Here is a 53,150-nt window from a genome sequence, read left to right as displayed (position 1 = left end):
TTTTTTTAGAAGCTGTGTTGTCATTCGTTCGCGACAACAGATATTAATATACCACGATAACTTTGATGCGTCAACGTTTTTTTAGTGGTATTTTTCAGCTCCGCGCCTTTCTCTTAAAAAGCACAAGAGTTAATATACCAACACCCGCAGGTAAAGTCAATAAAAAAAGAGATGCCGGAGCACCTCTTTTTTACTTCTATTCTATTATCCTGCCAAAAAGACAAAGTAGAGGATAAAGATGATGAACAATCCATACATGATCGGATGGATCTCTTTCGCCTTTCCTTTCACAATCATTGTTACCGGATAGAAGATAAATCCAATCGCGATTCCTGTTGCAATGCTGTACGTGAGCGGCATGGCAATGATGGTCAGGAATGCCGGTACAGCAATCTCAAACTTGTTCCAGTCAATTTTTCCGAGAGATGAAACCATGAGAATTCCTACTATAATAAGTGCAGGTGCTGTTACCGGCGCTGTGATGACACCGAGCAGCGGCGAGAAGAACAAGGCGAGCAGGAACAGCCCGGCTGTAACGACGGATGCAAATCCCGTTCTCGCACCTGCAGCAACTCCTGCAGATGATTCAATGTAGGAAGTCGTTGTTGATGTACCTAAAATCGATCCGATAACTGTTGCAGCAGAGTCCGCGAAAAGCGCTTTGCTTGCTCTAGGAAGTTTGTTTTCTTTAATAAGACCAGCCTGGTTAGCTACCGCTACAAGCGTTCCGGCTGTATCAAAGAAATCTGCAAAAAGGAAAGTCAGAATAACTACAAGCATTTGAAGAGTGAACAATTGATCCAGATTTGCAAAAGCAGCACCGAATGTCGGCTCAAGACTCGGAACAGCTCCAACCACCTGTGTTGGAACGTCGATTAATTGAAAGATCATTCCCACAATCGCCGTAAGGATCATTCCGTAGAAAATTCCGCCGTTGATTCGCTTAACCATAAAGATCACAGTCACAAACACTCCGAAAATCGCAAGCAATGCGTTTCCGTCTTTTAAATTGCCGAGTCCTACAAGCACAGCATCATTATTTGTTATGATTCCTGCATTCTGAAAACCTACGAAAGTAATAAACAATCCAATACCGGCTCCAACAGCGTACTTTAGTTCCTCCGGGATTGAATTAATGATTTTTTCGCGGAGACCTGACGTTGTTAAAACGATAAAGATCAGACCCGAAACAAGAACGCCGGACAATGCTGTCTGCCAAGGGATGCCCATTGTAAGAACAACTGTAAAGGCGAAGAATGCGTTCAGCCCCATTCCCGGAGCAAGTGCTATCGGATACCTGGCTATGAGCCCCATTAAAAGAGATCCAATTGCCGCAGCAAGAGCAGTTGCCGTAAACACAGCTCCCTGATCCATTCTTAATTCATTCGGAAAATCAGGCACTGACGCCAGAGAAAGTGTCAGCGGATTGACGAACAGGATGTAAGCCATAGAAAGGAACGTTGTAAGTCCGCCGATAAACTCGCGGCGGTAGTTCGTGCCAAGCTCTTCAAACTGAAAATACTTTTTCATGTTAAATCCTCCTGTATCTTAACGCCGTGCCGGGGGCCCGTGTATAAACAAACAGATAAGTGCAAAAAAGCGCTCCTGCTGCAGAGGAGCGCTTGACGACATGGATATTAGACAGGTTGGCACATGTTAGAGTTATCCGAATGCACCGAACTATATAACACCTCGTAGTCAAGCTCTTTACGGCAGCTTGGTAGAAACTTTTGGGCCATATCCCCAACTTTATACGACGTATTTAGACAATATTTTTGATAGGTCTATCTTATCAGCATAGGCATAAAGTCGTCAACAAAAAAAAACGAACATTTTATATAAAATGTTCGTTTTTGTTCGTTTATTCCCACTCAATTGTTGCTGGCGGCTTGCTCGTGATGTCATAAACTACGCGGTTTATGTGTTTTACTTCATTTACAATGCGAGTAGAGATGATCTCGAGAACCTCCCAAGGAATACGTGCCCAGTCAGAGGTCATGCCGTCGATTGACGTTACGGCACGGATGCCGATTGTGTAGTCATACGTTCTTGCATCCCCCATAACACCTACACTGCGGATATCAGGGAGAACGGTGAAGTACTGCCATACATCACGCTCAAGACCTGCTTTTGCGATTTCTTCACGAAGGATTGCATCTGATTCACGAACAATCTCAAGTTTTTCTTCTGAGATCTCACCCAATACGCGAATACCAAGTCCAGGACCCGGGAAAGGCTGGCGCCAAACGATTGCATCAGGAATGCCAAGCTCTGAACCAAGCGCGCGCACTTCATCCTTGAATAGAGTGTTAAGCGGCTCAATCAGTTTGAACTGCATGTCCTCCGGCAGTCCGCCTACGTTATGATGAGATTTAATTGTTTGAGCTGTTGCCGTTCCGCTCTCGATAATATCTGTGTAAAGCGTACCCTGCGCAAGGAATTCGATGCCTTCAAGCTTCGTTGCCTCATCATCAAATACATAAATAAACTCATTGCCGATGATTTTGCGTTTTTGCTCAGGGTCGGATACTCCGCGGAGTTTTTCCATGAAGCGGTCTTTTGCATCCACTTTAATGACATTCATGTTAAAGCCTTCGCTGAAAGTCTTCATTACACCGTCAGCTTCATCTTTACGGAGAAGTCCGTGGTCAACAAAGATACATGTCAGCTGATCACCGATCGCCTTATGAATAAGTACGGCTACAACAGAAGAATCTACGCCGCCGCTCAGTGCACAAAGCACTTTTTTGTCGCCGACTTCATCGCGGATCTTTTGAAGTTCAAGCTCAATAAAGCTTTCGATGGACCACTCGCCGCTGCATCCGCACACTCCGAATACGAAATTGCGGAGCATATCGTTTCCGAATTCTGAATGGCGCACTTCCGGATGGAACTGAACGCCGTAAAGACGTCTTTCCTCGTTGCTGATTGCAGCAAACGGACATGACGGGCTTGTTGCATCAACGATAAAGTCATTCGGGATATCAGCTACAAGATCGCCGTGGCTCATCCACACGATCTGCTGTTTAGGAAGATCTGCGAAAAGGGCTGTTTCTGTTTGAACGTTCAATGTTGCTTTTCCATACTCACGGTGATTGGCAGCTTCTACTTTCCCGCCAAGGTAGTGAGTCATCAGCTGCATACCGTAGCAAATCCCAAAAACCGGGATGCCCAGGTCGAAAATCCGCTCATCGCAGCGGAAAGCATTTTCGCCGTATACACTGTTCGGTCCGCCTGAAAGGATAATTCCTTTAGGGTTCATTTCCTTGATCTCTTCTGCTGTCAGAGTGTGGGGATGAAGCTCACTGTATACGCCAAGCTCACGGATTCTGCGCGTAATCAGCTGGTTGTACTGACTTCCGAAATCCAATACGACTACCATTTCATCTTGCAAGTTGTTCACGGATGTTCACCTCATTTAAAAGATACCCTATAAAAATAGGATTCAGAAACTGGGCATAAAAAAAGCTGGAACTATACCTTCCAATCCAAAAAGAAAAGAAGGCAGAATTCCAGCTTTTACAGGTGTATATTCTGCCTTCATAGTCAGATTATTTGCGGCAATCCGGTAGAGACTCTCGAACCATATTATCGAGGATATATGAAGGGTAAGCACTATTAATTTTTCCCTATTCTAACAATCTCCCGCAATTCGGTCAAGATGCTATCTTTTTAATTAAATTTTCCCACAACTTCATGGATTTTATCCATTCTTCTTTCGAACTGTCTCCCCTGTACAGCGATTTTTCGTAGCTGGCCGTCAGCTGGGTCATATCCCGCATATCAAAAAACGAGTCGATATAACGGGCATAATCACGCAGGGTCTGCCCGTCCTGACGCTTCAGACCGTATCGTTCAAGCTGTTTAAGAAGGGCATTGTAGGCCTCACCGTAGACCTTTTCGTCCTTCCGGTGCTTATACTTGAACAGGATAACGTACGGCATCCATCTTAATCTTGTTTTATATAGAACAAACGCAATGACCGCAGCTGCTGCCAGAATGAGATAAAAAGCAGTACTGCCGACCTGAATGTTGAACGGAAGAGGGTTTTCTGATGTTCCTCCTGAATTTTCCGTCCGGCTATCTTCAGGAACCGGCTCCCGCTCAGGTTCTATTTGTTCTGGTGTTTCGGCTTCAGGCGTTTCGGAAGTATTCAGGTTAAACGTAAAATCATAGGGATTTGTAAAGCTTTTCGTCGGCTCAAACGGCACCCAGCCGATGCCGCTGAAATAAACTTCAACCCAGGAGTGGGCATTATTGTTTGTCACTGTATACTCTTTTTTGCTGCCTCCAAGACTCTGGACGAAGGAACCGTCTGAATAGCCTTTCACCCAGCGGGCAGGAATATCCGCAGCACGGAGCAGAACGATCATGGAAGTGGAGAAGTTATCACAGTAGCCTTTAAACGTCTCAAAAAGGAACTGGTCAACGTAATCCTCTTCCCCTCTCGGAACCGCAACATCCGTTGTTTCATAGGAAAACTGCGAACCCCCCAAGTACGTCTCAATTGATTTTGCCTTATCATAGTAATTGCCGTTGCTCTCCGTCAGATTAAGCGCAAGATCGCGGACACGCTGCGGAAGCTCTTCAGGCAGCTGTGTATACCGGGCAATCTCCTCTTCTGAGAGTCCTGCATTTGTTGTGACTTTCCGCAGTTCGTCAATTTTAAAGTTAGGAAAATTGTATGCCGTTTCGTAGGAGCCGGGCGGGAAGTAGCCTCTGTCTTCTGAAATGCGCGGTCTCATCTGTTCAGAAACCGGGTTCACATCAAGAACGGCATTCTCAGGAAGGCTGACAGACTGCACGCCTGCAGGGTAAATAATGTGATCATATCTGTACCTGCGGTCAATTTCCACACTGGCTGTCATCGGAACGGTCTCTGTCCCTTCTTCTGTTGAAAGGACAGTGATTTCATCCGGATCCATCTGCACATTATCCGCTTCAGGATCTGACAGTTCCCATCCCTTCCCTGTGTAAACATCTTTTGTCTCCACTTTCCAGTAGTGACGGTCTTCAGCAACAGCGGTGAAAACAGGGGTATTGTCTGCTACAAAGGATCCCCCGAGCTGTTCATCATTCGGGCCGTAGCCAATTTTATTTACTCCTCCATTCGGTCCTTCATCCTGACTTCCGTAAGCCGTCAAATAAGGAACCGGATCCGGCCACTGCGGCTCCGCTTTCGGGGCAAGGATTCCGATAAAAACGGCAGAACCGATCAAGGCAGTAAGCGGCAGAACCCACTTGACTGTCATATAGCGCTCCCTCTTGATCCGTTCAAGAATACGCAGCCTTTCCAGATATAAAAGACCAATCAGCACAAAGCCAATCACGACAATTCTTACAATGGCGATGCTTGCATCATACTCTGTGAACGTGTCAAGAACGGTAACATAAACAAGCGTGATGATAAAAAAGAACATGATCCGCTTCTGGACAACGATCCAATAATTGATCAGGTACACAAGCAGCCAAAGCAGGACAAAGAACAGCAGCGTCCTGAATGGCGATGTTATGTCCATCCATGACGCATTCATCATAAGAGCAATGTTATCTCTAATATCATTTATAAACGTCCCGACCCAGGAAGGGTTCAAAAGAGATCCTTCAAAAAATAAAAGATGCTGCACAAACAGAATATAGACAATTTTTACAGCAGCAGCGGTGTACCATTTGGCTCCGATTGAAATGAAAAAGAAGCTGATGCCGATAAACAGAACAAAGACAAGGGTATTTCCTGTTTCCGTAAAATCCTGAAGGGGTCTGAGCCACTCCCATAATAAAAGAAAGGCAAAGGCATAGTAGATAAAAATCGCTGTCTGTTTTTCCATTTGTTCACTCACAGCATGCTCACCTCTTTAAAGGCTTCTTCAAACCGTCCCGCTCCGACGGCTTTTGTTATGATTTTCCGTTTCATCAGCCGGTCCATCATCACTTTTTCTTCACTTGTTATCCGTTCACCCTCTTTTTTCACAAGAAAGACGAGCGCCGCATGGCTGCGCGATCCCAGGCGCTCAAGCTTTCTTACCAAATCAAGAGATAAGGCGGATGTGACAAGCAGAGGGGTCGCATTTTTAGACTGCCAGACAGGAAGCTCCGTTTCTGCAATTTCCGCAAACGATGTCCCGCTGTCGCAGTCCGTTTTTGCAAGGTGATAGTAGATTTGCTGAAGATGCTGTTCCGTCTCCTGAATGGAAAAAATGGACTTTTCGCTTCCGATGGAAACAAATCCAAGTTTGGCACCGCTTTTGATGATTGATTTAGCGAGGGATGCCGAGAACGTGACGATTTCCTCAAATACATCTGATGGCGAGCGGTCCATCATCACTACAACATCGTGACTCTGCATCTGTTCAAATTCCTTTGTCATGATGCGGTCGCGTCTCGCAGTTGATTTCCAGTCAATCCAGGAGAACCTGTCTCCCGGCTGGTAATCCCTGATGCCGATAGCCATTGTCGTATCCTGCCAGAACTTCGCTTTTGAACTCGCTGCACCCTGCTCAAACTGTTTTTCATTCTGCCTGTAGGATAAATCAACAGAATGCGGATAAACGAGGAAGTAGTTTTCAGCATCGAATGTCACTTCTTTATCAATCAGCCCGAACAAGTCGCCGGTTCTGACTCGGACCTGTGTAAACCGGTGTTCGCCCCTTGGCATCCGGCTTAATTCGTAGCTCATGGTGATTTTCTTTTTAAACCATGGATACAGCAGCTTTTTCGGCTCCTGTCGCTCCTTAAGTTTGGAGAGTTTCTCCGGCAGTACATCCTCCACCACCAGGTAAAACAGAGGAAACGGGAAGGCACGCTCAATTGTTATTGTCCCAATCAGCTTTTCTCCCACTGAAAACTGCTCCTGATTAATGGACCTTGTGACCTGGAACGTCCGCACCGGATAGAAGGCGACAAGAAGCGAATAAAAGGAGATCGGCAGAAAGCTGTAAAAAAGAAACCAGCTGACAAATCCCCCCTGAAACATCGCATATGCAAAGGTAACCGCCGTGAAAAACAACAGACTGACAAGCTTCCAGACATAACGGATTTTCAGAAAAAAGCTCTTCATTAACGGCTCATCGACCTTTGCACAGGAACTGGTGTCCTGGAAATGATTTCAGTAAGCAGCTGTCCGGCAGACTTCCCTTCGTATTTCGCTTCGGACTTGAGTATCATCCGGTGAGGCAGGGTGTAAGGCGCGAGGAACTGGATATCATCCGGAATGACATAATCACGGCCGTATAAAAAGGCATATGCCTGCGCGGCTTTCATAAGAGCGATGGACCCGCGGGGACTTGCACCTAAATAAACGGACGGATGTTTGCGTGTTTTTGTGACGAGGTCAATAATATACCGCTTAACCGTTTCATCCACATACACGGTTTGGATTTCACCCTGCAACTTAACAAGTTCTTCTTTTGTGATGACAGGTTCAAGTTTGTGAATCGGACGTTCTTTTTCCGCAAGGTTCAGGATCTCAAGCTCTTCACCTGCTGAGGGGTATCCCATTCTGATTTTGAAAAGGAACCGGTCAAGCTGTGCTTCAGGCAGAGGGTAGGTGCCTTCATACTCAATGGGATTTTGTGTTGCCATTACGAAAAACGGCTTGCCGAGTGATTTCGTCACCCCGTCGACCGTGACATTGGCCTCCTCCATTCCTTCAAGGAGAGCAGACTGCGTTTTAGGAGATGTCCGGTTGATTTCATCCGCAAGGACAATGTTGCCCATGATCGGACCGGGACGGTATTCAAACTCAAGGGTTTTCGGATTGTAGATGGATACGCCTGTGACATCGGAAGGGAGCAAGTCGGGCGTGAACTGTATTCTCTTAAAATCTGCTCCCACTGATTTGGCAAGAGATCTGACCATCATCGTTTTTCCGACTCCGGGAACATCTTCAAGAAGAACATGTCCTTCCGCAAGGATTGCCACAAGGCTTAGCACGGCAACATCGCGCTTTCCGACCATAACGTGCTCTATATTTTCAATCACTTTGCTTAATTTCGGATGCATCATTTCATTTTGAGCCATTCTCATCCTCCTAGGACCTTTTATCGGGCATGTTGCTTAACTCTATACACATTCGAAATAAAACGACAAATTCCTGTTTCTTTTTACACATTTAATCTTTTCTTAACAATATCACGCAAACGGCAAAGGATAACCTTTCAGAGCACATTGGGAGAAGGTTTGAAAGGACAATCGCCGATCTGCCGTTGCTTTAAATGCTATCAGCAAAAAAAGAGCCCTCCTCATCAGAAAGCTCCTCCCTCTTTTCTTTTAGCCCAGCATCTCTCTCACAAGCTCTCTGTTCCGCTCTTTAAACACCTCATTATGAGAAGAAACCATTGCTGCTTTTTGCGCTCCCGGCTGTATGTACTGCTTTGCCTTGTTCACGGCGTTTGCCGCATCTTGAAAAGCTCCCGCAATTAGATGCAGTTTGCCTTCATGCATGAGAATGTCTCCCGCTGCATAAAGTCCTTCGACAGATGATTCGCTTGATTCATTTCCGGCAATGTAGAACTCCTCAGCAAGAGCTATGTTCAGGCTGCTGTTTTGCAGCAGGGTTGCATCCCTTTCATATCCATGGTTAATCACAACTTCATCCACATCGAGAAAGAAGGTTTCCCCTGTTTTCTGATTCGTCAGTTCTACCTTCTCGATCCGTTCGTGATCATCAGAAGCGAGGAGCTTTGTAATCGATGTATGGAAAAGGCACTCCGCTCTGCTGTTCATGAGCTGGGATACTTGTGCTTCATGGCCTTTCAGCGCATCCTTTCGGTACACAACATAGACGCTCTTTGCTACCGGCTCAAGTTCAAGCGCCCAGTCTATCGCTGAATTCCCGCCCCCTGAAATAATGACCGTCTTATCTTTAAAGCGCTTTAACGATTTAATTGTGTAATTCAGGTTTGATACTTCAAATCTCTCTGCCCCTTCAATTTCGAGTTTCTGAGGATTCAGTATCCCTCCTCCCACTGCCGCAATAACCGTTTTGGAGAAATGTGTGCGGCCTGATGCCGCTTTCAGTATGAAGATTCCCTCTTCATTTTTTGAAATGGACACGATTTTCTCATTCAGCACGACCTCCGGCTGAAACGTCAGCCCCTGCTTAACGAGCTGATCAATTAATTTTGCACCTGTAATGGGGGTCATTCCGCCTATATCCCAGATCATCTTTTCAGGATATACGTGAACCTTTCCGCCAAGCATCGGCTGAAATTCAATAATTTTTGTTTTCATTTCTCTAAGCCCGCTGTAAAAAGCTGAATACAGCCCCGCCGGACCTCCTCCGATGACTGTTACATCAAACAATTCGTGGTTCTTCACACCCTTCATCCCCTTTATGAATTATCTATTTATGATTGCACAATTACGATTGATTATCATTCTCAATTAAATATACTTTGTTTTCTCTCTTTTGACAAGCTGAGACTGTTAATAGAGTGACATTCATTTTGTTTGCACCTCATACAGGAACGGGAACATAATCCTGACCCTTCCTGCAAAAAATAGGAGGATATGACGCCTTCTCAAATCCTGCCGCGGTATGATTGACCAGGAATGCGGGTCTGATATGATGGCAGGATGCAGAAAGAACAATCAGAAAGGAGCGTCCCGTGTGAAAAGCATACAAAGCCGTCTGCTGCTTATGCTGCTGGTATTCATTGTGCTGCCGTATTTTCTGTCTGTTTTTTTCATTTATACATATACAAAAAGCAGTGTCGAGCAGTATGAGCTTGAAAACAGCCGGGAGCAGCTGCAGGAAAATGCGGAGGAGCTCGAACAGTATTTTGAGGAGATGATTGACTTCCCGTCTCTTCTTTACCGTAATCCGGACCTGTTCAGGATCTTCAACAACGGATTTGAAGATTCTATCTACTTCAGCCCGAAAACAATGGAAAAAAGTCTCGAAACCTTTTATCTGATGAGAAAGGAAATCAGACAAATGCGTTTTTATATTGATAAAAATAAAGAATCGTTTACGCTGTATAATGCCATGATCAGCACGCGCAGATACCAGCCGGATTTTCTCGAGCAGGGTCCGGTGAAAGAACTGTATGCATCTGATCTGAATTACATCATTGATCCGCCCCACGCGCTTATAAACTACAACAACGCAGCCATTGTTCCGGAATCGGATAAAACAGTGGTGCTGACGTTTCATCACAAAATAACAGACGTACTCTCCAAAAAATTTCTCGGAGTTATCTCAATTGATATCGACATGGGAGAGTACGCGCGCATCTGCAATAACCTTGTACAAGGCAATGATTCTTCTGTTTTGCTGCTTGATTCAAAGAACCGGGTCATGTATTCAAATGACAGATCCCTGATTGGCGAAGTCCTTCCAAACGGAGAAAAGGAACGTCTTGAAGGAAACAATCAGGATATTATTCTCTCTAAAGAGCTGTCCGGGTCCTTAAAAGGGTGGCAGCTGATTAAAAAATCTTCCAGTCAGGCTTTGTATGAGGATGTAAGGAAAACAGCCTATACGAATATTATCGTAGGGATCGGCGTGGGACTGCTCGGCCTTTTAATGATTGCGGTTATCTCAAACCGGATTACACGCCCAATTGCAAGCCTGAGCCAAAAGGTCCGCTCGATTGAAGGCGGAAACGAAAATGTTCCGTTTGATGACAGCCGGGATGATGAAATTGGTCACCTTGAGTCTCACATGAAGGATATGATGAACCGGATCAACACCCATATTGACCGGGAATATAAGCTTGAGATAGAGAACAAAAAAAATCAGTTCATGGCGCTGAAATCACAGATCAATCCTCATTTCCTGTTTAATGCCCTGCAGTCGATCGGAGCGGTTGCCCTTAGATCCAAGGCTCCAAAGGTATATCAGCTGATCACCTCACTGTCGAGAATGATGCGCTACTCCCTGCAGGCAGATCAGTGGGTGCGGGTCCGGGACGAGGTGGACTATACAAAAGCGTACCTTGCGCTGCAGTCCGAACGGTTCGGTGATTCAGTGAGCTATTCAGTCGAGATGGACGACACCATTTTGGACATGACGATTCCAAGCATGATTCTGCAGCCGCTCGCCGAGAACTTTTTCAAACACACGTACGAGGAAGGATTCAGCAGTGCTCATTTGCTTATTAAAGGTTCCGTTCAGGACGGACATCTTGATTTTTTGGTGGAGAATGACGGACCCGTACTGACAGAGGACAAGCTTGAGACATTGCGGAACAACATTTATACGCCCCCATTTGAGGGAACCTATTCAACCGAACATATCGGCTTGAAAAATATTCGTGACAGGCTCCTGCTCCGGTACGGACCCGGCGCACAGCTGCATGTTGATTCAATGAACGGAAAAGGATTTTCGGTCCGGATGAAAATACCGGTCTCAGGAGAAGGGAGCTGAACAAGGTGAAGGCACTGATTGTTGACGATGAGTTTAATGTGCGGGATGTCATTCGTCATCTGGGAGAATGGGAAAAGCACGGAATTACACAATTGCTTGAGGCAGGCAACGGCAAGGAAGCTAAAAAATGGATTGAAAAAGAAAAGCCGGAGCTGATTTTTACAGATATTAAAATGCCCGGCATGTCAGGCATGGAACTTATTGAGTGGCTCGATTCCATTTCTTATCCGGGGAAGGTCGTTTTTATTACGGGCTATAATGATTATTCCTATATGCGCAAAGCGATCCAGCACAGCAGCTTTGATTATCTGCTGAAGCCGATTGAATATGAAGCGTTTAATCATACGCTTGAAAAATCCGTTCAGGCCTGGATAGACGATTTTCAGCATGCCGAAGTGCTGGAAGATGCGAAAAAACTTAGAAGAAACCAGGTTGCAACCTCCATCTGTCACGGCGACAGGCCTGACGCAGAAAGTCTGGCCGAGTTTCTTCCTGAAGCAGATGACTATGAGCTGACTCTGCTTTCTTTTTATCAGATGCACCAGCCGGAACCCTATATTCAAAAACTGTCAGAAGAACTTATGAACCGCAGACTGGGAAATGCGTTTCACCTGCAGACAGACTTAAATCTCTGTCTGGTGATCACCACTCCGAACCAGTGGCTGACAGCGGAAGAATGGATCAGTTCAGAGTTTGACATCCCTGTAAGACTTGTCGAGGGGGAGTCAGCCATCTCCCTTGCACACATCAGATCCTCTTTTCAGGAGCTTCTGAAAAAACTTGAAAACCAGGAATTCAGATCAATCCACCGGCTGGATGAACTGGATGCTGCCCGCCGCATGGAAGATATCGTGTCCTATGTGGATACCTATTATATGGAGGATTTAAGCCTTGAAAAGCTGTCGAACGTATTCTTTTTAAGCCGGGAGCATATTTCGAGGAAATTCAAGCAGGAAACGGGAATGACCCTTTCCAAATATATGACGGATTTGCGGATCAAACAGGCAAAAAAATGGCTGCGGGAAACAGATAAAACCATCTATTCCATCTCTACCATGCTCGGTTATCAGGATGAAATCTATTTTTCCAAGCTGTTTAAAAAAATGGTCGGAATGACACCATTTGAATTCAGAAAGGAAGCGGCTGAATGAAAAAGGTTATTTATTTTATTGGAATTCTTCTGCTGCTTACTGCATGCAACAACGATGCCGCGCCGGAAAAACAGAACGTCAAAGAGGAAAAGATTACACTTGATCTGCGGAACCCTAAGATAGAGGTTTCCACCCAGTTCGAAGAAATGACGAAGGCTTATGAACGGGAAAATCCACATGTAAGGATTCGTGTGCATACAGTTGGCGGCGCCATGGATGATCTGTCAGATTTAAAAGCGGAAATGGCAGCCGGCAGCGGACCGGATATTTTCACTAACACCGGCTATGAAAATGCCAGGCTGTGGCAGGACTATCTAGAGGATTTATCCAATGAACCATGGGTGAATGACGCCTACCCCGAAGCTCTGGTTCCAATGAAACGGAATGGAAAGGTGTACGGCATGCCCGTCAACCTTGAGGGATATGGTTTTATCTATAACAGGGACCTTTTCAAAAAAGCAGGTGTTGCGAAACTTCCTGAAACACTATCTGAACTAAGAGCTGCGGCAGAAAAACTGAAAAACTCTGGGGTCACTCCATTTGCAACCGGCTATTATGAGGATTGGAAGCTCGGTGATCACCTCATGAACATCGCTTTTGCCCAGCAGGAAAACACCGAAGCATTTATTCAAAACCTGAACAGCGGAAAAGAAAAAATCAGCAATAATCAAAACTTTGAGGACTTGCTCAACCTGCTCGACCTCACTCTTCAGTACGGAAATGACAACCCGCTCACAACAGATTATGCAATGGAAGTCGACCTTTTCACGTCAGGCAAAGCAGCTGTCATTCAGCAGGGAAACTGGATCCAGCCGATGATTGATCAGGCTGCTCCGGATATGGACATCGGCTTTATGCCCATTCCGATCAACGACAGACCGGTGAAGGAATCTCTCGTTGTGAGTGTTCCAAATTATTGGGCCGTCAACAAGCAGTCCAGTCCCGAAAAGAAAAAAGAAGCTAAAAAGTTCTTGAACTGGATGGTCTCATCAGAAGAAGGAAAGCGGTACATGACCGAAGAATTCAAATTCATTCCCGCCTTCGATCATATTAAAGCAGAGAACCTCGGTACTCTTGCAGAAGAGACCCTGCAAACCTATAAAGAAGGCAGCGCCGTTCCGTCCAACTGGTTCGATTTCCCCGTCGGAATCCGCGAGGAATTCGGTGAAGCCACCCAGCTTTACGTCGGCAGACAGCTGAACAGGAAACAGCTGCTTAATGAATATCAGAAATCCTGGGAAAGGTTTTCAAAGGAATAGGCATACCGCTCAAGGAGAGGCGGTATGCCTTTTTTATCTATACTTGTTTTAAGAGATTCATGCTCTTCTTTTCTCCCAGTTTTCTCTTGTCAGCATCATATTGATCGAATCAATCCATTTCCCGTCGTGCTTCAATTCATCTTTATCAATGCTTACTGTTTCAAACCCCGACTTTTCATACACTCTTACTGCACGGGGATTAAAAGCGAACACACTCAGAGTCAGACTGTTTAAATCTGTTTTTTCAAACATGTAATCAATGATCAGCCGGGTTGCTTCTGTTCCGAGCCCGCGGTCCCTTCCTCCCGCACCGATCAGGATTCTGAAATTCATGCTGCGGTCTTCGGCATTATACAGATTAACAACCGCTTCTCCCACAAGCACTTGCCGTGCCTTGTCCACGATGGCAAGATCAAGGCGGTCGGACTGCTCATTTCTTGAGGCATACCATGTATATACTGTTTTCTTGTCATAGGCAGCTTCACTGCCGGTGTACTTCAGTACCACAGGATCTTTTAAACACTCTTCTATATAAGGCATATCCTCTTCCACAAGAAACGGCCTCAACTGGACGAATTCTCCGGTAAGGACTGGTTTAACAGCAAAATTCATTCTTTCTCCTCCCCTTTCTTTATCAATTCGACAAATTCGACTCTCTCCCTCTTAAATCCCATATCAATATACGACTAAATTCAGGTCAATATGTGCCATACCTGTTCTCTCAGGACTGACCTATAATTCAAGTTGTACTAGCAATCATACAAAAAACGAGGAGGAAGACTTATGAACTTTAGCAGGCTTGCCAAACAGGCAACAGCAGTAACACTCAGCACAGGCATTCTTTTAAGCGGCGCGGTAACCCAAACATCTGCAGCTCCAAAGGATCCGGCAGATTACAAAGAAACGTACGGTACTTCGCAAATCACTCGTTCTGCAATGAAAGACATGATTAACCAGCATGGTGATGCAAGATACACCGTACCAAAATTTGACGCTTCAAAAATTGAAAATATCCCTTCTGCCAAGAAAACAACAGAATCAGGGGAAACGATGGACCTTGATGTGTGGGATACATGGCCGCTTCAAAATGCTGACGGCACAGTGGCAGAATACAAAGGCTACCATATTGTTTTCGGTTTAGCCGGCGATCCTAAAAATGCAAATGACACATTTATCTACATGTTCTATAAAAAAGCCGGCGACAACTCCCTTGACGCCTGGAAAAATGCAGGACGCGTTTTTGACAGCAATGATAAAAACGTACCGAATGACCCTTACTTAAAACGTCAGTCTGAAGAATGGTCAGGTTCAGCTACATTCACAGAAGACGGAGAGGTCCGCTTATTCTATACAAACCGTGAAGCTTTCAATGCTGATGCAGGTTATTATGGAAAACAAACCTTAACAACGGCACAAGTAAATGTCTCTCAGCCTGATTCAAAATCACTTAAAATTGATGGCGTTTCTGATTATAAATCCATCTACGAAGGCAAAGACAGCAAATACTATCAGACAGTAGACAAGTTTGCTAAAGACGGAGCTCCGAATGACAACCATACATTCAGAGATCCTCACTATATTGAAGAAGACGGCAAGAAATACCTTGTGTTCGAAGCAAACACAGGCACTGAGTACGGCTATCAAGGGGAAGAATCACTTTACAATCAAGCATACTACGGCAACAGCAACAAATTCTTCCAGCAGGAAAAGAACGCTCTTTTTAACAGTGACAAAAAGCAGCTGGCTGAAGTAGCGAACGGCGCAATCGGAATCATTGAAATCAATGACGATTATACCCTTAAAAAGGAAATGAAGCCGCTGATCGTATCAAATACGGTCACTGACGAAGTGGAACGTCCGAACATCTTCAAAAAGGACGGCAAATGGTACCTGTTCACAAGCTCACGAGGTTCAAAAATGACGATCGACGGCATTGATAATCAGGATATCTACCTTCTTGGCTATGTAGCCGACTCACTGACAGGCAAGTTCAAGCCGCTTAACAAAACAGGCATCGTGCTTCATCATGACCTTGATCCAAATGATATTACCTGGAACTATGCTCACTATGCCATCCCTCAGGAAGACAGCGATGATGCCGTTGTCACAAGCTATATGACAAACAGAGGCTTCTTTGAAGACAACAAGTCAACCTTTGCTCCGAGCTTTAAGCTGAACATCAAAGGAAACAAAACATCGGTCGTAAAAGACAGCATCCTTGAACAGGGACAGATCACAGACGACGAGTAAGAACCAAAGAAAAAAGAGAAAGAAAATGTCACGGGGCATTTTCTTTTTTCTATATATAAAAAGTGGTGATGATTATGAGTAAAAAACAATTTCTCAAAAAAGGATACAAGACGGCAGGCATTATCCTGATCGGAATATGGATGACCGTCTCAACCGGCATATTGATCCACGCTTTTTTAAAAACAAAAGATGTTCCGCCAGCAGAAAAAGAAGAGCATTCATACCGGGCTGCCTATCATTTTACAGCCCCTGATCACTGGAAAAATGACCCGCAAAAGCCTGTTTACTACGAAGGAACCTACCATTATTACTATCTATATAATGGCGACTATCCGGACGGAAACGGCACAGAGTGGCGCCATGCGGTTTCAAAAGACCTCGTTCACTGGAAGGACGAAGGCGTCGCTATCCCGAAATATACAAACGCAAACGGAGATCCATGGTCAGGATCTGTCGTTATTGATAAAGAAAACACAGCCGGCTTCGGAAAAGACGCCTTTATTGCTGTCGTCACCCAGCCGTCAAAAGACGGACAGAAGCAGGAGCAGTTCCTCTGGTACAGTACAGATAAAGGCAAGACCTTTAAGTCTTACAGCGAAGAACCTGTCATGAAAAATCCCGGTACAAAGGATTTCAGGGACCCTAAAATCATCCGCGATGACATCCGCGGCAAATGGGTGATGACGATGGCAGAAGGAAATAAAATCGGCTTCTATGAATCAGACAACCTGAAAGACTGGCGCTATACAAGCAGCTTTCAAACCGAAAATATCGGTGTGCTTGAATGCCCTGATCTTTTCCGCATGCGGGCAGATGACGGCACTGAAAAGTGGGTGCTCGGCATGAGCGCAAACGGGAAAGAGTCAGGTAAGCCCAACACCTATGCCTACTGGACCGGCTCATTTGACGGAACTGAGTTCAAGCCTGATCACGAGGAACCGGAATGGCTTGACTACGGCTTTGACTGGTATGGAGGTGTTACATTTGAAAACGCAGAGTCAGATCCATTAGACAAACGTTACGCACTTGCCTGGATGAACAACTGGGCTTATGCCAATAACACACCAACGATGGAAGAAGGATTTAACGGCCAGGATTCTGTCATTCGTGAGATCAGGCTGACGCACGAAGCAAACAATCATTATTACCTTTCTTCAAAGCCCAGCGAAAAGCTGGATAAGCTGAACACCGTCACGAAAGCCTACAAGAGAATCGAAGTAGACGGCGCCAAAACCCTTGATGTCCGCGATGACACCTACATGCTGGAAGCGGACATCTCCTGGTCAGATCTGAAAAATGCCGGATTCCGGCTGCTTGAATCAGAGGATGGAAAACGGCACGCAGACGCAGGAATCTCTTCAACAGAAGGTTATTCCTTTGTGAACCGCGGACCCACAGGTCACCCGGACGAAAGCAATCAGCTCACAGAAAGCAAAGCACCGTTTGATGCAGGCAAAAAAAAGGTGCATATGAAAATTCTTGTTGATAAAACAAGTGTGGAAGTGTTCATAGATGACGGGAAGACCGTTCACTCCAATCTTGTTTATCCAAACCCCGGCGACAAAGGAATCACGCTCTTTTCCGACGGAGGGAAAGCCGTATTTGAGAATGTGAAAATCAAACATTTAAAAACCGTTCAGACAAAATGAAGACAAAAAATTGCTGTTAGTAATGACAGCAATTTTTTGTGTATATTGAGCACAAATCAATATAGCCTATCAATAAACTTTCTTCTATAATGAGGTTATTCAAGGGATTAAGGGGGAGACGGAATGAATTTACACGGTTTAACTATTGAACAAAAAATGATGTGGGAACGAGACGGATACTTGGTTTTTGAGGATTTTTTGCCGCAAAAAGAAACCGCTTACTATAATGAGAAGCTGGATCAGGCGATGACAGTATTTCGCGAGGAAAACCGCAAAAATCCTGAAACAGGTGTCCTTGATCATGTTGATCAAATCTGCGGAATCATTGAGCATGAAGAGGCATTTCTTGAGCTGATGGAAAATCCAAAAATGATGAATGTTATGCGGGATCTGCTTGGAGACCAGTTCGTGATGATCGATAACGACGGCTTAATCAAGCCTCCGAAAAAAGCAGCTCATACAAACTGGCACCGCGACACAGGCACAACGTTGTTTGTCGATGAAAAACCAGTTCCCTTTATGATTAAAGTGTTCTACTTCCTATCCGACGTAAGCTATGACGGAGGATGTCTTGCTTTCCTTCCGGGAAGTGTCCACATGAACAATGATGAACTGCCTAAGGTTGAAAATCAGGAAGATATGCCGGGGCATGTTCGAATGAATGTGAAAAAAGGAACAGCGGTTGTTTTTCACGGTTCTGCCTACCATTCAGCTTTAAACAATTTCTCTGAGGAAACAAGACGCTCCCTCATTTTCAATTACGCTCCTTCCTTCGTCCGCACCTGGCCGGGATATGAGCCTTCAGAAGCTTTAAAAGCAAAAGCGGATACAAACCTGCGAAAAATGCTTCTCGGCATGTCGCCATGGTGTTCCGATGCAAAGGCGTTTGAAGAAGAAGCTGTCAGTCAATGAGCGAAAAAAAATACTTTGAACATGTTTATTCGCCGAGCGGGTTTGCCCGCTCGCATTTGTTTTTCCCTTTAATCGGCGGATTCAATAAAATGTCGCCTGAGTTTTATTTTGAACGTGACTATTATCCGGCATGGGAATTTCTTTATGTTACCTCCGGCAGAGGCTGGTTTGCCATAAATGATCAATGGATTAAACTCGAACCGGGTGACGGGCTCCTGTACGACATGAGACTCCCCCACAAATATAAAGCAGACCCTGAAGATCCGTACGAAATGATGTACCTCGTCTTTAATGGCGATGAAATAAAGCATCTCATGGAAAAATGGTTTCCATCCCCCTCCACTTTAATCAGAGGCACGGCAGGAAAAGACGAATATGAAACAACGCTTATCCGGATTTTAAAAACGGGCGACTCGGCTGATGACAAAGAAGAAACCGAAATCAACATTCTCATTTATCAGATGCTGACACAGCTGCTGAAATACAGCAGAGTCGAACCGAAAGACCTGAACAGAGCAAAGCCTGAGGCACTTGAACACGGCAGAATGTACATGGAAGAACATTTCTCTCGAGCAGCAGACATTCAGGATGCTGCCAAAGCGGCGGGCTTAAGCTATTACCACTTCATCCGCCAGTTTAAGCGATATTATGGCGTTTCACCTAAAGAATACTTAACCAAGCTGAAGATCGGACATGCGAAAAAGATCCTGATCTATTCAGACAATCAAGTGAGCGAAGTTGCAGAGGCAGCCGGCTTTAGCAGCTATAACGCATTTTTGACAACATTTCTTCAGCATGAAGGCGTCTCTCCGACTCATTTCAGGAAGACATGGCGCTTGTCGAGGTATCATTATTAATATATAAAAGAGCTTGTGAGATTTCTCTCACAAGCTCTCTTACATTACTCTGAATCTTTTTTCCGCCTCAGGATCAATCTCTATTCCAAGACCGGGACGATCCGGAAGATTTACGTAACCATCCTCAAATACGACCGGATTTTGGACAAGCGTTCTCGCAAGAGGTGAATCGGAAACTGTATATTCCATCAGAAATCCATTAGGAATACTGGCGGCAAAATGAGTGCTTGCAGCGACCAATATACCCGTTTTAAATGCGTGTGGGACGATCCTTTTATGCTCGGCATAAGCAAGATCAGCAATTTTCTTTCCTTCCGTCAATCCTCCGCACCTGCCCAGGTCAGGCTGGATAATATCCACCCCTCCTACTTTAATGAGTCTCTCAAACGCTTTTCTTCCGCTCTCATTTTCTCCTGCAGCGATATGAATATCCGTTGCTGCAGAAAGCATGGCATAGCCCTCCAGATCATCCGGAGATAGCGGTTCTTCTATCCACTGTACACCATACTCTTCAAACCGCCTGGCCATTTTGACGGCATGCTTGGCATCCCAGCGCTGTCCGATATCAATCATAAGCTCTGTCCGTTCTCCGATAACAGACCGAATGGCCTTCACAGCCTCAACATCAAAATATTCGTCTTCGCCAAATGGACCCCAGCCGAATTTCATTGCTTTATACCCCATGTCCATATACTTTTCTGCTGACAAGCAGGCTTCTTTGATCGTTTCCGGCATAACGAGGCTTGCGTAAGCTTTTACACGGTTTCTGTATACACCGCCAAGCATTTGAGCAGTTGTCCGCTCTGCCGCCTTGCCGACAATATCCCATAAAGCCATATCAATTCCGCTGATGGCGTGGATGGCTGCCCCCTGCCGCCCGTAATAAGAAGACCCCTGGAACATTTTGTTCCAGAGCCTCTCGCGGTCAAAAGGATCCTCTCCAATAATAAGACTCTTTAATCCTGTGCTGATTAAATGAGAAGCAGATGCTTCAATAATAGCTTTTGCCACTTCAGGCGAAGAATCAACCTCTCCTATCCCCGTAATGCCTTCATCTGTATGAACGCGGACAAGCAGGGTATCCTGTGTCCCGTCACATCGGAGGGCATCAATTTCCGGCAGGCGCAGGTATATGGCTTCTACGTCAGTAATTTTCATTTGTTCTTCACCTTTTTCATATGAAATGATTGTACACATACCGCTTGAATTATTATAACTTTCTGAATTTACTATGACAATCATTACGTTTATTGTGACAAGTGGTTTATACTTACTTCCAAAGAGGAAATGAAGGGTAAATTAATGAAGGGAAGGCATCGCATGACAACTGAAGCTGCATTCAAAAGACACAAGCGCTTTTTGGAAACTTTGGAAATCTCTCCTTATCTCGTCAGAAATGATGTCAATGACTACCGTGTCGGTGTATATTCCAAATTCGGAAAAACAAAAGGGTATGTAATTATAGCTTTCGACGGAAAAGAATGCGAAAAAGAAGAAGCAATCGCTCCTTTCCGGTTCTTTGTCACATTCAATGAATATTTAACTGGCATTACTCATCAAGGGCAAATTGAGATGAATAAACCGACAGACGTTTTCCAGAACACAATCCAGTTACTGGATGAAACGAGACCTCATATTGAAAGTAATCTGAATCAACTTGAACGGGCCAAGTCCAACGTTACTCAGCTGGATGAAGGTTATAAACAGTTCGAAGGAATGTATAAAGAGGCGATGAAGACGTATGAGGCTGTAATAAAAGAGGGATTGTTAACGAAGGAAGATGTAGAAACAATCATTCGTCTAATGGATGAGTTCACTTTACTGCAGTACAGACTGCTTCATCTGCAGGTTGCAGCAAAACCGTTTTTTGAAGCAGTGGTAGCTGAGCTTAGGACAAAAACGCCTGCTGGAAAGGATAAAGAAACTGTAGAGACAGCACTAGACATCTTCACCTTTTTGACAGAGAAAAAATACTTATCCGAACTGGATGAGAGCCTTATTGCTTTTGAAAGCAAGATTCACGGTGAGCGAGTCACCTTTTATCAAAATCCAAATCCCGGCTGGGAAGAGCAATTTCTTCAGCATACCAATGAGCGAAGCGAATTCCAGTTTCAGAATGAAGCCCTGCTGATGCTCAGAAATAAATGATTGAACAAAGTTGAAAAATGCAGATATTTCCCCGGGAATGAGATCACCTTTTGCCGATACAGACCGATTTCTATCATATCGTGTCTATTGAAGGTATATCGCTGCGCGATACAATAAAAAAAGAGTCAATCCTCTTATGATGGGGTTGACTCCTGTTTTGTTATTTTTTGAATAAGGAAAAAAGCCAGTTCCAGCTTTCTTTAGGCCCCTGCATTCTCTCTTCAAGTCGCCTGTTAAAATCGTTCTGCGAGTTCCATTCCTGCTTCTGCTCGTCACGCATAGCCTGTATTTCTTTTTGGAGCAGCTCGCTCTTTTGTTTTTCCTCTTCAAGCAGCGCTTCATAGTGAGCTGTTTGCTGCTGAATCAGCTTTTCCATCTTCACGTTCGTCTTGTGAGCTGAATTTCCGATTGTGGAGCTGATGACGTGGTGATCCTGCTGAAGTCTGGAAACAGCTGTTTTCAGGTGAGACATATCGTTTTTCAGCTCCAGATTCATTTCCCTCGCAGCTGCAAGCTCATTCACCACATACATCAGAGCTTCTTTCAGCTGAGCCGGATCATTCGGCAGCTGATTGTATGTACCTGATACAGCAATTTCTGACGTATCGGATTCAGTTAAACGCTCCTTTTGCAGTTCCACTAGATCTTTTGCCGTATCGTCCAGCGGCTTGTCCGTATCGCGGAGCGCTATAAGCGCATTCAGATCAGTCTGAACGAAAATCCGCCTGTCTCCATCTTTTAAGAATTCATATCCGTTCCGTTCTAAGATTTGGCCATACTTACGGACGGTGGGCGTTGCAATTCCCACTTCCTCGGCTGCTTCCTTTGAAGAAAATGCCCGTTCATTCGGTTGTATATCGCGTCTCATATCGGCCCCCCTTTCCTTTAACTATGAAGGCTTTCCTTCCTTTTTGCAAGCTGTATCGCCGGGCGATACGAGGATGAATCAGTTAAATGATGAAAAGCTAAAGAAAAAGCCTCATTCATACTTGAATCAGGCTTTATTTGCTGGTATTCACTTATAGTATTCGAACCTGTACACCCCAATTTAGTCTGTGGTTCTTCTTTTTTCTGTTTTACTCCATGTTTTTTGAAGCGATATGATGATAGACTGCACCGATTATACCTGATTGGTTTCCGAAACTGGCAGGCTTCATTACTGCTGAGAATGCCGGCTCAATTTCCAGGATCCGCTGCTCTAATTCATGCATGAATGTTTTTCTTGAAATAATGCCTCCTCCGATATAAAAAACAGGCGGTGCAAATACATAATATAAATTCAATATGTTCATTGCAAGACCGGTGTATAAGTCACCGACAAGATGCGAGGCAGTTTCTTCCCCGTTGTCATAGGCTTCAAAGATTTGCTCGCCGGATACATCTTGAAAAGGGATGTTCTTGCACTCTGCGTATTTCTGACGGAGAATTGCAAGCGTCGCTGATTTGTTAAACTTATGACTTTCTGCAACGTCACTTGTAACGTGTTCACTGAACATGTGCCCGAACTCACCTGAGCGGTTGCGCACCCCGCGGTAAAGAGCGTCGTTCAAGTAAATGGCACCGCCAATACCCGTTCCAATCGTCAGAAAAAGAAAGTCCCGCTCTTTCTTTGCACTGCCTTTCCATTTTTCCGCCAGCGCTGCACAATTTGCATCATTTTCTGCACTTATAGTCAGGCTGGGATATCGCTCTTTAAAGTAGTCAAAAATGTTGAAGCCATTAAAATCGACAATCGCACCGCCCATTTCAATGAAACCCGTGGCCGGATCAATATACCCCGGAATACTGAGAGCTAGACCTGCTGTATCCGAATCGATCTGCCTTTCAATTTGAGATAGAATCGTCTCTCCTTTTCTGTTCTCCAAAGACAGTTTCCCGGACTCAATAAGGTCACCTGCAAGAGAAAATTTCCCGATTTTCAAATCGGTTCCGCCGATATCAAAAGCTAATAGATGCTTCATCTGTATCTCCTTCTTTCCTATTTAATATGGCCACTCTCATGAAAATAAAGAATTACCCCCTGCATCTGTGTACGGGGGGTAATTTTTTATTCAGTTCTTTCAGGCAATCGCACTTTCTGACTGTTCTTTTGCTTTAAGCTCTTCGCCGTAAGATAAACGATCCTGCATTCTGACGAATGGAAGATAGATTGCCACAGACATCGCAATCGTTGCAAGCTGCAGCAGGGCAGCTCTCCAGCCGCCAATCAAAAAGCCGGAAACAATCGGCGGTGTTGTCCAAGGAACCTGAAGGGCATTGAACGGTTCTACCCATCCCCAAATGATGGAGAAGTAGACCATGAACGATGCAAGTGCAGGAACAACGATAAATGGAACAAACATGATTGGGTTGAACACAATCGGCATACCGAAAATGATTGGTTCGTTGATGTTAAATAGTCCTGGACCAAGAGATAATCGGCCGAGCTGCTTTAAGTGTGACGACCTTGCCACCATAAGAGCCGCGATAATGAAACCGATCGTAATCCCCGATCCTCCGAGTTTTGTAAACACATCCAGGAATTGAATGGTTACAATTTTAGCATTTTCTCCCGACAACCAGTGCTTCACCAGAATCAATAATTGCCTGGTTTTGCAGGGCATTGGCTGTAAGAAGCGGTCCCATAACCCCCATGATGATGGCAGCACCATGAATTCCGCACCACCATAGAAGGGACATCAAGACCATGATCAGGACAGCTCCAGTAAGCGTGTCCGTCAAGTTTTGCACAGGCACTTGAAGCAGTGTATAAACAACCTCAGTAAATGTCTTATCAGCAAAAGCCTGACAAAGTGCAAATACAATGACTGCAGCTGTGATAACTGCAAATCCCGGAATTAAGGCAGAGAACGAGTTCGCTACACCAGGCGGAACACCATCCGGCATTTTAATGCGAATGTCGCGTTTAATAAATTGTGCGTAAACGAATCCGACAAATAGTCCGACTACAATGGCTGCAAGTACACCTTGTCCGCCGGTCCAGACTTTTGGAATAACGCCTGTGACCGTTTCGCCGTCTTTTGTCAGTACAGAAGCCTGAGTAATGATCAGGAATGCGATGATTCCTAAAATACCAGCCGGCGTACCTTCTATTTTTTCATTCTTAACGTATGAGTATGCAATTCCAAAGACGCCGATCAGCGCCAGAATATCAAATGTAGAACCGACAACCTGAGTAAGCGGAAGGCTCCACTGTTCACCGAACAATTTTACCATAGTTTCTGCCCAGCCAGGAATCGGAGCAGCAAGAATGAGCAGGAAAAGGGAGCCGATAATGGTCATCGGCATGGTTAAAATAAATCCATCCTTAATTGCAAGTGTCGGTTTCGCATTTGCAAATCGAAGGAAGAAAGGCATGAACTTTTCAAATATACTTTCTAAGCGGCCCATCTGATTGCCTCCTTAAAGTTCTTCTGCGCGAGTGGCGATAATATCCTTGTACCAAAAGAACGACTGCTTCCGTTTTCGTGCAAGACCATTTTTATGATCAACGTAGATAAATCCGTATTGTTTTTTGTATCCATTCAGCCAGCTCAGCAAATCAATGACAGACCAGGCAAAGTATCCTGAAACATTAATTCCTTCGCTTACGGCATTCTTTACAGCTCTTAGATGACTCTCAATATAGTCGATTCGGGGCTGATCAAGAATCTCTTCACCGGCGATCGGGTCTTCATCTCCCAAACCATTCTCAGTGATATACATCTTGATGTTTCCGTAACGCTCTTTAAGCATGCGCATACCATCGAGGAATGCGTCAGGAGCGATTTCCCAGCCCCATTTCGTATACTCTTTGTCATCCATCATGACTGTTTTGTATACGCCGTCGAATGACGGGTTTCCAGGTTTGCCTGTTGAATTCTCGCGGCCGCCTGACATAACAAGTGCTGAATCGTTTTTCATGACCCGCTGCGGGCAGTAATAGTTCAGTCCGATGAAATCATTCATAGGAGCCGTCCGGCGAAGCAGAGCAAGCTCTTCCTCCGTCATATCCGGAAGCAGACCTTGAGCTTCAAGGGCATCCGTTACGTATTCAGGGTAAGATCCTTTTAAGATCGGATCGTAATACCAGTGTGTTGAATAGGCATTCGCATGTTTTTCTGCAAATTTATTTTCTTCTTCGTCATCGATGCTGAACGCAGGGTTGAATACGTGAGTAATACCGATTTCGCCCTCATAGCCTGACTTTTTAAAGCTTTCCACTGCACGTGCATGAGCAACAAATACATTATGTGTTGCCTGGAAGTAGGCTTTGGCATCCCCTTCGATTCCCGGCGGATGTGCGCCTGTTAAGTAGCCTAACGAACAGAAGATAACGGTTTCGTTAAAGGTAATCCAGTTTCGTACACGGTCGCCGAAAGCTTTGAAGCAAACTTCAGCAAATCTGACAAATGCATCCGATGTTTTCGTGTTACGCCATCCTCCGTCTTCTTCAAGAGGCTGCGGCAGATCCCAGTGATACAGGGTCACAAACGGGATAATGCCATATTTCAAACATTCATCAATGACATTGTTATAGAAATCCAAACCCTTTTGGTTTACCTCTCCAGTACCGTCAGGGATAATGCGTGTCCAGGCAATCGAGAAGCGGTATGATTCCAGTCCCATTTCTGCCATGAGCGCGATGTCTTCTTTATATCTGTGATAGTGGTCAATGGCCACATCACCGTTCGTTCCTTCAAATGTTTTACCGGGAATCTTTGAAAAGACATCCCAATTTGAAACTCCTTTACCATCCTCGTTCCATGCACCCTCTACTTGGTAAGAAGCCGATGCTGCACCGAATAGGAAATCCTTTGGCATTTTCAAGTTCATTCACCCCGTTTATTTATTTGCTAGTTTCATTGCCTGATCAAATACTTTTGCGCCGTTCATCATGCCGTAGTCAACCGTATTGACCACATCAATCGCAACACCTTTTGGTTCACAGATTGATTTACCTTTATTCAGTAAGTACTTCACCTGAGGACCAAGCAAAGCGACATCAATTTCATCCGCATACTTCTCCATCTCTGATTCAGGGTAAGCTGCAATTTTAGCCTCTACACCGCGCTCAGCGGCAACCGCTTTCATTTTCTCCACTAACATACTAGTTGACATGCCTGCTGCGCAGAAAAGTCCGATCTTTACCATCTCAATTCATCCCTTTCAAATTGTTAATTTCTTTTTGCATCGTCATCATATGATCCAATAGCTCTTTTACTAAAATCGTATTCATTAAGTGATCCTGGGCGTGAACCATCAGGACGCCGACTTTTGCTGATTTTCCCTGAGCCTCAAGTGTGACAAATTTTGTTTGAATCGCGTGTGCTTCTTTTAAAATCGAATCACCTTTCGCTACTTCAGCTTCTGCCTCTTCGATTTTGTTTTCTCTGAGCAGATGCAAGGCTGCATGATAACTTGCTTTCGCATCTCCTGAAAATGCGATCAATCCAAAAATATCTTCAGGGCTTATTTCAATTGCTTGTTCAACCATCTATGAACACCCTTTCATAAGTATGATTCAAATTCATAGGTACAAATTTTATAAACTTATAATAACTTACTAGATTTCAAATGTAAACCCTTTTATTTAATCAAAAAAAAGAGAGCCCTCAGCCCTCTTCACACTTAACTACCTTTCATATTCGATACTTTCAGTAATTTCACATGTTTGAAATGATGCACGGACTGTGAATAATCAAAGATTGCGCCGTTTGTTAAACAAACCGTATTATCCACAACTAAAGCCGGATCATTTTCCTTTAACCCCAGCAATTCAGCCTGCTCAGACGTAAGATAGTCTGCGCCGATGATTCTGTCTGCAAAGCCGATCGCAAGTTTCTGGTCATTTCTCAAATAATTATAAATCGATTTCTTCACGATATTTTCATCTAGATATTTCACAAGGTCTTTGTTGAAATAAGAGGTTTCAATCGAAAAAGGATCTCCATCAACATATCTCAGCCTTTTCACATAATAAACAGATGTACCTGCTTTGCAGCCCATATTGACTGCCAGATCCTCATCTGCCTCTATCAGTTTAAAATCAAGAAGTTTATTTTCTACAAGGCGGTCACTGAAATCGTTCGTTACCCCCTGCAGCCTCTCAAGATTGACGTGTCCTCTGTTGTGGTGGTTGCGGATAAACACACCGCTTCCCTGAACTTGATACACATATCCCTTATTAACAAGAATATCAATTGCTTTACGAACGGTGTTGCGGCTGACCTGATATTTTTCGGCATATTCATCTTCCGTCAGCAGTTTATTCGTTTTCTGATAAACATGGCGGATAATATCAGACTCTATCTGGCCGGCCACTTGAAGATACTTTGGAGTCATTCTATTTGGCACCTCTCTATACATACTAAAAACTAGAAATTATTATAGCAGAAAAAATTGTAAACGAATTCATAAAAATATCATACTTTATTTTTTAAGAGAATCAATCCTGCTGAAAAAGGATCCAGATCCATTTTGCCTCCGGGTAGGCATCCGCACACTCATTTAGGTATTTGCCCGCATAACGTACATAAGCGTACGAAGGATGGAGGCTTATCCATGAAAAATTTTTATGCGTTTCAAGGAATCGTCACAGCTATCAGTGATTTTAACACAGGTCAAAGCGGCGACGGCTGCATTAAAATATTTACAGCAGAAAATCAATCGGGCTCCACTGTAAATTTCATTGTGTCACCTGCCACTTATTTTGTCGACTATGCAATGGTATCCACAGGAGATCTTGTGACTGGATATTATGACGGAAATGCACCTGTTCCGCTCATCTATCCGCCCCAATATCAGGCACTGGTGATGGTAAAAGAAAGCCAGAATCAAAATGTGAAAGTATCGTATTTCAACAATCAGCTCGTGAGCAGCGACGGACAGCTCAAGCTGAACCTTTCGCCTTTTACGCAAGTATTGCTGACAAACGGCCAGGCTTTTACGGGCAATCCCGCTAACCGTGATCTTGCCGTCATTTACGGTGCTTCCACGAAAAGCATTCCTGCTCAGACTGTTCCTTACAGGGTGATTGTGCTTTGCTGAATCCAATGGGAAAAGGCCCATTCTTTGCTTCAGCAAAGAATGAGCTTTTTTAATTCTTCTTCATGGAAAACCGGGTGTTTGAAGGCAAAAAGTCATTCAGGGGTGTTAAGAGGGTTTCTGAGTGAGGATATCATGTGGGCTAACTAAAACTAACCCTTACATTTCCTTCTTTTTCTGCTGCTGACATACAAATAGATAAAAAGTCCTGTATTTGTTTGATCTCCCACTTAACGAATTCACTTTCCGGTATTCTATTGATTTTCCAGAATTTCCGATATTCGTTCAAAGCTTTTTCGATTTGCTGCATGGAAAAAGACGAGCTGCTGCCTGTTCCGCTGACTCCTCCGTTAAATTCGTCTGCATCAAGTACACCGTATACAATTGACGCGTGTCCATTACCCATACTGAAACGAAGATAGGCAATTTCCTCTCCTGCCTGATTGTAACCGCAAATATCATGTCCCATCATTTGTCCTCCTTTAAAATTGAACGTACATAAGAATACAATTCCATAAAGGTTTTAAACATTGTTTACAAATGGATTCACCTCCTTTAGATGGAGTTTTGTTGAGGTTTTTAGGATCATTGCTAAAATTGAATCATTAGAATTGTTAAAAATGAGAGGGTTTATCCGCGGTAAAACAGGTGGATTTTTATAGGATAAAAGACTTAGTTTTCTTCTTTAATAATCACACTTTCCTCGGTTCCAGTCAATATACGGACGGAATATTCACCTAATTTTTACAATTAATTAACACGCAAGGACTGCTCAATCATTTGAGCAGCCTTCTACATGGCCAGCGGCCTGATGCTTATCCCAGCTTGCGGCATGATTCATCCTAATTCCTCCCATATAAATTTTGTTGAATGACTCACAACAGCTATTAAGTCTTACTTGTAACACGTATCACTTAGTACACGACTAAAAAATACCTGAACAGCGAAGGTGGCCATTTACAAGAATAGCCGGCTATTCAGTCAAGATTTTTTATCATTTTTCCCCAATTGCTTCCTAATACTCTGGTTCAGATTTTCACGCTGCTTGGCGGCATAGGTTTTCGCGTTTGCCACAAGTTCATCAGCAAATGCAGCCACATCCTCTCCAGTAATCTCCAGCACTTGTCTGCCTTCTGCCGCTCCGCCTTCAAACAATTCAATCAGCTCATATTGGATATGCAGCATATCCATCCCGCTGCCTGAAGAGAAACCCCACATATAATGCTGAATTTTCTTAAAAACAAACTGATAATCCTCCGGCAGGGCTTCAACCCGTGCCATCATCGTTCTGTATTCTTTTTTGTCGCCAATCATTTTTCTAAACCAGTCCATCATCTTGTTTCCTCCTTTAATCACAGCTAATTCCTAATTTGACTTCAGAACATTAATTTTCGCAGATACAAAATCCCATTTTCTCCAAAAAAGATCAAGTTCCTTTCTGCCTGCTTCATTCAGCGTGTAAAACTTGCGGGGCGGGCCCATATCCGACGGTTTTTTTTCAATGTTCACCAGTTGTTTTTTTTCCAGACGCACAAGGATGGTGTAAACTGTCCCTTCCACTACTTCCGTAAATCCAAGTTCATTCAGACGGCGGGTTATCTCATAGCCATACGTTTCATGGCGGCTGATAATCTCCAGCACGCACCCCTCAAGCGATCCCTTCAGCATTTCCGTTAAATTTTCTATGTTGGGAACCTCCTTTATTTTGTGTGACATATTCAAACGCTATTCAGTATTGCTTATTACTTATATATAGTATTACTTAGTAGTAATGGTGTCAACTGCTTTAACATTTTTTTCATTTGCGGTTTCGAGAGCAGCAAAAAGAAGCTCCACACAAGTTTCATCAACTCATGGGAAGCTTCTGGGCAGAGTAGGTGTATAAACGGCTTGGCATAGGTGAAAATTCCAGCATCACACATTATGCGATAAAGCAGTCACTGTCTTCTTCTGCGAACGCCACGCACAGAGCCAGATGCTGATTTCGTACAGCATAATCATCGGAATGAGCACGAACAGCTGGGAGACAAAGTCCGGCGGCGTTATGACGGCCGACAGGACAACGAGTCCGAAATAGACGTACTTTCGGTATTTCCTCATAAACTCAGGAGTTAACAGCCCGATTTCTGTTAGAAATAAGACGACGGCCGGCAATTCAAAGAGCAGTCCCAAGGGCAGGATGATCTGAAATAAGAACCGGAAGTATTTTTCCGCCGTGAACATCGTCTCAAACATCCCGTCAGACAGCGACACGATAAACTCAAACACCATCGGAAAAACGAAAAAGTAGCCAAACGCCACTCCGCTCACAAATAAAAAGAATAACAATGGAATGAATATCAAGGCTGCCGAACGTTCCACCGGTTTCAATGCAGGCTTGATGAATGCCCACACCTGATAGGTGATCAGCGGAATACAGCAGGCAAACGCGCAAATACTCGCTAGTGTAAAATAGATCCACAGAATATCAGAAGGCCCAAGGACTGTGAGCTCAAGCTCTGCGTCGTTAAGGATCCAGCGGTAGATGTGCTCCACACTTAAAAATCCGGCTATCAAGAGAACCGCATAAGCAACAGCCACTGTGATTATCCGCTTCCGCAATTCCATCAAATGATTCTGGATAAACTCCTGTTGTGTCATCTTCACCCCTCCATCTTAGAAAAAGAGAGACCGCACGAAGCCAAGTCCCTCCCTTTTCTGCTCTTAAGATTCTCTTTGAACAGGAGCCGTTTCTTCTTTCTTCGCTTTCTTCGGCTCTTCTTCTGACATCAAGTCTTTCGTGCCTTTCTTGAACTCACGCAGGGTTACCCCAAAAGAACGTCCGATTTCCGGCAGTTTTGAAGGTCCGAATACAATTAATGCAATGATGACAATTAAAATCAGGCCTGGAACTCCGATATTTTGCAGCATGAAAACGCCCTCCTGTTTTTTAAAGTATGCTTCCTTGTAAAACGTTTATTTTCACTTCACCGTTCGGCACTTCACATTGCCACAGCAGCTTTTTGGATGCCTGAGGCTTTTCGATATTATCGACAGAGTAGGCAGTCCAAGTTGCTTTTGTCTTGCTGAGCTGCAGCACGGCATATCCGTGAGTTGTGCTGTCAAACAAGTCAATCCATGGATTTTCTATTTTCACGATATTTTGAAGCTCTTTAAAAAGCAGCTCTGCTGTAAAAGTTGAAACGCTGCTGAATTTCCCTTTTAACCGTTTCACCAGCTCATCTGCTGCGTCCATTGGAATTGGACTTGAAACATCAGGTATTGAGTTCATGGAGTTGCGAAGGGATTCTCTCAAGTTACTGGATGTGACAGAACCGACCATCAGCTCCACACCGAACTTTTCACCGCCGCGTTTATATTCATTTTGCATGTAAGATGCTTCGAACGTGTGAAAATCGCCGGTCAGCGCAAGGAAGTTTTTGATTCCATTGTCAAGCACCGTTTGGGCAATCTGCTGTCTTTCATAAGCATAGCCGTCCCATGCATCAAGGTTCAGATATCTCCCCAGCGCTTTCAATTGTGTTACCTGTACTTCATTGCCCCAGATCTTCCACGTTCCCTTGGCGTTTTTCAGCTCATTTAAGAACCACTCTTTCTGGGTTTTCCCGAGCATCGTACGGCTCGAAAGGTTAATATCCTCACATCCGCGTGCCAGGTAGCGGTCCAGCGTACCTTGTCCGCAAGGGTGCGCACTTCGGTAAAGACGCTCATCCGTCATGATGATCGATGCAAGATTTCCGAGCGTAATGGTGCGGTAGATTTTAACGGAATCTTCAAATGTTCCATTTGGATTGTAAGGGACACGTGCCGGAATGTATTCAAACCATACCTGATTCGCAACAAGTCGGCGGGCCGGATCGGATTCCGGATTATCATCCGGTGCGACGGCCGGATAATACGTGTCGTTGGCAAACTCATGGTCATCCCAGATTCCGATCATGGCATGCCTTTCATGAAGCTTTTGCAGGTCCTTGTCCGAGCGGTACGTCTGGTACAGCTTGCGGTAGTCCTGAATCGTGAACGCCTTGCTCTGTCCGCTGGGCAGTTTGATTTGGCGGCCATCAATATTCCCCTGGTAGGCAGCGTCGCCGACCGACTCATAAATGTAGTCTCCGAGATGCAGGAAAAAGTCCAGTTCCTCATCCGCCATGTGGCCTAGCGCGTTAAAATAGCCGTTGGTGTAATCCTGGCACGACACATATCCGATCGATGCTGACTGCACATCCGCACCTTCTTGCGGCAGTGTCTTGAAACGGGCTGTCTTACTGACAAGTCCGCTCTTTGTAATGAACCGGTAATAGTAAGTCTGACTGGAAGCAAGCTCACCATCCAAATCAACACGCACAACATGGTCATGGTCCTTCCAGATCGGAGAGAAACCTCTCATTTCCACTTCAGAAAAATCTTCTTTTTTACTTATCTCAAACATAATGAATTTACCTTGATTAATGCCGTCTTCTAATGAAGCATCGTTTGAAGCTTCATTTTCAAGCCAGTAAATGACTTCACTGGAGAATTCCTTATTCGTTAAACCAGTCTCCAAAGAAGGATCAACCCTTGTCCAAAGCATCGCACCCGTCGGCGTCGGATCACCTGACGCAACAGACTGCGGGAACCCTTTCCCAATCGCTTGTGATGCAGCATAAGGCTGAACTGCTGTTGCCGCTTCCGCACGGGAAACCATCGACGTCAAACGGGAGATTCCGGACGTCTCCAGTGCCATAACCGCAGATCCTGCCAGAAAATACTTCAGGAACGTCCTGCGTGATTTATCGTAATTACTGCCTGATTGATGCTGATCATGATTCTTGTCCAAGGTAATTCCTCCTTCAAGATGTCTTCACCCATGATTCTACCGGCTCAATTTAAAGGCAGTAATAAGGACTTATTACAAGGCGTTTATAAGAATGTAAAGGGGAGGTAAAAAGCGGTGAAGGATTTGGATTATTTTCAAAAGATTTGTATTGGAAGAAATAAGAGGAATGAATAGTGCGTCTTTAAAGATAAATCCAGCTGCAGTCAGAGTGTTATGTAAAAAAAGAGGCTGGATAAACCATTAGGGAGATTGAATTGCATTTCCTTTAAAATAGCCAATTTGTACGCTATCTGAACACTGGCCTATGATTATACCGCAAGAAAGCCTGCGACTCTTAATCTACAGGAAACTGCTAGAGAACCTCCAAACAGTCTGACATAAAAGGAAGAAAACAAAAAAGGTGAATTTGAGCAGTTTACACTCAAATTCACCCTATTTGTGTTGTTAATCCTTCATCAAACTTCCTGAAGCTTTCCAATCCTTGCAACTCCTGCAGCAACTGCAGCTTCACCGACAGCAGCAGCGACGCTTGAGACAACTCTTGGATCGAGAGCATCCGGAATAATGTAGTTCGGGTTCAGCTCATCTTCGGTTATAAGCTCCGCAATGGCGCGGGCGGCTGCGAGGTTCATTTCCATCGTGATATCGACAGCCCGGACATCAAGGGCACCCCGGAAAATGCCGGGGAAAGCAAGAACGTTGTTGACCTGATTCGGGAAGTCCGAACGGCCGGTGCCGACGACCGCCGCACCTGCAGAGAGCGCCTCTTCAGGGAAGATTTCAGGGGTCGGATTGGCAAGTGCCAGGACAATGGCGTCTTGATTCATGGATTGAACCAATTCTCCGGTCAGAGCACCGGGTCCGGATACACCAATGAACACATCGGCTCCTTCAATGGCATCTTTCAGTGTCCCGCGGGTTCTTGCACGGTTTGTTTCCTCTGCAATTTTTGCCTGGCTTGGATTCATCCATTCCTCGCCCGGGCAGAGAATGCCTTCAAGGCTGACCAGGGTGATATCCTGTATCCCTGCTTCAAGGAGGAGCTTCGCAATGGCAATGCCGGCAGAGCCTGCTCCGTTCAGCACCAGCTTGATTTCCTCCTGTTTTTTCTTCACAAGGCGCAGTGCATTGATCAGTGCAGCGTAGACAACAATGGCCGTTCCATGCTGGTCATCATGAAAAACCGGGATGTTCAGCTCTTTTTTCAGTCTCTCTTCAATTTCAAAGCAGCGCGGGGCTGCAATATCCTCAAGGTTTACGCCCCCGAAGGTCGGTTCAAGTGCTTTGACGATTTTCACGATTTCATCCGGATCTTTTTCGTCAAGACAGATCGGGAAAGCATCGACTCCACCGAACTGCTTAAACAGCATAGACTTTCCTTCCATGACCGGCATGGCGGCTTCAGGGCCAATATCTCCCATACCAAGCACGGCAGTTCCGTCCGTCACGATGGCGACCATGTTGCTGCGCGCCGTCAGGCTGAAGCTTTCTTCGCTGTTCTCAGCAATCATGCGGCATGATTCTGCTACGCCAGGCGTGTAGGCCAGGCTTAAATCCTGGGCCGATTGAATATCCATTTTTCCTGTGATCTCTATTTTTCCCGCAAGTTCCTGATGGAGCTTTAGGGCTTTTTCTTTTATCAATGCTTCATTCAATGTAAACAGTCTCCTTTTTTAACCGAGTAATTTCATAAGCAGGATCGCGATGATTACTGTTGATGCACCGCCGAGTCTTGTTGCAACCTGTGCGAACGGCATGAGCGACATCCGGTTGGAAGCAGACAGAATCGCCACATCTCCGGTTCCTCCAAGGCCGCTGTGACAGCCTGTAACAATGGCCGAGTCGACCGGATACATCTTCATCAGCTTGCCTGTGAAATAACCGGTAGTTACCATTGCAACAACAACGCTGATGCAGACTAGAATATAGCCGGGCGTTACAATCTTCACAACATCTTCAAGAGGAATGTACAGTATGCCAAGTCCAACCATAAGCGGCCATGTCAGGCTGGTTGAGATGAACTTGTACAAGTGGAACGACCCCTGCTCCATCTTGGCCGGAAGAAGCTGAAAGCATTTCACCAGGGTTGCGGCGACAATCATCAGCACCGGTCCCGGAATTCCGAGGAATTTGTGCGCGAGTCCTCCGAAAATAAAGAACGTGCAGGCAATCAGAAGTCCTGCTCCCATCAGCGAAAAGTCGATTTTATTGAATTTAGACTCATCTTCCTTGAACGTGTTTCCATCTTTCGATTTCACAAGAACGCCGTTTCCGGTCAAATCCGGTCTGCGTTCTCCAAGATTTTTCATCAGACCTGCGCAGATGATGGCGGCAATGTTTCCAATTACGGCTGCGGGAATCATCTGGGACACATAGCTTTCAGGCGATCCTCCAAGAATCTACGAATAGCCCAGCGACAGCGGGAGAATACCTTCCCCGATGCCTCCTCCAATGATCGGCACGACAATATAAAAGAATGTGTGCTTCAAGCTGTAGCCGAACAGGGATCCTACGAGCATGGCCGCTGCCACAGATGCAAGCGTACCAAGAACGAGCGGGACAAACATCCTCATAAACCCTTGAATCAGAAGGCTCCGCGTCATTCCGAGGATGCTTCCTGCGACTAAAATGGAGATATAAAGATATAAAAAGTTGGATGTTTTCATCAATGTGGTGACGGCTTCCATAGAAGCAGGATTCAGCACATTGTAAAATACGAGAATGGACGGAACCAGCAGCGACAGAATCGCCGGTCCTCCAATGCTTTTCAGAATGGGAATTTTCATACCCAGGTCGCCAAGCAGAATTCCCATGACCATAATCAGGGCAAATCCCCCAATCATATCGGGAGGAAGTTCATTGTTTACTGCAGCTCCATAGACGATGAGAGCTATGACAAGGTAAACCGGCAGCGGAATGACACCGATCTTCAACTGGTTGATTTTGTACCATAAGCCTTTTCGTTTTTGCTGTTCCTCTTCAAAAGGAAGCGTTTTCATTGCGTTTGCTGATTTCAAAGGAATAACCTCCTGTCTCTTCTTTCCCTATCATAGGAGAGAAAACCGGAGAATCCTAGTTTATGAAACTTATGAAAGCGTTACTAAAATTAAAAAAAGCAAGCGGAGAGCTTCCGCTTACATATACTGGTTCATTATGTGAATTTTGGATTGATTGACTGAATGCTGATAAACTGGTCTGCCGATCGTACCGTAGCTGACCTTGACATTCAGCACCCCGGCATCAATCAGAAACTTCAAGTATTTCCGTACCGATACGCGGGATATGCCCACCCTGCTGACGAGGTCATCTATAGAAAAATGCTCAGCTTCAAGCTCAAGAATCGCTGTCCAGGTAAGCTTCAGAGTTTCCTGTGTCAGACCTTTCGGAAGGTCCTCCGGCAGATGCCGCTCCTCTTTGCGCAGCAGCATCTCATCCAGGTCTTTCTGGCTCAGAACCTGCTGCTTCCGGATAAAAGAGGCCTTTTCCCGGTACGCCGTAAGCGCCTCGTGAAACCTTTCGTATTCAAACGGCTTAATCAGATAATCGACTGCACCGAGCCTGAGAGCCTTCTGCACACGGTCAATATCGGAGGCTGCAGAGATGACGATAACATCTATCTCCTTCTTTTTTTCCCGGATATACGCCAACAGATCGAGTCCGCTTTTACCCGGCATAAAGATATCCAGAAGAATCAGGTCTATCTGGCTGTTTTCAAGAGCCGCAACGGCTTCTCCGACCGAGGTGCAGACGGCTGCCAGTTCGAATCCGCCGGACTGGGCCAAATACCGCTTATTGAACTCGGCCACCATCGGATCATCTTCTACAATCATCACCCTGGTCATGACGTGCCACCTTTGCTTTCGTATGGGATGTAAACGGCCACTTTCGTTCCCCTTCCTTCTTTTGATTGAATCTCCATGTCTCCATCGAGCCTTGAAAGACTCTCGCGGACTAAGTGCAAACCGATCCCGCGGTCACTGCCTTTCGTAGAAAAACCCTTTTCAAAGATCCGGCTTTGGATGTCGTCACTCATTCCGCTGCCTGTATCCTTCACTTCCACGGTCAGGATCTCATCGCCATAGTCAAAATGGACACTGACCTTTTTGTGCGGAGAATGCTCAACGGCTGCAAGTGAGTTGTCAATTAAATTTCCGATAATGGTAATCAGCTCGTGGGTGAGGTGCTCCTCCCCTTCCGGCACAGGATAACCGGTCGTGTAGACAAGCTCCGCTCCCTCTTCCCTGGCTTTGCTGACCTTGCCGATTAAAAAGCCCGCCAGCACCGGATCTTTTATCTTCCTTGAAATGGAGCCGATTTCGCCCTGATGATGTCCCACAACTCCGCTGATATAGCCGGCCAGCTCCTCATAATGCTTCATATGAACCATTCCTAAAATGACATGCAGTTTATTCATGAACTCGTGTGATTGCGCTCTGAGAGCATCCGCATAAAGCCTTACACCGGTCAGCTGCTCGGCAAGCTGGCTGATCTCCGTTTTATCACGGAACGTTGCCACCGCACCGACCGTTTTGCCTTCCAGAATAACCGGCACCCTGTTTGTAAGAAGCGTGATGCCTTTTAACTCCTGCTCTTCATCAAGCTCGGGCTTCCCTGTCTGCAGCACCCGCTTCAGAGTGGAAGACGGCATATAATCATTAATATCCTTCCCCACCGGATTTTGAATCGTCAGCCCCGCCTTATGCACGAGCTTTTCCGCCGCTTTATTCACAAGAGTAATGTTGGCATCTTGGTCGACGGCTATGACCCCTTCCCGGACAGACTGAAGAACGGCACTCCTCTCCTGAAGAAGCTTGGCAATCGCAAACGGCTCCAGTCCGAACAGAATTCTCTTAATGTACTTCGCGAGGAAAACCGCTCCCGCCATTCCGGCAAGAATCCCAAGAACCGTTCCAATCAGGATGTTTTCCCGGCTTCTTTCCGCCGCATCGTTTACCTCCTCAAGAGAAATCCCGACCGCAGCGGCCCCGACCTCCACACCTTCTGCGTTGAAAATCGGGGTGAAAGACCGGAGCGACCGTCCAAGTGTCCCCTCTGAAATGCTTGTATATGCTTTCCCTCTTAACACTTCCTCTTCATCTCCGCCGACAAACGGCTTCCCGACCTTCGCTGGATCAGGATGGGAAAGCCGCGTCCCCTGCATATCCATAATCACGACAAATTGCACACCCGAAGCCCTGCGCACCTCATTGGCGTAATCCTGCACGGCTGCCTTATCTCCCTTTCCATCCAGCGCGTCAATAATCAGCGGCGTTTCCGCCATAATCCTCGCTACATTCCCGGCCTTTTCCTCCTGGTTTCTCTCGCTGTTCTCCGTCACCGTACTAGTTACAAGCAAATTGGTCACCAACAGAGCAAGAGCGACAACCGCACAGACAAATACCGTTATCGTAACCTGAAGACTCCATTTTCCTTTCCTCATTCACTCACCTCTAGTTTCTGTACACTCATTATACAGAAAGGACAGGGATGTTTCAGGAAAGTGTCCTCCTCTGGTAAAAAAAGGTTCAGAAAGCATAATGCTTCGTTCTTCACCATAAAAAAGAAGCCTTCCATATGGAAAGCCTCCTGTTATAAGAAACTATGGCAGCATTAGTATGTGCAAGCCATCGCGGCTCCCGCTTCTTTTTAAGCATACAGAAAAAGGGTGTCCAAAGATTGACCTTTGAACACCCTGAACGTAACTGCTGCCTTACATTGTGCTGATATCAATGACGAACCGGTACTTTACATCTGATTTCATTACACGGTCGTATGCTTCGTTAATTTGATCGGCTGAAATGACTTCAATCTCAGGAGCAATGTTATGCTCTGCACAGAAATCCAGCATCTCCTGCGTCTCGCGGATTCCGCCGATTAAGGATCCCGCAAACGAACGGCGGTGGGCAATCAGAGAGAACACGTTCAATGACAGCGGTTCTGCAGGTGCACCGACATTTACCAGACTGCCGTCGAGAGTCAGAAGGGATAGATAATCATCCAGCTTCAACTTGGCACTCACCGTGTTAATAATCAGGTCAAACGTGCCGGCAAGCTTTTCAAACGTCTCCGGATCACTTGTAGCATGGTAATCAGCGGCTCCAAACCGCATACCGTCTTCTTTTTTCTTCAAGGTTTGGGACAGCACCGTCACTTCCGCACCCATAGCGTTTGCAATCTTAACAGCCATATGACCAAGACCGCCGAGACCGACAATCGCTACCTTTTTGCCCGGACCTGCTTTCCAGTGATGCAGCGGAGAAAAGGTCGTAATGCCCGCACAAAGAAGCGGTGCAGCCTGATCAAGCTCAATCTCATCCGGAATGCTCAGCACAAAATCCTCGACCACGACAATATGAGTAGAATAACCGCCCTGAGTCGGCTCCCCGTATTTATCAACACCAGCGTAGGTAGGAATGTTTCCTTTCAGGCAGTATTGTTCCTCCCCTTTCTGGCAGTTCTCGCAATCACCGCAGGAGTCTACCATACAGCCGACCCCGACGCGGTCACCGACCTTGTATTTTGTAACCTCGGGTCCTACATCCGTGACAATCCCCGCAATCTCGTGCCCAGGTACAAGCGGATAATTCACCTCGCCCCATTCCCCATGCGCCGTATGAATGTCAGAATGGCAGATCCCCGCAAATTTAATTTCAATCAAGACATCCTTCGAATCCAAATCGCGGCGCGTAATCTCAGCCTCTTTAAAAGGTTTGTCCGGCCCGTCAACAGCTCTTGCTTTAGCAGTAATCATAGAAAAACCTCCAATAGTGATAGTTTCATAGTAAGAGAAAGCAAAGGACAGAAGCAGAATTCTCTCTACGTCTCTATACCTCTTTTTGCTCTTATGAAACCATGGTAACTGTTAGAGTTGACTGTAGGTCAAGTGATGAGGGTATTTTGTTTGGTGGATTTTGATATGTATTCATGCTGTGTTTCCTAAGACCTGTAAGTATATTAAATATCAAATTCCATTTAGAATAGATTTATAGAGTTGTCATGAAAGAATCTTGCAACAGCAAAGGATTACATTGATATGAAAGGTGGGGGTTGGATGAACAATAGCTCCAGGACCGAACAAAAAGAGAGGGAATTTTGGAATTGGTTCTTAAAAAACGAATGGAAATATAAAAATATAGAGCATTCTTCTTTCATAAGTAAATTCCGTCTTTGGCAAGCTAATAAGCGCGTGAAAAAAGTTCACCGTCTTTTATCGGTATACATAGGATCCTCACCTGGTTTTCATGGGACAGATTACATTTATATTTCCTGCGAATGCAACCCTGATGGTATACCTCATGTACGATCATTAATTAGCCGTTTTCCGGAAGATCACACTCAAAGCTGGAAAGCCGTTCCTTTTATCCCGCCTGCGGATAGTATTGACGATCTTACTATTGTTTTTAAGGAATGGACTCTTTATCCAAAAGAAATATTTTTTGAGATTCATAGGGATTCAAAATCAGAAAAAGTGAACATCCATTTTTATATCGATTCCCAGCACGTGAACCAGCCAGAGACAATGGCTTCACCGCTCTTTCATCTCCTATTAGAAGCAGTCGGGGAAGAAATCATTATGTCAAAACTCGGGGTAATTGACGTTCTTCCTTTTTCAAAAGAAAAATATGAAGATGCAGTACCTTTTAATAGAATAAAAGAATTTATTGGATAGCCCTCAACGCATTCAAGGCGATTCGTTTACTACATGCTAGACATTATGCATATATTCATTTAAAACAAGTGCCTTTTTGCCGTCTCAATAAATTCTTTTCCAAAATGATATGGAAGATACCTTAAGCTGTCATCATGAACCAGTGCTTCGATTTCATTCCATTTTTCAATATCTTCTTGAATGAAGACCTCCTCGAGCTTACTGATATCTTCCCTCAATTTTTGTATCCAACAATCATTCTCCAGATCTTTAAAATCAATAAATCGATCATCTAATGTATCATTATATGACTGGTTGTAGTATCCATCATAAAAGTATTTGAGGTATTTAAACTCTTCTTTTATCTTCATTTAAAATCTCCTTCGGTTATTTTATTTAGTTATATATAAAATTTCTCTCTAGTTATGTTATTCCTCCAAGAGGTTACGCTATTAGAACGAAAAACAGTAAAAAAAGAGGCTTCCCAAATCTCTCTGGAAAACCTCTCTACTTCTATTTTTGGGCAATGATTACATCATTCCGCCCATTCCACCCATGCCGCCCATATCAGGCATTGCAGGAGCGTTTTCTTCAGGCTTGTCAGCAACTACTGCTTCAGTAGTCAGGAACATAGCCGCTACAGATGCAGCGTTTTGAAGAGCTGAACGAGTTACTTTTGTCGGGTCAACGATACCGGCTTCGATCATGTTTACCCATGCACCAGTTGCAGCGTTGAATCCAGTGCCTACTTCAGCATGCTTCAGGCGCTCAACGATAACGGAGCCTTCAAGACCTGCGTTGTGAGCGATTTGGCGTACTGGCTCTTCAAGTGCGCGAAGAACGATGTTTACGCCTGTCGCGAAGTCGCCTTCTCCTTCAACAGATGCTACTTTGTTGTATACATTTACAAGGGCTGTACCACCGCCTGATACGATACCTTCTTCTACTGCAGCGCGAGTAGAGTTAAGGGCATCTTCAATGCGAAGTTTGCGCTCTTTTAGTTCTGTTTCAGTTGCAGCACCAACTTTGATGACTGCTACGCCGCCAGCTAATTTAGCCAGACGTTCTTGTAATTTTTCTTTATCGAACTCAGAAGTTGTTTCTTCTAATTGAGCACGGATTTGTTTTACGCGGCCTGCAATTTTGTCAGACTCGCCAGCGCCTTCAACGATTGTTGTGTTTTCTTTTGTTACAACAACTTTAGAAGCGCGGCCAAGCTGGGAAATGTTCGCTGATTTAAGGTCAAGACCTAAGTCTTCAGTGATCACTTCTCCGCCTGTAAGAACAGAGATGTCCTCAAGCATGGCTTTGCGGCGGTCGCCGAATCCAGGAGCTTTAACAGCTACTGCATTGAATGTTCCGCGAAGTTTGTTTACTACTAGAGTAGCAAGTGCTTCACCTTCAACATCCTCAGCAATCAATAGTAGAGGCTTGCCTTGTTGTACAACCTGCTCAAGTACAGGAAGGATCTCCTGAATGTTTGTGATTTTTTTGTCAGTGATTAAGATGTACGGGTTGTCTAGGACAGCTTCCATTTTGTCTGAATCAGTGACCATGTATGGAGATGCATATCCGCGGTCGAACTGCATACCTTCAACGACTTCAAGCTCTGTTGTGAAGCCTTTTGATTCTTCAATTGTGATAACGCCGTCGTTGCCAACGCGCTCCATTGCTTCAGCGATCAATTGACCTACTTCGTCGTCAGCAGCAGAAATCGCAGCTACTTGAGCAATCGATTCTTTGCTTTCGATTGGTTTAGAGATGGCTTTAAGCTCTTCTGTAGCAACAACAACCGCTTTTTCGATACCTTTGCGGATACCCATTGGGTTAGCGCCTGCAGTTACGTTTTTAAGACCTTCGCGGATCATTGCCTGAGCAAGAACCGTTGCAGTTGTTGTACCGTCACCTGCTACGTCGTTTGTTTTGCTTGCAACTTCAGCAACAAGCTTTGCACCCATGTTTTCGAATGCATCTTCAAGCTCAATTTCTTTTGCGATGGTTACACCGTCATTTGTGATTAGCGGAGATCCGAATTTTTTCTCAAGAACCACGTTGCGTCCTTTTGGTCCAAGTGTTACTTTTACAGCATTTGCAAGTGCGTCAACTCCGCGCAGCATTGCACGGCGAGCGTCTTCACTGAATTTAATGTCTTTAGCCATAATTTCTTACCTCCTGAAAAGTTTTTTATGTTATTTATAAAATTAGCCGATAACTGCTAAAATGTCGCTTTCGCGTAAGATTAAGTATTCAGCACCCTCATACTTCACTTCAGTACCAGAGTATTTTGAGAAGATAATACGATCGCCTTCTGCAACTTCAAGAGCAACACGCTCACCGTTGTCAAGCACACGACCAGTACCTACTGCTACAACTTTGCCCTCTTGCGGCTTTTCTTTCGCGCTGTCCGGCAATACGATTCCGCTGGCAGTCTTTTCTTCAGATTGTACAAGCTCAATTACGACACGATCACCTAATGGCTTTAACAAGTGAAACAACCTCCTCAAATTTCATTGATTTAAATTTTCTTATTTATTAGCACTCAGATGTCTCGAGTGCTAACACAAGTATTATATTATAGAATCTCTCACTCAAATTCAAGTGATAAGTCAAAAAAAAATGAAATCCTTATCAATTACATGATTCGTCCCCATAAGGCATACCATAAAGGCGTTATCCTCCTACATGCTGCCCTGTTTATGGTACAATAATGCCTAGTTGACACATAAACATATGACCGATAATCGGCGAAAAAAGGAGTCATTCGATTGAAGAAAGAATACTGGCTAATCATTTTGACATACATCGTCATGCAGTTTTCAGGCATTCTTGGCATCCCGCTTCTTCTTAAGCTTGGTGTAGGCGAAGGCGAATCGATGAGAATGGCTCAGATTATGGCATCCGGATACTGGACCGTTTTCAGCTTTGCGGCTGCATTTGTCCTCGTCCTGTTTTTCATGCGCACCCACTTTAGAGACAACAAGGAATTAAGAGGTGACGCAGCCCCGGTAAGTGTGTCCATCCTATGGGCAGTGGCCGGAGTATTTTTGGCGCTGACTGTCCAGGTTCTCGCAGCCACAATTGAAACGAGAGTGCTCGGAATCCAGGGAGAGTCAGAAAATACGCAGATTATCATGGAAGTATTAAAGGTTACGCCTCTTCTTATCCTCGTCACTTCCATTATCGGACCGATATTAGAGGAAATCATTTTCAGAAAGATTCTGTTCGGCGCTCTCTATCAGCGCATGAATTTCTTCCTTTCGGCTTTGATCAGTTCAATCGTTTTTGCGCTTGTGCACGGTGAGCCGCAGCATCTGCTCCTGTACGGATCAATGGGCTTTGTCTTTGCTTTCCTGTATATCCGGACAAAGCGCCTGCTCGTACCGATCTTTGCACATGTCGCCATGAATACACTGGTCGTGCTGCTGCAGTCGAACCGCGAACAGATTGAAGAAATGATGAAGAATGCGGAACAAATGCAATTTATTTTTGGAGGCATGTAAGAATGAGAACAAGCCCGGTATCGATGGGAATTTTCTACTTGGCAATGGGCATCCTGTTTACCTATCTTGCGGTAAACAGCTCGGAAAACGGGCTATGGTCTTTTCCGACCATCCTGCTGATGCTGATTGCAACATTTGATCTTGGAGTGGCATTCCGAATGTTTACTCTTTCGTATAAAGTAAAAACGAAGAAAAAATAGGAAGAAGGGTAATCCGGCAGCGGATTACCCTTCTTTATTTTCTTCCTCAAACTGTGTTTTCTGTGCTTTCCGGTAGGCAAATCTTGAGACGAAAATACTGACTTCATACAAAATGAAAAGCGGAACAGACACCATGAGATGCGAGACAATCTCCGGAGGTGTGATGAGCGCTGCGATGACAAGCAGAATGAAGTATGCGTATTTCCTCACCTTTGACAGGAACATCGGCGTGACAATCCCGAGCCTTGTCAAAAACATGATGACAACCGGCAGCTGAAACAGCAGTCCGAACGGTATGGTGAGCTGAATGAGAAACTGAAAATACTCGTTAATCCCGATGACCTGGTTAATATCAAGATCATTTGACAGCTGCTCCATAAAATCAACCACGAATGGAAACAGCAGGAAATACGAAAAGCTCAGACCGGCCAGAAACAGCCCGATGCTAATCGGGATATAGCTGAGCGTGACACGTCTTTCTTTTTCGTAAAGCCCCGGACTTACGAAGGCCCACAGCTGATAAAGAATGACCGGTGACGTCAGGATAAAGGCGATGATAAAGGTAAACTGCATGTAGACCATGATCGGATCTGTCATGCGGAATGAATTAAGCGTCAAATTCTCAGCTTCTGTCGTATGCTGCAGATAAATAATGATCGGCTTTGCGAGTAAGAAGCCGGCAATCACAGCGAGAAACAGGAAAAAGACCGTAATGATGATCCGTTTTCTGAGCTCGGCAATGTGATCGATGACCGACATGTCGTTTTGTTTCATAACTGCTTTCATCCTATCTTACTTCTCTTCCTTCTTTTTGTCTTCCTCATCGTCATCTGCAAGCCCTTTTGTGGCAGACTTGAACTCGCGCAGCGAATTTCCCAGCGCTTTTCCAAGTTCCGGAAGCTTCTTTGGACCAAAGATTAATAAAGCAGCAAAAACGATCAGCAGCAGACTTCCAAATCCTATGTTCGGCATGGTTTTCACCTCTTTCTTTATGCGTTCGGGTAATGTTTCAAAAAGTAGACGAGCGACTGCAGCTCAACGGCAAGATCAATATGGTGAATTCTGATTTCCTCCGGCACATTCAGTCTTGCCGGTGTGAAGTTCAAAATGCCTTTAATGCCCTTTGCAATCAGTCTGTCTGTAATCGCCTGGGCAGCCTGGGCAGGGACCGTCAAGATCGCAACGGTCACATCCTCAGGCAGGTGCTCTTCCATGTTATCAAGATGATAGATCGGCACGTCGCCAATTTCGGTGCCGATTTTGTTCTCATCCACATCAAACGCCAGTGAAATCAGCGTATTGTTGTTTTTCGTGAAGTTATAATGAAGGAAAGCTGTACCGAGATTTCCTACTCCAATCAGCGTAACCTTTGTGACCTCGTCCTGATCAAGCGTCTTTCTGAAAAAAGACAGCAGGTAATTGACGTTGTAGCCATATCCTTTTTTCCCTAGAGCTCCAAAGTAGGAAAAGTCTCTTCGGATGGTCGCGGAATCGACCTTCACGGCATCACTCAGTTCAGCTGATGACACCCGCTGCTTTCCTGAGGCATGCAGGTTTTTTAAGAACCTGTAGTATAAAGGCAGACGTTTTGCCGTCGCCTGCGGAATTTTGGATTGTTCAATGTTGTTCACGTTCTAACCCCCACATTCAAAGATGCAGATTTATCTCTCTTGTAATCCCCATTTTTCCCGCCGGTTTTTTGAGATAAGTACGTCGGACCGATTACCAGTCCCTTGTCTAAAGCCTTGCACATATCATAAACCGTCAGTGCACAGACAGAAGCGGAAGTTAGCGCTTCCATTTCAACACCTGTACTTCCTTTTGTTTTGACTGCAGCATGTATGACAAGGCGGGCTTGTCCCTCGTCTTTTTCCCAGTCAAATGAGATATCGATTCCTTTAAGCGGGATCGGGTGGCACATCGGAATGATGTTCCATGTGTTCTTAGCAGCCATAATGCCGGCTACCTGCGCAACAGCAAGCACGTCGCCTTTTTCAAGCTGCTGGTTTACGATTTTCTCATGCACATCGATGCTCATGATGACGCTTGAAATCGCTTCGGCTGTGCGGACTGTTTCATTTTTTTCGGATATATCAACCATCCTGGCTCTGCCCTGCTGGTTAAAATGAGTAAAATTTGACATCTTTTTACGCCCCTCATACCTAGACTATACACTATTTTTACAAATCTGTCTTTTTACTTATTGTGACAAATACAAGCATCCGGAGGCCCCAATCATTGCGGGCACCCCGCGGATAAGCTACACTTAACCTATCATAGCATGAGGTGAAAAGACATGATTTTGCTGCAAATTAACCAGCTGACAAAATATTTTGCTGCTGATCTTATATTATCGAACATTAAACTTGAAGTACAAACGCGCGACAAGATTGCACTCGTCGGCCGCAACGGCGCCGGAAAATCAACGCTCCTGAAGATTATCGCGGGACAGCTTTCCTATGAATCAGGAGAAATCATCAAGCCTAAGGATGTCCGGATCGGCTATCTGGCCCAGGATACCGGCCTTGAATCCGAGCTTTCCATCTGGGATGAAATGAATTCCGTTTTCCAGCCTCTTAAGGATATGGAAAAAACGATGCGCAGCCTAGAGATGAAAATGGCTGAAACAGACCCTTCAGAACGGGAATTTCAGCAGCTGCTGAATGAATACGACCGTCTTCAGGTTGAATTTAAAGAAAAAGGCGGCTATCAATATGAAGCAGTCATCCGTTCTGTTCTTCACGGACTCGGCTTTGCTGACTTTGACATCTCAACACCGATCCAGCGTTTGAGCGGAGGCCAGAAAACACGCCTTGCCCTTGGTAAGCTGCTTTTGACAAGCCCTGATCTGCTCGTGCTGGATGAACCGACGAACCATCTGGATATCGCAACGCTGTCCTGGCTTGAGCAATACCTGCAGGGTTACAGCGGTGCCATTCTAATCGTATCCCATGACCGGTACTTCCTTGATAAGGTTGTCAACCAGGTGTATGAGATTTCAAGGCACTCCAGCAGAAAGTACATCGGCAACTATAGCCGCTACCTCGAGCAGGCCGCTGAAAACTATGAACGCGAGCTTAAATTATTTGAAAAACAGCAGGATGAAGTGGCGAAGCTGAAGGATTTTATCCAGCGGAACATGGCAAGAGCATCAACAACAAAGCGCGCGCAAAGCCGTCAGAAAAAACTGCAGCGCATGGATTTGATGGACAGGCCGCTTGGGGATGAGAAGTCTGCCCACTTTAAATTTGATATCGAGCGGCAGAGCGGAAATGATGTTTTAAAAGCGAATGATATCGCTGTTTCCTATGATGGAACGAATCCGATCATTTCAAATGTCTCTTTTTCCGTTTCACGGGGTGACAGCATCGCGCTCGTCGGGCCGAACGGAGTCGGAAAGTCGACACTCCTGAAAACGATCATTGAAAGACTTGCTCCACTAAAAGGGTCATTTCAGCTTGGATCCGGCGTCAAGATCGGCTATTACGATCAGGAGCAGGCGAATCTTACGTCGAATAAACGAGTCCTTGATGAGCTGTGGGATGACTACCCGATGCTAACAGAAAAGGAAATCCGCACCGTGCTTGGAAACTTCCTCTTTTCCGGTGACGATGTCCTGAAAAATGTCTCCACATTAAGCGGCGGGCAGAAAGCAAGACTTGCCCTTGCGAAGCTGATGCTGCAAAAAGCCAATCTGCTCATTCTGGATGAGCCGACAAACCACCTTGATCTCGACAGCAAGGAAGTGCTTGAAAACGCACTGATTGATTACCCGGGGACCATCCTGTTTGTTTCCCATGACCGGTATTTCATCAACAGAATTGCGACAAAAGTATATGAACTTTCGCCGGGCGGTGTGACCGAATACCTCGGAGATTACGATTACTATCAGCATAAAAAAGCAGAGCAGCTCGAGCTTGCTGCCTTGGATGCTGCCCCTGAAGTGAAGGAGAAAGAAAACGGAAATAAGCTTTCCTATGAACAGGAAAAGGAACTTAAAAAACAAGCGCGGCAAAAACAGCGCAAGCTTCAGGAAGTGGAAGAGCGCATTTCAGCTATTGAGGAAAAGGTAGAAGTAAATGAACAGCTCCTTTGCGATCCCGAGATCTATCAGGACCACACAAGAGTTCAGGAGATTAATCAGGAAAACGAAGCACTGCAGGAAGAGCTTGAACACTTGATGAACGAATGGGAGCATCTGCAGGAGGAATAAAAAATTGTGGATAAAAAAACTCAGCGCCATAACAGGTGCTGAGTTTTTTGTTATCCACAATCTCAAGTTCATGTTTTATAAGGTTTTATGAGAATTATACACATTATCCACATTTTAATCGTTTTTTATCCACATTATCCACAGGTTATCCCCGTCCATATTCCACAAGCTTTCATAAATTCTTGCATGAGTTATTGGACGGAGTGTGAATAACTTGTTGATAACCATTAATTCGGAAGCTCAAGGCCTGGATTTGCGTTCATTCTCATCGACCCTCTGTGTCCTTTTTCATAAAAAACGCTTCCTGCTGCTGCGATCATGGCTGCGTTGTCCGTACAGAGAGACAGCGGCGGGATAATAAGCTCAACATTCTGAAGACCGCTGAACGTTTCCGTAAGGGCTGCACGCAATCCTCTGTTTGCAGCAACACCGCCGGCAAGAAGAACTTGATTCACTCCATACTTTTCTGCAGCTGCAACGGTTTTTGTGACAAGTACATCAATGACGCTTGCCTGGAAGCTTGCGGCAAGGTCTTTGGGCTCAATCACTTCTCCGCGCTGTTCAGCATTGTGGAGAGTGTTAATAACCGCTGATTTCAGGCCGCTGAAGCTGAAGTTAAAGGAATCCGGCTCAAGCCATGCCCGCGGCAGATCAATGGATGGCGTTCCTTCTGCAGCCAAACGGTCGATGTGAGGGCCACCGGGATATGGAAGCTTTAACGTTCTTGCCACTTTGTCATAGGCTTCCCCGGCAGCATCATCCAGCGTCTCTCCAATGACTTCAAAGGAGGCGTGTTCCTTCATATAGACAAGTTCGGTATGTCCGCCTGAGACGACAAGCGACAGCAGCGGGAATTTCAGCTCAGAAATAAGCTGGTTGGCATATATATGCCCCGCAATATGATGAACGCCAACAAGCGGCAGCCCATGGGCAAATGCAAGAGCCTTGGCCGCATTTACGCCAATCAAAAGGGCTCCTACCAGTCCCGGTCCCTCCGTTACAGCAATCGCATCGAGGTCTTTAAAGCCCATGTCCGCCTGTTTCAGGGCTTCCTCCAGAACAATCGTCAGCTGCTCAACATGATGTCTTGAAGCAATTTCGGGAACAACTCCGCCGAATCGTTTATGGCTTTCAATTTGGGAAGCCACGACATTCGAGATGATTTCCCGTCCATTTTTTACGATTGATACAGCTGTCTCATCACAGCTTGTCTCAATACCAAGTACGTACAGATCGTTTTTCGTCATTTTAAACCCACCCACATTACTAAAGCATCTTCTCCGTTATCGGTATAATACCGCTTTCTGATTCCGCCCGGCTGATACCCGAGTTTTTTGTACAGGGACTGTGCCACATGGTTTGACACCCTGACCTCAAGCGAGATTTTCCCTGCACCATACTCCTTTGCAACGCCAATCGCCTGCCGAAGCAGTGTTTCGCCGATTTTATTGCCCCTGAAAGCAGGGAGAACGGCAATATTCGTTACCTGCGCCTCATCCATGATAATCCAAAGTCCGCAATAGCCGATAATTTGCCGGTCAAATTCCACAACCAGGTATTTAGCAAAATGGTTCTGTGTCAGTTCATTATGAAAAGACTCCTTCAGCCATGGAGTGGCAAAGGACTGTGTTTCAATTTCATAGACAGCATCTATATCCGTTACATTCATTGGCCGGATGACCATTGTATCCTGCTTCATCTCTTTCACCTGCTTATTTCTGTTGTTCCAGCCACTTTACTTCTGCTTCAGCCATGCGAATGTAGTTCGGGACAAATGAATGGAGATCAACAGGGTCTTTTTTAAGCCCGATTTTCCCAAGCATGGATGGTCTTGGATTGTTCTCTGTCATCGCTGCAAACATGGCCTGTTCGCCAAGAATCTGTTTGATAAGTTCCCTGTGAAGACTGACGTCATTGCCAATAAACAAAATCCGCTTATCTTCTTTCTTCAGCTCCTCAAGCCAGTCTGCAAGAAGAAGATTACAGTCTTTTCTTCTATTTAAAAGAACACCGTCTTCATATTCATAAAGTCCTGTATACACTTGTCCCCTGCGAGCATCAAACAGCGGGCAGATCATTCCGTCAAAGTAAGTGCCTCCTGCTGCAAGCACTTCAAGACTCGAAACACTGACAAGTGGAATATTCAGGGTCCAGGCAAGTGTCTTTGCAATGCTGACGCCGATTCGGAGTCCTGTATAAGATCCCGGCCCTTCTGCTACGATCACACGGTCAAGCTCGGCAGGCTTCACGCCGCACTCCTGCAGCACCCACTCAACAGCAGGCATCGCACGGACTGAATGATTTTGTTTCACGTGCGTGACATACTCACCCATCACCGTTTCTTCCCCCACAAGGGCAACCCCGAGTGTAAGGTTTGACGTATCAATTGCTAATGCTTTCATCCGGTTACAAGCTCCTCACATAAACCAATATAGTCCTCACCGATAGGAATGAGAATGATTTCACGCTCATCGTCTCCTGAGCGGTGTATTCTGATGTCCAGCCGCTCCTTTGGAAGCTGTTCTTCAATCATGCTTGCCCACTCAACAACGGTCACGCCGTCGCCTTCAAAATATTCATCAAATCCGAGATCCTCCCCGCTGTCTTCCATGCGGTACACATCCATATGATACAAAGGAATCCGGCCATCCCGGTATTCTTTCATAATCGTAAACGTAGGGCTGTTGACATTTCTGCTGATGCCCAGACCTTTTGCCAGTCCCTTAGTGAACGTCGTCTTTCCGGCGCCAAGATCGCCTTCAAGGGTAATGACAGCCCCCGGCTTCAAAAGCTCTCCGAGTCTTATGGCAAGACGTGTCGTTTCATCTGTATGAGCTGATTTCAGTACATGCTTTATCATAAACTTCACCTTACTTAAAATGATTATATCCGGACTTTTCAAGCTTCGTCAGCTTTCCGTCCTCAGTAAAAAAAACACCTGCCGGCCCTTCTTCAACACGTCCAATTTCCGTAAGAAGGATTCCTTCTGCCAGGCATCTCTTTTGAAGATCAGTGAATACAGCCCGTGAAGCAGTACCAGTTAATTCAAAGTCTTCTCCGCCAAACAGCATCCATTTTTCTGAATCCTCATGGTTCAGTGACTTCATTGAGTCACTCATTGGAAGTCTTGTTTTATCTATCACTATTTTAACACAGCTGGACTCGCAAATTTCATTTAGTTCACTCGCCAGTCCGTCACTGATATCATTCAGCGATACCCGGTTGGCAGAGCTCATAATCTGTCCTGCTTTCACCTGTGGGACTGGGCGCTTATGCCTGTTGATCAGAAAAGATGCTGCATGCGGGTCTTCCGTTTGAAGATTTCCAAGCAAAACTTGAAGCCCTGCAGCGGAATCACCGACCGTACCTGTTACAAACACGGCATCTCCCGGACGTGCATCCTTCCGCAGCCTTTGCCTGCCCTTTTTCACCTCACCGATCACCGTCACGGTAAGAACGAGCTTATCCGAGGTTGAGACCGTGTCTCCTCCAATCAAATCGATGCGAAGCGGTTCCGCCAGCTCGTCCATTCCTGCATATAATTCGGCAAGCTCCTGTTCTGACCATGACTTGGGTACCGCAATGGCCACAAGATAATACTTGGGTACGCCACCCATAGCAGCTACATCGCTCACATTGACGGCAAGCCCCTTATAGCCGATATCCTTCGGAGAAGATAATTCTTTTAAAAAATGTACCCCTTCAACCAGCGTATCCGTACAGACGACCTCAAGATAATCTGATTTCGTTACATATAGGGCAGCATCATCGCCAATCCCTTCGACTAAACCGGACTGTCGGACCTCATTTTGACGGATTCGGCTGATAAACTGAAATTCGTCCTTTATCGTCATGGAAAAGACCAGCCTCCCGTACTCAATCTATCCTAAAAAGCCTTAGAACTCCGCAGTTCTAAGGAAGGTTCCCTGATATTCAGTGTATCTTATCTATCTAGTTTGTCCAAGTTTCACCAAGTGTCTACCTCAAAAAGAGCATAAAAAAAACGAAACCTAATCGTTTCGTTGTCGTTTAAATAAATGGCGGTCCCGACCGGGATCGAACCGGCGATCTCCTGCGTGACAGGCAGGCATGTTAACCGCTACACCACGGGACCATTTTGGTTGCGGGGACAGGATTTGAACCTGCGACC

At 45.2% G+C, this 53,150-nt stretch carries 51 protein-coding genes, 2 tRNA genes, 1 pseudogene and 2 riboswitches (1 of these 56 only partly in view); of the genes and pseudogenes, 13 read left to right on the top strand and 41 right to left on the bottom strand.

Going from position 1 to position 53,150, the window contains the following annotated elements:
• Positions 1-204 precede the first annotated feature (204 nt).
• From RKD52_RS21420 to RKD52_RS21395, 6 genes are all read right to left on the bottom strand, one after another.
• The gene (locus tag RKD52_RS21420) at positions 205-1,530 is read right to left on the bottom strand and encodes an NCS2 family permease (protein ID WP_369736097.1); all 1,326 of its coding nucleotides are present in this window, start codon (positions 1,528-1,530) and stop codon (positions 205-207) included.
• 145 nt (positions 1,531-1,675) lie between these two features.
• Positions 1,676-1,777: riboswitch (purine riboswitch) on the bottom strand.
• Between the two features lie 84 nt (positions 1,778-1,861).
• On the bottom strand, positions 1,862-3,382 hold the full coding sequence (gene guaA / locus RKD52_RS21415) for a glutamine-hydrolyzing GMP synthase (RefSeq protein WP_454101415.1): 1,521 nt from the start codon (positions 3,380-3,382) through the stop codon (positions 1,862-1,864).
• A gap of 141 nt (positions 3,383-3,523) precedes the next feature.
• A riboswitch (purine riboswitch) is annotated at positions 3,524-3,625 on the bottom strand.
• Positions 3,626-3,656: 31 nt separating this feature from the next.
• On the bottom strand, positions 3,657-5,840 hold the full coding sequence (locus RKD52_RS21410; RefSeq protein WP_454101414.1) for a transglutaminase TgpA family protein: 2,184 nt from the start codon (positions 5,838-5,840) through the stop codon (positions 3,657-3,659).
• A complete protein-coding gene (locus RKD52_RS21405; RefSeq protein ID WP_454101413.1) occupies positions 5,837-7,057 on the bottom strand; it encodes a DUF58 domain-containing protein in 1,221 nt (406 codons plus the stop codon). The genes RKD52_RS21410 and RKD52_RS21405 overlap by 4 nt, the downstream gene beginning before the upstream one ends.
• On the bottom strand, positions 7,057-8,019 hold the full coding sequence (locus RKD52_RS21400; protein WP_369736094.1) for an AAA family ATPase: 963 nt from the start codon (positions 8,017-8,019) through the stop codon (positions 7,057-7,059). The genes RKD52_RS21405 and RKD52_RS21400 overlap by 1 nt, the downstream gene beginning before the upstream one ends.
• Before the next feature lie 249 nt (positions 8,020-8,268).
• Positions 8,269-9,318: an NAD(P)/FAD-dependent oxidoreductase gene (locus RKD52_RS21395; protein ID WP_454101412.1), complete on the bottom strand. Its 1,050-nt coding sequence runs from the start codon at positions 9,316-9,318 to the stop codon at positions 8,269-8,271.
• 292 nt (positions 9,319-9,610) lie between these two features.
• On the opposite strand from RKD52_RS21395, the gene RKD52_RS21390 reads away from it, so the two are divergent.
• Genes RKD52_RS21390 through RKD52_RS21380 form a run of 3 tightly spaced genes read left to right on the top strand, consistent with a single transcriptional unit; the run spans position 9,611 to position 13,781 of the window.
• Positions 9,611-11,371: a cache domain-containing sensor histidine kinase gene (locus tag RKD52_RS21390; RefSeq protein ID WP_454101411.1), complete on the top strand. Its 1,761-nt coding sequence runs from the start codon at positions 9,611-9,613 to the stop codon at positions 11,369-11,371.
• Between the two features lie 5 nt (positions 11,372-11,376).
• The gene (locus RKD52_RS21385) at positions 11,377-12,522 is read left to right on the top strand and encodes a response regulator transcription factor (protein ID WP_454101410.1); all 1,146 of its coding nucleotides are present in this window, start codon (positions 11,377-11,379) and stop codon (positions 12,520-12,522) included.
• Positions 12,519-13,781, top strand: coding sequence for an ABC transporter substrate-binding protein (locus tag RKD52_RS21380; protein ID WP_454101409.1), 1,263 nt, complete (start codon positions 12,519-12,521; stop codon positions 13,779-13,781). Before RKD52_RS21385 ends, RKD52_RS21380 begins: the two co-directional genes overlap by 4 nt.
• A gap of 57 nt (positions 13,782-13,838) precedes the next feature.
• On the opposite strand, the gene RKD52_RS21375 is transcribed toward RKD52_RS21380, so the two are convergent.
• A complete protein-coding gene (locus RKD52_RS21375; protein WP_454101408.1) occupies positions 13,839-14,393 on the bottom strand; it encodes a GNAT family N-acetyltransferase in 555 nt (184 codons plus the stop codon).
• Between the two features lie 171 nt (positions 14,394-14,564).
• On the opposite strand from RKD52_RS21375, the gene RKD52_RS21370 reads away from it, so the two are divergent.
• From RKD52_RS21370 to RKD52_RS21355, 4 genes are all read left to right on the top strand, one after another.
• Positions 14,565-16,031: a glycoside hydrolase family 68 protein gene (locus tag RKD52_RS21370; RefSeq protein ID WP_454101407.1), complete on the top strand. Its 1,467-nt coding sequence runs from the start codon at positions 14,565-14,567 to the stop codon at positions 16,029-16,031.
• Positions 16,032-16,105: 74 nt separating this feature from the next.
• On the top strand, positions 16,106-17,680 hold the full coding sequence (locus RKD52_RS21365) for a glycoside hydrolase family 32 protein (protein ID WP_454101406.1): 1,575 nt from the start codon (positions 16,106-16,108) through the stop codon (positions 17,678-17,680).
• A gap of 123 nt (positions 17,681-17,803) precedes the next feature.
• Positions 17,804-18,592 carry a phytanoyl-CoA dioxygenase family protein gene (locus tag RKD52_RS21360; RefSeq protein ID WP_454101405.1) on the top strand — a complete coding sequence of 263 codons (789 nt, stop codon included), beginning with the start codon at positions 17,804-17,806 and terminating at the stop codon, positions 18,590-18,592.
• Complete coding sequence (locus RKD52_RS21355) at positions 18,589-19,449, top strand: helix-turn-helix domain-containing protein (protein ID WP_454101404.1); 861 nt, start codon at positions 18,589-18,591, stop codon at positions 19,447-19,449. Before RKD52_RS21360 ends, RKD52_RS21355 begins: the two co-directional genes overlap by 4 nt.
• Positions 19,450-19,488: 39 nt before the next feature.
• Here the strand turns inward: RKD52_RS21355 and RKD52_RS21350 are convergent, their stop codons facing one another.
• On the bottom strand, positions 19,489-20,607 hold the full coding sequence (locus tag RKD52_RS21350; protein ID WP_454101403.1) for a mandelate racemase/muconate lactonizing enzyme family protein: 1,119 nt from the start codon (positions 20,605-20,607) through the stop codon (positions 19,489-19,491).
• 162 nt (positions 20,608-20,769) lie between these two features.
• On the opposite strand from RKD52_RS21350, the gene RKD52_RS21345 reads away from it, so the two are divergent.
• Positions 20,770-21,597 (top strand): hypothetical protein, encoded by an 828-nt coding sequence (locus RKD52_RS21345; RefSeq protein ID WP_454101402.1) that lies wholly within the window; start codon positions 20,770-20,772, stop codon positions 21,595-21,597.
• A gap of 160 nt (positions 21,598-21,757) precedes the next feature.
• Here RKD52_RS21345 and RKD52_RS21340 read toward each other — a convergent pair whose 3' ends face one another.
• From RKD52_RS21340 to RKD52_RS21305, 8 genes are all read right to left on the bottom strand, one after another.
• On the bottom strand, positions 21,758-22,465 hold the full coding sequence (locus RKD52_RS21340) for a hypothetical protein (RefSeq protein WP_369736081.1): 708 nt from the start codon (positions 22,463-22,465) through the stop codon (positions 21,758-21,760).
• A gap of 208 nt (positions 22,466-22,673) precedes the next feature.
• The gene (locus RKD52_RS21335) at positions 22,674-23,558 is read right to left on the bottom strand and encodes an ROK family protein (RefSeq protein WP_454101401.1); all 885 of its coding nucleotides are present in this window, start codon (positions 23,556-23,558) and stop codon (positions 22,674-22,676) included.
• 99 nt (positions 23,559-23,657) lie between these two features.
• Positions 23,658-24,155: a PTS transporter subunit EIIC gene (locus RKD52_RS21330; RefSeq protein ID WP_454101400.1), complete on the bottom strand. Its 498-nt coding sequence runs from the start codon at positions 24,153-24,155 to the stop codon at positions 23,658-23,660.
• A complete protein-coding gene (locus RKD52_RS21325) occupies positions 24,136-24,987 on the bottom strand; it encodes a PTS sugar transporter subunit IIC (RefSeq protein WP_454101399.1) in 852 nt (283 codons plus the stop codon). The genes RKD52_RS21330 and RKD52_RS21325 overlap by 20 nt, the downstream gene beginning before the upstream one ends.
• Positions 24,988-24,999: 12 nt before the next feature.
• Complete coding sequence (locus tag RKD52_RS21320; protein ID WP_454101398.1) at positions 25,000-26,406, bottom strand: GH1 family beta-glucosidase; 1,407 nt, start codon at positions 26,404-26,406, stop codon at positions 25,000-25,002.
• Between the two features lie 15 nt (positions 26,407-26,421).
• The gene (locus tag RKD52_RS21315; RefSeq protein WP_369736077.1) at positions 26,422-26,730 is read right to left on the bottom strand and encodes a PTS sugar transporter subunit IIB; all 309 of its coding nucleotides are present in this window, start codon (positions 26,728-26,730) and stop codon (positions 26,422-26,424) included.
• Between the two features lies 1 nt (position 26,731).
• Positions 26,732-27,073 (bottom strand): PTS lactose/cellobiose transporter subunit IIA, encoded by a 342-nt coding sequence (locus RKD52_RS21310; RefSeq protein WP_454101397.1) that lies wholly within the window; start codon positions 27,071-27,073, stop codon positions 26,732-26,734.
• 134 nt (positions 27,074-27,207) lie between these two features.
• Entirely contained in the window at positions 27,208-27,921 is a 714-nt protein-coding gene (locus tag RKD52_RS21305) for a GntR family transcriptional regulator (protein WP_454101396.1), read from the bottom strand.
• A 219-nt stretch (positions 27,922-28,140) separates the two neighbouring features.
• Between RKD52_RS21305 and RKD52_RS21300 the strand changes: the two genes are divergently transcribed.
• Entirely contained in the window at positions 28,141-28,626 is a 486-nt protein-coding gene (locus RKD52_RS21300) for a hypothetical protein (protein WP_454101395.1), read from the top strand.
• Positions 28,627-28,765: 139 nt separating this feature from the next.
• Here RKD52_RS21300 and RKD52_RS21295 read toward each other — a convergent pair whose 3' ends face one another.
• From RKD52_RS21295 to RKD52_RS21245, 11 genes and pseudogenes are all read right to left on the bottom strand, one after another.
• A complete protein-coding gene (locus tag RKD52_RS21295; protein WP_454101394.1) occupies positions 28,766-29,095 on the bottom strand; it encodes a hypothetical protein in 330 nt (109 codons plus the stop codon).
• 509 nt (positions 29,096-29,604) lie between these two features.
• Complete coding sequence (locus RKD52_RS21290) at positions 29,605-29,958, bottom strand: DUF1048 domain-containing protein (RefSeq protein ID WP_454101393.1); 354 nt, start codon at positions 29,956-29,958, stop codon at positions 29,605-29,607.
• Positions 29,959-29,988: 30 nt separating this feature from the next.
• Positions 29,989-30,309 (bottom strand): PadR family transcriptional regulator, encoded by a 321-nt coding sequence (locus RKD52_RS21285; protein WP_309194724.1) that lies wholly within the window; start codon positions 30,307-30,309, stop codon positions 29,989-29,991.
• A 228-nt stretch (positions 30,310-30,537) separates the two neighbouring features.
• A complete protein-coding gene (tatC, locus tag RKD52_RS21280; protein WP_454101392.1) occupies positions 30,538-31,263 on the bottom strand; it encodes a twin-arginine translocase subunit TatC in 726 nt (241 codons plus the stop codon).
• A 63-nt stretch (positions 31,264-31,326) separates the two neighbouring features.
• On the bottom strand, positions 31,327-31,533 hold the full coding sequence (tatA, locus tag RKD52_RS21275) for a twin-arginine translocase TatA/TatE family subunit (protein ID WP_454101391.1): 207 nt from the start codon (positions 31,531-31,533) through the stop codon (positions 31,327-31,329).
• 19 nt (positions 31,534-31,552) lie between these two features.
• Positions 31,553-33,439, bottom strand: coding sequence for an alkaline phosphatase D family protein (locus RKD52_RS21270; RefSeq protein WP_454101390.1), 1,887 nt, complete (start codon positions 33,437-33,439; stop codon positions 31,553-31,555).
• A 455-nt stretch (positions 33,440-33,894) separates the two neighbouring features.
• Positions 33,895-35,094, bottom strand: coding sequence for an NAD(P)-dependent malic enzyme (locus RKD52_RS21265; protein WP_454101389.1), 1,200 nt, complete (start codon positions 35,092-35,094; stop codon positions 33,895-33,897).
• Between the two features lie 18 nt (positions 35,095-35,112).
• A pseudogene (locus RKD52_RS21260) lies at positions 35,113-36,438 on the bottom strand (2-hydroxycarboxylate transporter family protein).
• 135 nt (positions 36,439-36,573) lie between these two features.
• Complete coding sequence (locus RKD52_RS21255) at positions 36,574-37,281, bottom strand: response regulator (RefSeq protein ID WP_454101388.1); 708 nt, start codon at positions 37,279-37,281, stop codon at positions 36,574-36,576.
• The gene (gene dcuS, locus RKD52_RS21250) at positions 37,278-38,879 is read right to left on the bottom strand and encodes a DcuS/MalK family sensor histidine kinase (RefSeq protein ID WP_454101387.1); all 1,602 of its coding nucleotides are present in this window, start codon (positions 38,877-38,879) and stop codon (positions 37,278-37,280) included. Before dcuS ends, RKD52_RS21255 begins: the two co-directional genes overlap by 4 nt.
• Positions 38,880-39,149: 270 nt before the next feature.
• Complete coding sequence (locus RKD52_RS21245; protein ID WP_454101386.1) at positions 39,150-40,190, bottom strand: NAD(P)-dependent alcohol dehydrogenase; 1,041 nt, start codon at positions 40,188-40,190, stop codon at positions 39,150-39,152.
• 300 nt (positions 40,191-40,490) lie between these two features.
• Between RKD52_RS21245 and RKD52_RS21240 the strand changes: the two genes are divergently transcribed.
• Positions 40,491-41,108 (top strand): hypothetical protein, encoded by a 618-nt coding sequence (locus RKD52_RS21240; RefSeq protein WP_454101385.1) that lies wholly within the window; start codon positions 40,491-40,493, stop codon positions 41,106-41,108.
• Between the two features lie 59 nt (positions 41,109-41,167).
• Here the strand turns inward: RKD52_RS21240 and RKD52_RS21235 are convergent, their stop codons facing one another.
• The 3 genes from RKD52_RS21235 to groES all read right to left on the bottom strand — a co-directional run bounded on the left by RKD52_RS21235 (position 41,168) and on the right by groES (position 43,573).
• Entirely contained in the window at positions 41,168-41,458 is a 291-nt protein-coding gene (locus RKD52_RS21235; RefSeq protein WP_454101384.1) for a hypothetical protein, read from the bottom strand.
• Between the two features lie 159 nt (positions 41,459-41,617).
• Positions 41,618-43,246, bottom strand: a complete 1,629-nt coding sequence (gene groL / locus RKD52_RS21230; protein WP_029286195.1) for a chaperonin GroEL — start codon at positions 43,244-43,246, stop codon at positions 41,618-41,620.
• A gap of 42 nt (positions 43,247-43,288) precedes the next feature.
• Positions 43,289-43,573: a co-chaperone GroES gene (gene groES / locus RKD52_RS21225; protein WP_029286198.1), complete on the bottom strand. Its 285-nt coding sequence runs from the start codon at positions 43,571-43,573 to the stop codon at positions 43,289-43,291.
• Between the two features lie 279 nt (positions 43,574-43,852).
• Here groES and RKD52_RS21220 point away from each other — a divergent pair, with 279 nt between their 5' ends.
• Together RKD52_RS21220 and RKD52_RS21215 are read left to right on the top strand one after the other, a co-directional pair.
• The gene (locus RKD52_RS21220; RefSeq protein WP_369736062.1) at positions 43,853-44,587 is read left to right on the top strand and encodes a CPBP family intramembrane glutamic endopeptidase; all 735 of its coding nucleotides are present in this window, start codon (positions 43,853-43,855) and stop codon (positions 44,585-44,587) included.
• A 2-nt stretch (positions 44,588-44,589) separates the two neighbouring features.
• Positions 44,590-44,787 carry a YdiK family protein gene (locus RKD52_RS21215; protein ID WP_369736061.1) on the top strand — a complete coding sequence of 66 codons (198 nt, stop codon included), beginning with the start codon at positions 44,590-44,592 and terminating at the stop codon, positions 44,785-44,787.
• 24 nt (positions 44,788-44,811) lie between these two features.
• Here RKD52_RS21215 and tatC (RKD52_RS21210) read toward each other — a convergent pair whose 3' ends face one another.
• Genes tatC (RKD52_RS21210) through moaC form a run of 4 tightly spaced genes read right to left on the bottom strand, consistent with a single transcriptional unit; the run spans position 44,812 to position 46,930 of the window.
• Positions 44,812-45,561, bottom strand: a complete 750-nt coding sequence (tatC, locus tag RKD52_RS21210) for a twin-arginine translocase subunit TatC (protein ID WP_454101383.1) — start codon at positions 45,559-45,561, stop codon at positions 44,812-44,814.
• Between the two features lie 18 nt (positions 45,562-45,579).
• Positions 45,580-45,759: a twin-arginine translocase TatA/TatE family subunit gene (locus RKD52_RS21205; RefSeq protein WP_454101382.1), complete on the bottom strand. Its 180-nt coding sequence runs from the start codon at positions 45,757-45,759 to the stop codon at positions 45,580-45,582.
• A gap of 17 nt (positions 45,760-45,776) precedes the next feature.
• On the bottom strand, positions 45,777-46,418 hold the full coding sequence (locus tag RKD52_RS21200) for a redox-sensing transcriptional repressor Rex (RefSeq protein WP_282035160.1): 642 nt from the start codon (positions 46,416-46,418) through the stop codon (positions 45,777-45,779).
• Positions 46,415-46,930, bottom strand: a complete 516-nt coding sequence (moaC, locus tag RKD52_RS21195) for a cyclic pyranopterin monophosphate synthase MoaC (protein WP_454101381.1) — start codon at positions 46,928-46,930, stop codon at positions 46,415-46,417. The genes RKD52_RS21200 and moaC overlap by 4 nt, the downstream gene beginning before the upstream one ends.
• A gap of 153 nt (positions 46,931-47,083) precedes the next feature.
• Here moaC and RKD52_RS21190 point away from each other — a divergent pair, with 153 nt between their 5' ends.
• Positions 47,084-49,000, top strand: coding sequence for an ABC-F family ATP-binding cassette domain-containing protein (locus tag RKD52_RS21190; RefSeq protein ID WP_454101380.1), 1,917 nt, complete (start codon positions 47,084-47,086; stop codon positions 48,998-49,000).
• Positions 49,001-49,227: 227 nt separating this feature from the next.
• On the opposite strand, the gene tsaD is transcribed toward RKD52_RS21190, so the two are convergent.
• The 7 genes from tsaD to RKD52_RS21155 form a co-directional block, all read right to left on the bottom strand.
• Entirely contained in the window at positions 49,228-50,247 is a 1,020-nt protein-coding gene (gene tsaD / locus RKD52_RS21185; protein ID WP_454101379.1) for a tRNA (adenosine(37)-N6)-threonylcarbamoyltransferase complex transferase subunit TsaD, read from the bottom strand.
• Positions 50,244-50,699, bottom strand: coding sequence for a ribosomal protein S18-alanine N-acetyltransferase (gene rimI, locus RKD52_RS21180; protein ID WP_454101378.1), 456 nt, complete (start codon positions 50,697-50,699; stop codon positions 50,244-50,246). Before rimI ends, tsaD begins: the two co-directional genes overlap by 4 nt.
• Positions 50,700-50,712: 13 nt before the next feature.
• Positions 50,713-51,402, bottom strand: a complete 690-nt coding sequence (tsaB, locus tag RKD52_RS21175; RefSeq protein WP_454101377.1) for a tRNA (adenosine(37)-N6)-threonylcarbamoyltransferase complex dimerization subunit type 1 TsaB — start codon at positions 51,400-51,402, stop codon at positions 50,713-50,715.
• Positions 51,399-51,860, bottom strand: coding sequence for a tRNA (adenosine(37)-N6)-threonylcarbamoyltransferase complex ATPase subunit type 1 TsaE (gene tsaE, locus RKD52_RS21170; protein WP_454101376.1), 462 nt, complete (start codon positions 51,858-51,860; stop codon positions 51,399-51,401). The genes tsaB and tsaE overlap by 4 nt, the downstream gene beginning before the upstream one ends.
• A 10-nt stretch (positions 51,861-51,870) precedes the next feature.
• On the bottom strand, positions 51,871-52,854 hold the full coding sequence (gene thiL, locus RKD52_RS21165; RefSeq protein ID WP_454101375.1) for a thiamine-phosphate kinase: 984 nt from the start codon (positions 52,852-52,854) through the stop codon (positions 51,871-51,873).
• Positions 52,855-53,038: 184 nt separating this feature from the next.
• Positions 53,039-53,114, bottom strand: a tRNA-Asp gene (locus RKD52_RS21160).
• 4 nt (positions 53,115-53,118) lie between these two features.
• Positions 53,119-53,150: transfer RNA gene (locus RKD52_RS21155), tRNA-Met, on the bottom strand (it continues 45 nt past the right edge of the window).

This window comes from Metabacillus sp. SLBN-84 (assembly GCF_053629595.1).
Note: the sequence above shows the minus strand (reverse complement) of the source record. Positions and strands in the feature narration are given on the sequence as shown.

Excerpts from the sequence above, each read along its gene's own strand:
- moaC (WP_454101381.1), bottom strand. The coding sequence starts at position 46,930 with ATGTCAAATTTTACTCATTTTAACCAGCAGGGCAGAGCCAGGATGGTT.
- RKD52_RS21340 (WP_369736081.1), bottom strand. The coding sequence starts at position 22,465 with ATGAGACGCGATATACAACCGAATGAACGGGCATTTTCTTCAAAGGAA.
- RKD52_RS21420 (WP_369736097.1), bottom strand. The coding sequence starts at position 1,530 with ATGAAAAAGTATTTTCAGTTTGAAGAGCTTGGCACGAACTACCGCCGC.
- tatC (WP_454101392.1), bottom strand. The coding sequence starts at position 31,263 with ATGACACAACAGGAGTTTATCCAGAATCATTTGATGGAATTGCGGAAG.
- guaA (WP_454101415.1), bottom strand. The coding sequence starts at position 3,382 with ATGGTAGTCGTATTGGATTTCGGAAGTCAGTACAACCAGCTGATTACG.
- RKD52_RS21365 (WP_454101406.1), top strand. The coding sequence starts at position 16,106 with ATGAGTAAAAAACAATTTCTCAAAAAAGGATACAAGACGGCAGGCATT.
- RKD52_RS21190 (WP_454101380.1), top strand. The coding sequence starts at position 47,084 with ATGATTTTGCTGCAAATTAACCAGCTGACAAAATATTTTGCTGCTGAT.
- tatC (WP_454101383.1), bottom strand. The coding sequence starts at position 45,561 with ATGAAACAAAACGACATGTCGGTCATCGATCACATTGCCGAGCTCAGA.
- RKD52_RS21370 (WP_454101407.1), top strand. The coding sequence starts at position 14,565 with ATGAACTTTAGCAGGCTTGCCAAACAGGCAACAGCAGTAACACTCAGC.
- tsaB (WP_454101377.1), bottom strand. The coding sequence starts at position 51,402 with ATGAAAGCATTAGCAATTGATACGTCAAACCTTACACTCGGGGTTGCC.
- RKD52_RS21325 (WP_454101399.1), bottom strand. The coding sequence starts at position 24,987 with ATGGGCCGCTTAGAAAGTATATTTGAAAAGTTCATGCCTTTCTTCCTT.
- tsaD (WP_454101379.1), bottom strand. The coding sequence starts at position 50,247 with ATGACGAAAAACGATCTGTACGTACTTGGTATTGAGACAAGCTGTGAT.
- RKD52_RS21290 (WP_454101393.1), bottom strand. The coding sequence starts at position 29,958 with ATGATGGACTGGTTTAGAAAAATGATTGGCGACAAAAAAGAATACAGA.
- dcuS (WP_454101387.1), bottom strand. The coding sequence starts at position 38,879 with ATGAGGAAAGGAAAATGGAGTCTTCAGGTTACGATAACGGTATTTGTC.
- RKD52_RS21400 (WP_369736094.1), bottom strand. The coding sequence starts at position 8,019 with ATGGCTCAAAATGAAATGATGCATCCGAAATTAAGCAAAGTGATTGAA.
- RKD52_RS21305 (WP_454101396.1), bottom strand. The coding sequence starts at position 27,921 with ATGACTCCAAAGTATCTTCAAGTGGCCGGCCAGATAGAGTCTGATATT.
- RKD52_RS21245 (WP_454101386.1), bottom strand. The coding sequence starts at position 40,190 with ATGATTACTGCTAAAGCAAGAGCTGTTGACGGGCCGGACAAACCTTTT.
- rimI (WP_454101378.1), bottom strand. The coding sequence starts at position 50,699 with ATGAAGCAGGATACAATGGTCATCCGGCCAATGAATGTAACGGATATA.
- thiL (WP_454101375.1), bottom strand. The coding sequence starts at position 52,854 with ATGACGATAAAGGACGAATTTCAGTTTATCAGCCGAATCCGTCAAAAT.
- RKD52_RS21255 (WP_454101388.1), bottom strand. The coding sequence starts at position 37,281 with ATGACCAGGGTGATGATTGTAGAAGATGATCCGATGGTGGCCGAGTTC.
- RKD52_RS21375 (WP_454101408.1), bottom strand. The coding sequence starts at position 14,393 with ATGAATTTTGCTGTTAAACCAGTCCTTACCGGAGAATTCGTCCAGTTG.
- RKD52_RS21350 (WP_454101403.1), bottom strand. The coding sequence starts at position 20,607 with ATGAAAATTACTGACGTAGAAGCCATATACCTGCGCCTGCCGGAAATT.
- tsaE (WP_454101376.1), bottom strand. The coding sequence starts at position 51,860 with ATGATAAAGCATGTACTGAAATCAGCTCATACAGATGAAACGACACGT.
- RKD52_RS21335 (WP_454101401.1), bottom strand. The coding sequence starts at position 23,558 with ATGAAGCATCTATTAGCTTTTGATATCGGCGGAACCGATTTGAAAATC.
- RKD52_RS21295 (WP_454101394.1), bottom strand. The coding sequence starts at position 29,095 with ATGATGGGACATGATATTTGCGGTTACAATCAGGCAGGAGAGGAAATT.
- RKD52_RS21240 (WP_454101385.1), top strand. The coding sequence starts at position 40,491 with ATGAACAATAGCTCCAGGACCGAACAAAAAGAGAGGGAATTTTGGAAT.
- groL (WP_029286195.1), bottom strand. The coding sequence starts at position 43,246 with ATGGCTAAAGACATTAAATTCAGTGAAGACGCTCGCCGTGCAATGCTG.
- RKD52_RS21345 (WP_454101402.1), top strand. The coding sequence starts at position 20,770 with ATGACAACTGAAGCTGCATTCAAAAGACACAAGCGCTTTTTGGAAACT.
- tatA (WP_454101391.1), bottom strand. The coding sequence starts at position 31,533 with ATGCTGCAAAATATCGGAGTTCCAGGCCTGATTTTAATTGTCATCATT.
- RKD52_RS21235 (WP_454101384.1), bottom strand. The coding sequence starts at position 41,458 with ATGAAGATAAAAGAAGAGTTTAAATACCTCAAATACTTTTATGATGGA.
- RKD52_RS21355 (WP_454101404.1), top strand. The coding sequence starts at position 18,589 with ATGAGCGAAAAAAAATACTTTGAACATGTTTATTCGCCGAGCGGGTTT.
- RKD52_RS21310 (WP_454101397.1), bottom strand. The coding sequence starts at position 27,073 with ATGGTTGAACAAGCAATTGAAATAAGCCCTGAAGATATTTTTGGATTG.
- RKD52_RS21205 (WP_454101382.1), bottom strand. The coding sequence starts at position 45,759 with ATGCCGAACATAGGATTTGGAAGTCTGCTGCTGATCGTTTTTGCTGCT.
- RKD52_RS21360 (WP_454101405.1), top strand. The coding sequence starts at position 17,804 with ATGAATTTACACGGTTTAACTATTGAACAAAAAATGATGTGGGAACGA.
- RKD52_RS21300 (WP_454101395.1), top strand. The coding sequence starts at position 28,141 with ATGAAAAATTTTTATGCGTTTCAAGGAATCGTCACAGCTATCAGTGAT.
- RKD52_RS21405 (WP_454101413.1), bottom strand. The coding sequence starts at position 7,057 with ATGAAGAGCTTTTTTCTGAAAATCCGTTATGTCTGGAAGCTTGTCAGT.
- RKD52_RS21380 (WP_454101409.1), top strand. The coding sequence starts at position 12,519 with ATGAAAAAGGTTATTTATTTTATTGGAATTCTTCTGCTGCTTACTGCA.
- RKD52_RS21315 (WP_369736077.1), bottom strand. The coding sequence starts at position 26,730 with ATGGTAAAGATCGGACTTTTCTGCGCAGCAGGCATGTCAACTAGTATG.
- RKD52_RS21215 (WP_369736061.1), top strand. The coding sequence starts at position 44,590 with ATGAGAACAAGCCCGGTATCGATGGGAATTTTCTACTTGGCAATGGGC.